Raw genomic sequence first — 41,685 nt, 5'->3', positions numbered from 1 at the left:
TGAAAATCTGCAGATGCCGATTGCTTTCAAGCCAGTATAAATTACAGATAAAGCATCACATACCGAATAGGTAATATCCGTGTTTGGTCCTGTTGACACTACTGTAGAAATCCAGTTTATTCTTGACTAATCTCAAAAATTTTTGCCCCCATAAAAGAGGTTGGCTCCCCTCACTCCTTAGCCAGCTGTCTCCCGTTCATTCTTGCTAAAATTTTTCAAAATGTTTCAAAATGCACCGCGATCTTCACCATGGACTCCTGCACGGCCTCCTCGGCCAGCAGCATCAGGCACAGCGTCAGCATATCCGCCCTCCTCTTCGCATCCGTTTAGCCTCAGTATAGCACATCCCGCCCGGCTGTAAAACCGTTTCGTCTGTCTCTATCCATTTGTTCAAAAGTAATACAACTGTATCTTTCCCTGCGGGGACCCTGCGCCCAAACCGGCCCGTCCTGTCGTGGGTCAGGGGCGCAAATCCCGCTTTTTACGATTTGGCACGATTCTTGCAATATATGCAGCGCAAGAGAGGAGGTTTCACTGTATGGGAAGGAAAATCCCCATCACCCCGGAGCAGGAGGCCCTGCCGATCAGCAAGTATTACCACAGGGAGCCGGCCCCGATCCCGGCGGAAAAGCTGGCGCTGCTGGCCAAGGGCCCCTGCGATCCCGGCTGCGCGCTGGACATCCACCACCGCAACGACCTGTTTCTGTCCGGCTACCTGCCGGTAGAGACCGGCTACTGCGTGCTGGAGGACGGCACCGGCTTCGTTGCGAATCATACGGCCATGCCCGGCGTCACAGCGGAGATGTTCGACTGGTGGTTCGCCTGGCACGGCTGCGGCCCCCTGCGCTATACCATATGGGACCCGGAGGACCACACCGGCGCCGTGTCCCTCAACTATGGACAGGCCCGCTGCGCCGCCCTGTCCATGAAGGAGCGCTACTGGGGCACCACCCACATCATCCGGGAGGACATCGGCATGGGCGCCGACGAGCTCTTTGCCAGCTTCCGGGAACCCCGCGAGCTGGGCTATGAGCAGGACAAGATCGGCACGGACGCCTGCTCCACCATCGTCTGCGCCAACTCAGGCACCACCAGGTCCGCCCAGATGAGCGTGGTGATGACCCATTTCCTGCGCAGCGTCCCCGGCGGCAGCGAGCTGCGCACCCGCTTCTGGATGGGCTGGCACATCATCTCCGGCAAGGCCCGCCGGATGCTGCCCGAGGGGGCGGCGCTGCCCATTGAAGTCCCCCGCGCCCTGGTCTACCACAACGCAAAGGAATTCACCAACCTGGCCGCCATCCTGCCCCAGGTCTACGCCGAGGAACGGGACCGTTTCTGAGCGGGCGGATGCTCCAACGTTTTTCACTCTACCGTCTTTTTACTACACGACAGGAGGAATCGTTCATGAATCAAGCACCTGACAAACAGCTCACCAACAGCAATTTCGGCAAGTGGGGCTGGAGTATGATCCTTTACTCCATGCTGCTCTACTACTTCTGGGCCGGCCTGGCCGTGGACGGCCTGAACGTCTACCCGGGCGCCTTCGCCGCTCTGCACGGCTGGGATCCCAACGTACTGCTGGGCTTCGCCACCCCCGCCGGCATCATCGGCGTGCTGGGCGGCATCGTCTTCGGCCGCCTGGTCATGAAGACCGGCGTGCGCATCCTGTGCACCTTTACCCTGGTCCTCACCGGCCTGCTCTACATCTGGTTCGGCCACGTGAACTCCCCCGTGCTGTTTTTGGTCTGCCTGACCCTGTTCACCTTTATTTCCAACGCCTTCGGTCTGATCGGCACTTCCACTCTGATGAACAACTGGTTCCCCCGCAAGAAGGGCATCGCCCTGGGCTGGGCCACCATGGGCGCCCCCCTGTGCACCGCCACCTTCGTCGCCATCCTCTCCGGTCTGTTCGGCAAGTTCGGCGTCCCCACCGGCTGCACCATCGTGGGCGTGGTCGTCGTCATCTTCGGCCTGGCCTCCCTCGTCTGGGTGAAGGACTATCCCCACGACGTGGGCGCTTACCCGGATAACATCAAAGCCGAGGGCGTGGACTTCAAAGCTCAGGCGGAGGCCGTCCGCAGCCACAAGAGCGCTTTCACGGTATCCAAACTGCTCCGGGACAAGGACATGTGGTGCATGGGCCTGGGCTTCGGCCTGCTGTGGATGGTCACCGTCGGCATCGTCAGCCAGTTCGTGCCCCGCATGATCAGCGTGGGCAATTCCCAGCCCGCCGCCCTGATGATGCTCACCGCGGCCGCCGTCGTGGGCCTGTTCGGCAGCTATTTCTGGGGCTGGCTGGACCAGAAGGTCGGCACCAAGCCCGCCAGCGTGGTCTACTCCGCCTCCTACATCATCGCCCTGCTGCTGCTCATCTTCGCCAAGCTGCCCATCTTCACCTACATCGCCATCGTCTTTGTGGGCCTGGGCATCGGCGGCCTGCTGAACCTGATGCCCTCCATGGTCATCTCCGTGTACGGCAAGTATGACTTCACCGCCGCCAACAGCCTCGTCTCTCCCATCGCCTCCCTGCTGCAGAAGTTCGCCTTCCTCATCATGGCCGTGCTGCTGGGCGTCTCCGGAGGCGACTATGCCCTGCCCTACGGCGTGTTCATCGTCATCGACGTCATCGGCGCGGCGCTGCTGCTGTGCGTCACCGGCAAGTGCAAGGGCAAACAGGACTGAGCTTCTCCCCGCCGCCCGCCGGCGGAAAACAACGCGCGCCCGGCCATCTGGCCGGGCGCGCGTTGTTCTGCTTTATTCCTGTTTCATCTGGGCGCTCATCGCTTGGTCAAAATGCTCGTTGATCTGCTTGGTGAATTCCAGCGCGGCGTTATAGCCCATCTTCTTGTGGCGGTTGTTCATGGCCGCCACCTCCACGATGACCGCCAGGTTCCGCCCCGGCTTTACCGGCACCGTCAGAGAGGGCACCTGCACGTCCAGGATCGTGGTGTACAGGTTCTCCAGGCCCAGGCGGTCATACATGGCCCCATCCTTCCACTGCTCCAGATTGATGACCATGTCGATCTCCGCCTCGTCCTTAACGGCGCTCATACCGAACAGCCGGCGCACGTCGATGACGCCGATGCCCCGCAGCTCGATATAGTGCCGGATCAGTTCCGGCGCGCTGCCCATCAGGCGCATGGCGGCGGTGCGTTTGATCTCCACCGCGTCGTCCGCGATCAGGCGGTGTCCCCGCTTGACCAGCTCGATGGCGGTCTCGCTTTTGCCCACGCCGGATTCGCCCAGCAGAAGCACACCCTCGCCGTACACATCCACCAGCACGCCGTGGCGGGTGATCCGGGGCGAAAGGTAGTTTTTCAACGCGGCGATGACGTTGCTCATAAACACCGAGGTGGTGTCCTGGCTGCGCAGGATCGTGCGGTCGTACTTCTCCGCCATCTCCATACACTCCGGGTAAGGCTCCATACCCCGGGAAATGATGAGCGCGGGGATCTCCTGGCTCAGGAGCTGCTCAAAGCTCTCCCGCCGCTGCTCCTCCGTCAGGCCGGACAGATAGGTGGTCTCCACCCGCCCGATGACCTGAAGCCGCTTGGGATCAAAATAATCGAAAAAGCCGGTGAGCTGGAGCCCGGGACGGTTCACGTCCTCCGTGCGGATGGGCCGCTCCGCGTACCCTTCCGCGCCCCGCAGCACCTCCAGATTGAATTCCTGGATCAGTTTCCCCAGCTTTACGCTGTAAAGGCTCTCCATCGGCGTCGCCTCCTTCTCTATAGCCGTAGTATACCATCGTTGACGGCCGGTTTGCAACTGCGGATGGAAAAAAGACCGGGGGCGTGGTATGCTGGTCTTGAGAAAATCTTGAGATTTTCACCGTATCCTGCGGATGGGAGATGACGATATGGCGGATACGCTTTTACTGGCGGATGACGAGGCGGGCATCACGGCGCTGATGCGGCAGTATTTTGAAGCGGCCGGCTACCGGGTGGTCTGCGCTTCCAGCGGGCGGGAGGCCCTGGAGCGGCTCTCCTGCAGGCCCGACCTGATCCTGCTGGATATCAGCATGCCGGATGTGGACGGGCTGGAGGTCTGCCGCCGAATCCGGTCCCACGTATCCTGCCCCATTCTCTTTCTGACCGCCCGGATCGAAACGGCGGACAAGGTACTGGGCTTTCAGGCCGGGGGCGACGATTACATTGTCAAGCCCTTCGACCTGGATGAGCTGGGCGCCCGGGTGGCCGCCCACCTGCGCCGGGAGCGCCGGGGGCCTCGGCGCCCCGCCCTGCGCTGCTTCGGAGCGCTGACCATCGACTATGAGAGCCGGACGGCTGAGGTGGGCGGCACAACGGTGCCCCTGTCCAAAAAGGAGTTCGACATCGTGGCCCTGCTCTCCCTCCACGATGGGCAGGTCTTCGACCGGGAGCGCATCTACGAGCGGGTGTGGGGGCTGGAGGGCGACGGCAGCAGCGATACCGTCATGGAGCACATCCGCAAGATCCGCGCCAAGCTGGGGCGCTGTACCAAGCACGAATACATCCATACGGTCTGGGGGGTGGGGTACAAATGGAACGGCTGAAGGGCATGGGACTCAAGCGCGCCCTCTTCTGGATCACCCTCTGGTGTCTGTCGGGGGCGGCCGCGGCCTGCGCCGCCCTGATCTTGGGGCTGGGCGCGCTGCAGCAGGCGGCCGCCCCCAGCGGCGTGGTACTTCAGATGGGAGAGCAGCCCGCCGTCCTCCAGCTTCCGGAGGTCTCCCGGGACCGGGCGGCCCTGGCCAACCTGCTAGGGGTGCTCCAGATCGTTTTGCCCGCAGTGGTGCTGGCGGGCAGCCTGCTGCTGGCGGGCGGGCTCTTCTACCGCTGGAAGCTGAAAAAGCCGCTGGAGCGGCTCCAGGCCGGGACGGAGGGGATCATGGCGGGGGATCTGGACTTTGCGCTGCACACCGCCTCCGCCGACGAGTTGGGACGGCTGTGCTCCGCCTTTGAAGCGATGCGCCGCGCCCTGCTGGAGAGCAACCGGCGGCTGTGGCGGCAGGCCGAGGACCGCCAGCGGCTCAACGCCGCGTTCGCCCACGACCTGCGCAACCCGGTGACGGTGCTCAAGGGCTGTGCCCGGCTGCTGGAGCAAGGACTGGAGCAGGGCAGCCTGACGGCGGAGAGCGCCAAACCCGCCGTGGCGCTGATGGGGCAGTACGCCCGTCGGGTAGAGGGCTATGTGGAGGCCATGACCCGGGCCCAGCGGCTGGAGGACCTGACCTGCGCTCCCGCCCCGGTGGAGGCGGCCTGTTTTGCCGCCGCCCTGCAGCATGCGCTGACCCTTCTGGCACAGGGAGCCGGAAAAGCGCTCTCCTTTACCGCCGCTCCCCTGCCGGCGGTCCTGACGCTGGACCGGGCGCTGTTCCAGGAGGCGGCCGAGAACCTGTGCGCCAACGCCCTGCGGTATGCCCGCAGGGCGGTGCGCGTCTCCCTTACCCTTGAAAACGGTCTGCTGGCGCTGACGGTGGCCGACGACGGCCCGGGCTTCCCGTCCCCTGTGCTGGAGCGGGCGGGCGCCCCCTTCCTGCGGGGGACGGAGGGCTGCGACGGACACTTCGGCATGGGGCTTTACCTGTGCCGCATGCTGTGTGAAAAGCACGGAGGCGCCCTGACGCTGGAGAATGCCGGCGGCGGGGCGGTGGCGCAGGCCTGCTTCCAAATTTCCGCTTCTTGATGTTTTTTTGAGATTTATCCCTTACACTCCCCTTATACCGGCCGCTTCCGCAAACGCGCCTTTTCGTTTTGCGGCGCGGCGGCGCTGTGCGTCCGCGCCGCAAAACGTGTCCTGCCGCGGGCGGGAGCACAGGATCAATACGATCGGGGGATTGTTTTTATGCTGATCGAAGCAACCGAATTGTCCAAGCGCTACGGCTGCGGCGCCGGACAGGTGACTGCGCTGGATCGGGTCAGCCTGCGCATCCGGCAGGGAGAATTTCTATCCGTCATGGGGCCCTCAGGCAGCGGAAAAAGCACCCTGCTCCATCTGCTCAGCGCCCTGGATCAGCCAACCTCGGGCTGTGTGCGCTACGACGGGGCCGATCTGGGGCAGCTGGACGACCGGGCCCTGTCCGCTCTGCGGCGGCGGCGGGTGGGCTTTATCTTTCAGCAGTTCAATCTGCTGCCGGTGCTCACCGCCCGGGAAAACATCCTGCTGCCCCTGCTTCTGGACCGGCGCAGGCCAGACTCCAACCGGCTGGAGGAGCTGGCCGGTCCGCTGGGCATCGCCGACCGGCTGGAGCATCTGCCCCATGAGCTCTCCGGCGGGCAGCAGCAGCGGGTGGCCATCGCCCGGGCCCTGTGCGCCGACCCGGAGGTGCTCTTTGCCGACGAGCCCACGGGCAACCTGGACAGCAACAGCGGCCGGGAGGTCATGGAGCTTTTGCGCGACGTGAACGCCCGTCTGAACAAGACCGTGGTGGTCATCACCCATGACAGCCGGGTGGCCGCGCTGGCCTGCCGCAGGCTGGAGATGTGCGACGGGACGCTGCGGGAGGTGGAGGTATGAGAGGCTGCGCCGCCCTGGCCTGGAGGGAGCTGCGGGCGCAGCGGGTGACTTCGGTCCTCATTCTGCTGGCCGTGATCCTTTCCACCACCATGACCGCCGCCATCGGCCAGTCGCTGGGCACCCTGAACGCCCTGCGCCTGCAGCAGGCGGCCTCGCTCAACGGGAACCGGCATGTCACCCTGCACAACCTGACGGCGGAGCAGGCGCAGGCCATCTCCGCCGACGAACGGGTGGCGTTTGCCGGGCGGATAACGGCGCTGGGCACCTGCAGGCTGGAGAACAGCAGTTTGACGCTGCTGCTGCGGGAGTATGACGGCGGCGCCCTGAGCGCCTACAGCGCCAGCCTGAAGCTGGCGGAAGGCGCGCTGCCCCGGGCGGCGGGCGAGATCGCCCTGCCCCGGGATGTGCTGACACTGCTGGGCTACTCCGGCGGCCCGGGCGGCACCCTCGTCCTTCCCCTGCAGATTTCCCGCATCCAGGACGCCGCGCCCAGCCATTCCTACACGGCGGAATTCACCCTGACCGGCATCTTTGAGAGCAGTTATGTGGGCTATGTCAGCCGTTCCGTAGCAGGCGCGGCAGGTCCCGGTTCGGCGGCAGAGCTGCTGCCGGAGCGCTATCAGGTATACAGTCTGGACCTGCGGCTTCGGGAGCCGGAACGTCTCCAGGAGACGGTGGACGATCTGGCCGGGCAATTCGATCTTCCGCAGGCCTGCATCCAGTATAACGACACCCTGCTGGACGCTTTGGGCGTCTCCTACCGGGGAAAAGGCGCTTCGGACGCCGGCGGGGCGGGTTTCCCCTATCTGGCCGCCGCCGGAGTTCTGGTGGCCGCTCTGGTGCTGCTGGCGGCCGGGCTGGTCATCTTTAATATTCTGAAGATCGCCGTCACCAAGCGCATCCGCTGCTACGGCACCCTGCGCGCTCTGGGGGCCGGGCGGGGACAGCTTTACGCGCTGGTCGGGCTGCAGCTGCTGCTGTGTGGCGCGGGCATCCCGGCGGGGGCGGTCCTGGGACTTCTCTGCGCCAAGGGCATCACGCTGGCGGTCACCGCGCTCTTCTCCCCCAACGTGCTCCTGGCGGGCAGCCGGGAAGAACTGGCCGCACTCATCCAGCAGAACAGCGCCGTCAGGCTGCCGTCCCTGCTCCTCAGCGGGGGGATCACGCTGCTCTTCGCCGCCCTGGCCGCCCTGCCTGCCGCACGGTACGCCGCGCGGGTCTCCCCCACCGCCGCCATGGCCGGTCCGGCACTGCGCATCCGCCGGCACGGCCGCCGGCTGCGTCCCATCCGCTCCTTTCCCGCGTTCTATGCCCGGATGAATCTGAAGCGCAGCCCCGGACGCACCGCCATCACGATCTGCTCCCTGGTGATGAGCATTACCGTCTTCGTGGCCCTGCAGAACTTCAGCGGACTGCTGGACGCCTCCCGCCGCGTGGAGCAGATGCATCTGGGCGACTATGCCGTATCCAATCTGGACGCGGGCTTTTTGCCCGCCGACGTGGAGGCCCTGGCGGACGACCCGGCGGTATCCGGCTTGTCCACCCTCAAGCACAAGGTCTACCAGCAGGATGCGTCCGGCGCGCTGGAGTTGGATACCGACCTGCTCCTTCAGAGCGGCGAGGTGCTTCATCTGGTCGGGCTGGACGACAAGCGGCTGTGCAAACTGGCCGACGGGCTCTCCCCCGCCGCTCTGGAGGAGCTGCTGGCGGGCCGCTCCTGTCTGGCCGCAGGGCCGATCCCGTTTTCCTTCGACGGCGAGACTTATCCAGGCACCCAGGTAGAGGCAGGGATGCGCCTTACGGTTTCCGGCGTCGCTCTGACGGTGGCCGGCATCAGCCCCGCCCGGATCACCCCGGAGGGAGAGGGATTTCTCAACGGCGTGCAGGTCATCGTCTCAGACGGGCTCTTTGACCGGCTCACCGGTCTGAGCGGATACAACGAGCTCTATCTCACCCTGTCCGAGGGGACCGACCGCGCCGCGCTGGAGACGCGGCTGGACGCGCTGTGCGCCGGCAGCGGCGGCTACTGGCTCTCCTATGAGAACACCGACCGGCAGTTGGCGGAGAGCTATGCTCAAATCTCCCTGCTCTGCTGGGGCCTGATCCTGTTCATCGGCGCCATCGGCGTACTCAACATCGTCAACACCGTATTCACCAACATCCATACCCGCCTGAGCGAGATCGGCGTACAGCGCGCCATCGGCATGAGCACCGGGGACCTGTACCGCACCTTTCTGTGGGAGGGGGTCTATTACGGCGCCGCCGCAGCCGTACTGGGCGCTGCCGCAGGCTACGGGTGCACCGTCCTGGTACAGGCCGCCGTCACCGATACGCTGCAATGGGTCCCCTTCCCCGCCGTCCCCGTGCTTCAGGCCGCCGCAGCGTCTCTGCTCGCCTGCCTGCTGGCCACCTGCGCGCCCCTGCGCAGCGTGGGGCGAATGGACCCTGTGACCGCCATTGCAGGCGCGGAATGAGAAAAGGGGCGTTTTTTTCAAATTTCCTCTTGCATTTTCCGCCTGATTCTGCTAATATATCATTCGATGCTTTATAAAGCTATCCCTTAAAGCGAGGAGGTATAAGCGAATGGCCAAATGTGAATTTTGCGATAAGGGCGTTGTGTTCGGTATCCAGGTCTCCCACTCCCACCGCCGCTCCAACCGTCCCTGGAAGCCCAACGTGAAGCGCGTCAAGGCGATTGTAAACGGTACGCCCAAGCACGTGTACGTGTGCACCAGATGCCTCCGTTCGGGTAAGGTCACCCGCGCTGTGTAATAGGCACGACATCAGGCACAAATCCCCAGAACCGTTCCGGTTCTGGGGATTTTTCTTTTTGAGATCCCTTCCGATTCGAATCGATCCTTTGGGTAAATTCCCTGTCCGGCGTCGCCCCGGCCTCCAGGACGGTGGCTGTGGACTTGGGGATGCTCCGCCCCTGAAAATCCTCCACTGGAACGTCCACCGGGCGGGCCGCCTTCTCGCCCTCCGGGTGGAAGCGCTCCGACTGGTTCTGCAAACGGTTGTAATCCCCGGCAAATCCCGCATTCGCGGCCCCTACGCCGTCATCCCCGGTTTGCCCCCCGGAATTTTGGGCAGACTGGGTATTGCCCTTTGCGGAGGAATCTGCTATAATTGGGGCAGAGTTAGAGGTGCTATCGGTATGCAGGGACGTTGTATTGACGGTTTGGGCGCTTGCGCCCCCCTGGGAACCAGCACCTCTAATTTGATTTTTATACTTGTCCATGAACTTTTCTGTGGACATGCCGATCATGTTTAGCACCTGTAGAGAGTTGCGCTCTCCGGAAACTGTTTCAAGGATCACCGAATACCCGTTGATTTTCTTTGCGAGCCTGATTTTCTGTTTTCCCCGATAATTCTCGACCGCAAGAATGTAATCAAAATTGTCCACGTAGTCGGGGATATTGAAGAAGTCCTGCTTTGAAAGAGAAATGTCGCCTGCCTGCTTTGCGTCGCTATGTTGCAAATAAGCGTGGCGCAAACTGTCTGCGTCCAGTTCGAGATAATACCCGTCAATGTCGACTGTTGAGTCTACGCCACGAACTGCATCTGCAAAACGCGTCCCCACCTTCCCGTATCCACGCACTTCTCCGTTGGATTTTCCGCCTATCGCGGACAAGATGAAATCCTTTACGGCCTTCGCAGTCGTGAGGATAGGTGATTTTCCGCTTTCCAAAAGTCTGGCCTTTTTATTTCGGGTATGCCCAGTTTTTCCTGTGTTTAAATAAGCCTGTATATCCGTTTCTGTCAGTCTGGTGTTGTCCCCCGTCTCCCCCGTGGAGGCGGTTTTATTTTTCCCTGCCGCCTCCACAGCGCCCGCAGGAGCGGCGTTTGCTGTCCGGATGGGACGGGTGCCGCCAATATACACCGCAGTCCGGTGGAACAAGGCCGCCCGCGCTGCGTAATCGTGAGACGGAAACAGGATCAGCCGAACTCGGCTGGTCCTGTTTTGGTTGGTCCGGGACGGGGCCGGGCCGCATACGCTGGGGTAAGATTGGAGGCGTTTGCCATGAACCGTGCTCATTCTCCCCTGCCCCAGGTCCTGCTGGAGGGCGTCCCGGCGCTCCGCGCTGTGCTGCGTGGAAACGGCGCCTATCCCGGTCTGCTGGGAGAAGTCCTGCTCTATCCCTGGCAGGAGGGTACTCTGCTGGTCACGCGGGCCGCCGGGCTGCCGCGGGACGGCTTTTTTGCCCTGCATATCCATACGCTGGGCTGCTGCCGCACCGGAGGCGATATCCCCTTTTATTGCGCCGGGGGACATTTCGACCCGCAGCAGCAACCTCACCCGGACCACGCCGGAGACCTGCCGGTGCTGCTCTCCCACCGCGGGCGGGCCTTTTCGGTGACGTTTACCGGGCGCTTCCGGCCAGAGGAGGTGCTGGGCCGGTCCGTTGTCCTCCATGAAAGCCCGGACGATTACCGCTCCCAGCCGGCTGGAGACGCGGGCGGCCGCATCGCCTGCGGCGTGATCGAAGCATTTTGAACGCAAGCGGACTCCCGCGTCGGGATGCGGGAGTCCGCTTGCGTTTATTCCGTGCAGATGACCCACACCCGGGCGTTGGCGCCCAAGGCGCCGCTGTAATAGACGGTAAAGCGGTCCGCGTAGGACTTGGCCGCCTCCAGCGTCGTCCACCGGCCGGTGGCGGTATTGTAGACCTGTACGTTGTCCGCCAAAGGCACCCGGATCTCATCCACTACCACAGCATCGCCGCCGTCAAAGGCGGAGCGGGCGATGTTTCTCGCCTTGGTCAGGGTCACCGCCCCCGCCAGGGTCCCCTTGGCGGTCCCGGCTATACCGCCCACGTCGCCGTTTTTCAGGGACAGGCCGGTAATGTATGCCTGCGTGGTACCCGCGCTGTTCTTCACCGCGATGGTCTTGTTGGTCACGGTATCGTCGGAGCTGATGCCCGCCGAGGTCTTGGTGTCGGCGACCAGGAAACCGTAGGTATAGGCGTAGCCGGTAGCGTCGTCCAGCAGCAGCAGGCAGACCCGCCCCTCGTCGTCGGTGGCGTAGAAGTCGATGCGCGCGGAGGAGACGGTATCGCTCAGAATGTAGTCCAATCCGATCTCCACCACAGGGCCGGCGCCCACCCGCTCATAGATCTTCACGCCGTCGGACAACGGAATACTGCCCAGCGCGGCCGCAGAGACGTTGAGGCTGTACCGGCAGCTTTTGGAAAGGGCGTTGACCGAGAGCTGATTCACGCCGATGGAACTGACCTTCACCAGGTCGCCCGCCTGGGCGGAGCCGGAGGCGATCGTTCCCTTGACGGTAAGCCCGCAGGTCAGCGCCACGCTGCCGTCGCTCCCCAGCACGCCGTACAGCTCTCCCTTTTTCTCCGAGGTGGTATAGGCCGCGGCTACCTCGCCCGCGCCGTTCAGGACCACGGTCAGCCGGTCGCCCACCGCGAACCGGGACAGACCGGCCCGGGCGGTATCGGCCACGTCCAGCGTGATCCCCAGCAGAGTGATTCGGGTGGGCGAGCCGGTGTTGGGCGCGGCGTTCTCATAGTAGCCGGTGAGGGTCACGCCCTCGTAGGCCACCGCCTCCGAGGCCACGATCAGCTCCAGGTTTCCGGAGCTTGCATAGTACAGCGTCGTCCGGGCACGGCCCGCCAGGTCGTACCAGCAATCGCCGTAGGTCTTTTTTTCCCCGTCCAGTAGGACGGGAAGCGCACTGTTGACGGAATACTCCGCCCCATCCGCTCCGGTCAGGGCGCTGGCGGTCGTCTTGGCGGGCACGACCTGCCGGCAGACCGTGTCGTCGGGCAAAAAGCCCGACGCCTTGCCGGCGCTGTCCAGCAGCAGGGTGCCCTTCCGCCCAACCAGAAGCTCGGGCAGACAGTCAGCCTGCTCATAGCAGGTCAGGGCGTTGTCGGCGTAGACCAGGGCGGTGTGCAGCGTACCGTCGGGCGCCTCGCTGTCGTTGTCCAGCAGCAGCGCGTTCTTGATCGCGGAGCTGCAAAGGGCGGTGTAGTAGTCCCGGCCGTCGGCGGTGGTCTGATCCAGCAGGTGGTAGAGCAAAAGCGCCGCGTCGCCCCGGCTCAGCGCCCGGGCCGCCGTCTTGTCCAGCCCGTCCAGCAGGCCCAGGGAATCGGCCAGGGACATAGCATCCTCCGGCCAGAAGGGGCCGATGGCGTCGTCGGTATAGCCCAGCAGATGCAGCACGATGGTAGCGGCCTGTGCCGTGGTCACCGCATCATCTGGGCCGAAGGTGCCGTCGCCGTAGCCGGAGACCAGTCCCTCCTCATACGCCAGGTTCACATAGGGCGCCGCCCAATTGGAGCCGGGCACGTCGGAAAACAGAGTGCGGTAGGCGCCGGCATTGATCTTGTCCCCATGGCCCTCAGCCAGCACGGCCAGCTTGCAGAACTGGGCGCGGGTCAGGCTGTCCTCCGGGTGATAGGAACCGTCGCTGCAGCCGGAGACGATGCCCAGGCCGGCGAGCACCTCCACCGCCTCCTCCACGCCGGTCTCGTCCGCGGCCAGGGCCGCCGGAATGCAGGCGCCGATGATCCCCAGGCAAAGCCCCGCCGCCAGCAGCAGGGCGAGAATACGCTGTTTCATCTGTGATTCTCCTCTCAACTCCATTTAGTCGGCCCTCAGCGCATCCACCGGCTGGAGATTGGATGCCTTGGCCGCCGGATAGATTCCGAACACGATGCCGATGACCACGGAAAACGCGAACGCCCCCGCGCTGACCAGCGCACTGGGAAACAGGATCAGGTCGTACATCGCCTTGCCCAGGATCAGCGAGAGAAGATAACCCAGGGCGATGCCGATGACCCCGCCCATGGCGCTCAGAATAGCGGCCTCCACCAGGAACTGGGTGACGATCTCCCGCCGGGGGGCTCCAATGGATTTTTTGATGCCGATCTCCCGGGTACGCTCGGTCACGGTGACCAGCATGATATTCATGATGCCGATGCCGCCTACCAGCAGGGCGATTCCCGCGATCCCGCCCAGCACCACGCTCATGGAGGTCGTCTCCTCGGTGGATTCGCTCATGGCGGAGTTTCCATCCTCCAGCCGATAGGTGCCGACGCTGGAATCGATGGTCTCGTCCAGAACGGTTTCCAGGCGGCGGATGACCGTGTCCACATTGTCCGACTTGTCTACCTTGACGGTAAAACCGGTCAGATGATCGGTGCTCATCAGGGAGCGGGCCATGGAATAGGGGATGCTCACCATATCGTCCATGGACTCCTCCGTCCCCCCGTCCTTCTGGTAGTAGGTTCCCACCACTTCAAAGGGCACGCCGCCCAGATAGACGGTCTGCCCGATGGGATCGGCGTACTGGAACAGGCTCTGCGCCACATAGGCCCCCAGCACGCACACGTGGCTGCGGTTTTCCACGTCGTAGCGGCTCAGATCCCGGCCGTTCTCCAGCACGTAGTTGTTGCAGGCGGCAAACTGGTCGCTGCCGAAATAGATGCTGCCAGTGTCCAGGGTGGCGGTTCGGTACTTCATCGGCAGAGTGGTGGTGAGGGACGGGCTGACGCCCAGCACCAGGTCCTTCAGCTCCCCGTTGCCGTAGTCATACAGCGTGTCCATCACGTCCACGGCCCGGCTGGTATCGTACCAGGTCACGCTGACGTTGACCTTGTTGACGCCCAGCTTCTCGTAATAGGCGGTGATGTCCGCGTTGTACCCGGACACCAGCGCCACCAGCACCAGCACGGCCGTCACGCCGATGATGATGCCCAGCATGGTCAGAAAGGAACGGCCCTTTTTCTCTTTGATCGCGTCAAGCGCCATGATGAGTGCATTCATAGCGCCGCCCTTCCCGCCCCGGCTGCGCCCAGCCCCGGGATGAGAACGCCGTCCCAGAGGCTGTCGTGGACGATCCTTCCATCCATGACCCGTACGGTACGGTCGGCCTGGGCCGCGATGCCGTTGTCGTGGGTGATGAGGATGACGGTGGTCCCCCCCGCATTGAGCTTTCGCATGAGCTGGAGCACCTGGGCGCCGGTCTTGGAGTCCAGGGCCCCGGTAGGCTCGTCGGCCATCAAAACCGGCGAGCGGGTGGCGATGGCCCGGGCGATGGCCACCCGCTGCTGCTGGCCGCCGGAGAGCTGGGAGGGGCGGTTTTCCGCCTTGGCGAGGATCTCCACCTGCTCCAGCGCCTCCAGTGCGCGCGCCCGGCGCTGGGCCGGCGGGACGCGCTGATACGCCATAGGCAGGGCCACGTTCTGCCACACGTTGAGGGATGGGATGAGGTTATACCCTTGGAAAATGAACGCGATGCGCCGGGAGCGGATGTCGCTGAGTTCCTTCTGGGTACGCCGGCGGATGGAGATGCCGTCCAGGTAGTACTCCCCGCGGGTGGGCACGTCCAGGCACCCCAAAAGATTCATCATGGTGGACTTTCCGGAGCCGGAGGTGCCGATGACGGCCACAAATTCCCCCTGGCCGATCTCCATAGTCACGCCGTCCAGGGCGTTGACCTGGTTTTCCTCCCCTTCGCCGTAAATCTTATATACGTCTTCCAATCGGATCAGGCTCATGGTATTCCCTCCTGTTCAGCCCATGGGGCCGCCGCCCATATTGCCGCCGGGCATGCCGCCCCCGGAGAAGTCCGGCATGCCCCCGCCGGAGAAGTCCATACCGCCGGGCATGGTGGATTCCTCGCTGCCGCCGCCCTGACTGGTGCTGTCGCCGCCGCTGGGCGCCGCCTGCTGATAGCGGGTGAAGACCTCCGTCCCCTCTTCCACGCCGGAGAGGATGCGGGCATAGCGGCTGTTCATCACGCCTACCTCTACCGGCACGGCGTAAAAGCCATCGGGGATCTCCGCATCCTCCAGGTCGACGGCGTTCTCCGGCCGGGCGTCCGCCTTGACAAAGAGGCAGGTTCCCTCACTGGTGCTCTTGAGGGCGGAGATGGGGGCCAGTACGCCCTCGGACGCATCGCCCACGGTAATGGTATAGGACACGTTGACGCCCGCGGACAGGTTCCCCTCGCTGGGGATGGTGATGGTGATGGGGAAATAGGCCACGCCGTTGCTGTTGGTGGCCTCGTAGCTGATCTCGCTCACCGTGCCGGTATAGGTCGTATCGCTCTCCGCCCCGGACTGGGTGATGGTCACCTCCATCCCCATCTCGACGCTGTCGATGTCCAGCTCGTCGATATTGGCGGAAATGGTCATGGAGTCCAGGTTATAGACCGACACGGCGGTCTGCCCCGCCTGACGGGGCTTTTCTCCCTCCCGGACGGCCACCAGGATGACCTTTCCGGAAATTTCCGCCGTGACGGCGTAATCTGCGCGTTTTTCCTCCGTTTCGGCAATCTTTTCCTCATAGGAGGCAATGCGTTCCTGGGTCTGCGTGATCTTTTTGCCGACAGACGCCGTCTGGGTCTGGTAATCCGTGCCGTCGATGACGAAGAGCGTCTCGCCCGCCGTGACCTTCTGGTAGTCCACCACGTTCACGTCCGTCAGCTCGCCGCCGGCCTGTGCGGTGAGCGTGCGGCTCTGCGCATACTTCAGGGCGCCCTCTACCGCGGGATAGATCTGCTCGCCGGCGGCGGACACCAGATAGCCCGCGCCGGTCATCCCCTCGGTCAGGGCGCCGGGGTTATCCAGGGTCACCGTTACGGCGAAGGTTCGGGCGCCCTCGGCGGTCAGCCGTTCCACCTTCTGGATCTCCGTGACCGTTCCGGAGAGGTTGAGCATCAGGCTGGCAATGGACACGCCTGCGTCCATGCCGACGAAAATCTCGTCCTCATAGACGTAGCTGAAATACTGGGTCAGGGTCATCTGGCTGTCGTCCACCAGCACGGCCAGTTTCCCGCCGCTCATAACGCTGTCGCCCGCGTCTGCGGCCACCTCGGTGATCCGGCCGGAGAACGGCGCGGTCACCGTCAGGGCGGCCATGGTCTCGCTGAGCTGTGCGAGCTGCTCATAGCAGTCGTCCAGCTCCTCCTCCAGCGTCGTGATCTCCTGCTCATATTCCTCGATCTGCTCGTCCAGTTCGGAGTCGTCCTGGGTGTAGAGCAAATCGCCCGCCGCCACCGTGTCGCCCGCGGAGACGTACACACCGGTGATCTCCGCGGCGGAGGCGGTTGTGACCGTCACGCTGTCGGCCGGCATGGTGGTCCCGGTGCCCTCAAGGGTGGTGGACAGGGAACCGTAGGTCGTACGCTCGGTCAGGGCTGCGGCCCCTTCGGTACGGAAGAACAGGGCCTTGACTCCAAACGCCGCCCCGCCCGCCAGAGCGAATGCCACGACCAGGATGATCAGGCGCTTCTTCGGAAATTTCCGCCGGGGCCGCCTTGCCGTTCCAGCCGTTTTTTCCTCGGCCGGTTTCCCGTTTTGTTCCATGATTGGCATATGCGCATCCTCCACTTCGTCCGCTTGATAGTGTGGAGTATAGCGTGACAACCTGAAATTACCCTGAAACTGTTGGTAAAGAATTTGTGAACGGGACGCTTTCCCCTGTCCCATCAGCTTTTTTCGTTCGAAGGCAAAGTTTTTCAGACAGATTTCAGATATTTGTGTATAATAATGTCTACTGAATCAACCGCCAGGCGGTTGATTCGTGCGGCCACTGCCGCATAACTTCATCAAAACGGGCTATAAACAGCCCGTTTGATGAAGTTTAGACATTGTTGCAATGCGTATTTCCGCCAAAGCGCCGTATTGCTCCAGCGGAAGGGGCAAGGTTTTCCGGCTCATCTGCCAAAAGCCTTGCGCCCGAACAACGCCAATCGGCCTTGAAAACCTTGGGATTCAAGGCCTTTGGCTTTGTTCCGTACGCATTATAATAGGGACCAAACGGGCCAACCGGAAAGGAACGAGCGATATGCGGATACTGATCGTGGAGGACGAGCGGCGGCTGGCCGAGGCGCTGGGCCAGATCATGGAGGAGCAGCGCTACCAGGCCGACCTGGTATACGACGGGGCGGACGGGCTGGACTACGGCCTGACGGGCCAGTACGACATGATCGTTCTGGATGTGATGCTGCCCAAGCTGGACGGCTTCGAGGTGGCGCGGCGGCTGCGGTGCGCCCATGTATCCACCCCGATCCTGATGCTCACCGCCCGGGACGAGGTGCCGGACAAGATCGCCGGGCTGGACCACGGGGCAGACGACTATATGACCAAACCCTTCGACGCAGGGGAGCTGCTGGCCCGGGTGCGGGCCCTCACCCGGAGGCAGGGGGAGGTGCTCACCGAGCAGCTCTCCGCCGGGGATCTGACGCTGGATCTGACCAGCCGCAGCCTGCGGCGGGGGGACAAATCCGTGCGGCTGGGCTTTAAGGAGTACGATGTGCTGCGGCTGCTCATGTCCACCCCAAAGGCGGTGGTTCCCAAGGAGGACATCATCGCCAAGGTGTGGGGGCTGGATTCGGAGGCGGAGGACAACAACGTGGAGGTGTACATCTCCTTTTTGCGCAAAAAGCTCGCCTTCCTGGGCTCCCGGGTGTCCATCGGCACGGTGCGCAAGGTGGGTTATCATCTGGAGGTGCCCGTACTATGATCCGCTCTCTGCGGCGAAAATTCATTCTGATCAATCTGCTGCTGGTGGGTCTGGTGCTGGCGGTGGTATTCGGCGTATTGGTGGGCTCCAACGCCCAGCGGCTGGGCGAGCAGAGCCGGGTCTCCCTGCGCATGGCCCTGGAGTGGGCCGACGGCGGCTCTCCGCCCCGCTTTGAGATTGCATCTCCGCCCGACGGCTGGGAACCGGACCGCTCCGGCCGGGAAAACAAGGCCCAGCATTTCTCCATGGTTCCCGTTTTCGTGGTGACGGTGGAGGACGGCCGGGTCACGGCCATCAACGACGGCGGCCAGGTGGCCGTATCCGACGAGGTGGCCTCCCAAGCCGTCCAGGAGGTCCTGTCGTCCGGTTCCGGCCAGGGCGTGCTGCATGGGCTGAGCCTGCGCTTTCAGGTGGAGCACGGCTCCGGCGGCGCATCGCGCATCGCGTTTGCCGACTGCAGCTGGGAGAGCGCTTCGCTGCGCAACCTGGTGCTCACCTGTCTTCTGGTGTGGGCCCTGGCTATGGTGGGTTTCTTCTTTATCAGCCTCTTTCTGGCCTCCCTGGCGGTTCGTCCGGTGGAAAAGGCCTGGAAGCAGCAGCGCCAGTTTGTAGCCGACGCCTCCCACGAGCTCAAGACCCCGCTCACCGTGATCCTGGCCAACACCGGCATCGTCCTCTCCCATAAGGAGAATACGGTGTCTTCCCAGGCCAAGTGGCTGGAGTACACCCGGGAGGAGGCCGCCCAGATGAAAGGCCTGGTGGATGATCTGCTCTTCCTGGCCAAGAGCGACGACGCCCGCCGCACCACCCGCCCCCTGGAGGTCTCCCTGAGCGAGCTGGCTCTGGGCTGCCTGCTCCCCTTCGAATCGGTGGCTTTTGAGGCGGGGGTATCCCTGGAGAGCGCGATCGCCCCCGGCGTAAGCGTGCTGGGCGATGAGGGACAGTTGCGCCGTCTGGTGATGATCCTGCTGGACAATGCCGTCAAGTATGCCGGGTCCGGCGGCCGCGCCGCGCTCACCCTCGTCCGGCAGCAGGACAAGGTCCGCCTCACGGTCCACAACACCGGCGCTCCCATCCCGGCGGAACACCTGCCCCATCTGTTTGAGCGCTTCTATCGGGTGGACGCGGCCCGGGACCGGGCGCAGGGCGGGTACGGCCTGGGCCTGGCCATCGCCAAAAGCGTGGCCGAGACCCACCACGGAAAAATCACCGTCTCCAGCAGCGCCGGGACGGGTACGTGCTTCACCGTCGTCCTGCCGCGCAAATAAGCGCAGCGGCCCCGCTGCAACGGGCTCCGGCCCGCAACGCGGAAGGTTCGGGCCATCGGCATCGGCAGCTGCAGCAGGTCGAAAACGGAAAGCATCCTGTCCGGTTTGATACCGGACAGGATGCTTTTTTCGTTTTCGGACCACCGGCGCACAGGCAGGGGGCCCTTCTTACGGCTGAACCGGCGCTCACTTCGCCAGTACGCCTTTTTGCACGTTGACGATAAAGTCCTGCACGTTGGTAACGATGGTCCGCACGGAAAGGCTGCCCCGGTCCCGCAGCTTGTTCACCGCAAACTCCGAAATATCCACCGAGTAGAAGTAGACCGGCCGGACCGCCCCGTCCACGACGCGGTAGGACGGAGTCATATTGCCGGTGGCCACCGTGTGGAGGGTGGACGCCATGCAGATGACGGTGGTGGCGCGCTTGACCTGCTCCCGCATGGCGTTCTGGCCTTCATACACGTTGCCGTAGACCTCGGGCAGCGGGCCGTCGTCCCGTACGGAGCCCACCAGCACATAGGGCACCTGGTTTTTCACGCACTCATAGAGGATGCCGTCTTTTACGTTCCCGCTGTTCACAAAAGCGGCGGTGGAGCCCAGCGCCCGGACCGCGTTGAGGGTGTCGATATGGTTGTAGTGGCCGTTGAGCTGGCTCTTCTGCGTATAAATGTCCTGGCCCAGCGCGGTGCGCAGGTAGCCCGCCTCCAGATCATGGGTGGCCAGGGCGTTGCCGGCCAGCAGAGCGTTGACATAGCCTCCCCGCACCAGAGCGGCAAAGGCGCTGCGGGCGTCCGCGTCAAAGGCGCAGGCGGGTCCCAGCACCCAGACGATATACCCGTGCTCCTTTTCATACCGAAGCAGCTCGTAGATCGAGTCGTAATCCATGGAATAGGCCGTCTCCCGGGAGCGCCCCTGACGGAAGGCAAAGGTCTCCCCTTCCCCGCCGGGCTGCTCAAAGCCCGCGGCGTGGACGTAGATCCCCTCAGAGCCGTCCTCGCTGCGCCCCACCACCACCGGCTCGCCCGCTTTCAGGTTGCGGAATTCCACCGCTGCCACCGCCCCGCCCCGAAGCACCGCCACACAGTCCATACGGCTCTCTTCTGCCAGCAACCACCGGCCGCCGATCTTGAAATATTCCGGAAAGATCGTGGTGGCGTGGTAGCCCTCCGGGGCTACCCCATCCCGGGGCGCCGGACGCAGGATGGCGTCCGGGACCGTTTGGAAGCGTGCCTGGCTGAAATCGGGCGCGCGGTATTCCGGCAGGATAAAGGACATGAAAAAAGACCTCCCTCATTTTGCTTTCTGCAAGCAGTATAGCACGGAAGGCCACCCTATGTAAAGCCGCCCGGCGGCGGCTTGGTCTGCGGCAAAGCGCTCGGCTGGCCGCACTTGCGGCGAAGCCTCTACAGGTTCTTTTTGATCTGGCTGATCGCGTTCTTTTCCAGGCGGGAGACCTGGGCCTGGGAAATGCCGACCTCGGCGGAGACTTCCATCTGGGTTTTGCCCTCGAAAAAGCGCAGGTTCAGGATCTTCCGCTCCCGGTCGCTCAGGCGGTTCATGGCCTCCTTCAGGGCGATCTGTTCCAGCCAGCTCTCGTCCGTATTTTTGGAATCCCTTACCTGATCCATCACGCAAATGGTGTCCCCGCCGTGGTCATAGACCGGCTCATACAGGGAGACCGGGTCCACGATGGCGTCCAGCGCGAAGACGACCTCCTCCCGCTTGATCTCCAGGATCTTGGCGATCTCCTCGATCGTGGGCTCCTTTTGGTGCTCGCTGATATACTTCTCCTTCGCCTGCAGTACCTTATAGGCCGTATCCCGCATGGAGCGGGACACCCGCAGGGAGCTGTTGTCCCGCAGATAGCGGCGGATCTCCCCCACGATCATGGGTACGCCGTAGGTGGAAAAGCGCACATCCAGATCCGTATTGAAATTATCGATGGCCTTAATCAGCCCGATACACCCCACCTGAAACAGATCATCCACATTTTCACCGCGGTTGGTGAACTTCTGGATCACCGAGAGCACCAGGCGCAGATTGCCCGCGATGAGCTGCTCCCGGGCCTCCATATCCCCCCCGCGCGCACGCTTCAACAGCTCCATGGTCTCCTCGCTTTTGAGCACCTTGAGCTTGGAGGTGTTCACCCCGCAGATCTCTACCTTGCCCTGCATTCCCATGGTTCCCTCCTGCTGAAAAACTGTGTTAACAGTATTTCCGGGGCGGTAGCTTTCATACGGCTGGGAACGCAACGATATTTTTTATCGTGGGACGCTTTTCGATGGACTTCGTTTATGGTATGCTGGATACGCTGAAAAGGAGGCGGTCTTTATGAATCTTTACCCCTGGCTGGAGGATTACCTGATGGCCAAGCCCGGCGCGGAGCAGGATTTTAAGCTTGAGTGGCAGTGGCAGCGGTATATGGTACGCGGCAAATTGTTTGCCGCGGTATGTACGCCCGGCCCGGAGCACCGGCCCCACGCCGGACGGACCATGGTCATCCTGAAATGCGATCCCCGGCTTGCCGAGGCCTTCCGGGCAGAGTACCCGGATATCGTGCCGGGGTTCTACTCCGATAAGCGCACCTGGAATTCAGTCTATCTGGACGGCGCAGTGCCGGAGCAGGTACTGCGCGACCTGTGCGATATGTCCTACCAGCTGGTGGCGGCCAAGCTGCCCAAGTATGTTCAGCGGGAATTGACCGAATAACGGAAGACGGGAGCCCCGGCTTTGCCGGGGCTCCCGTCAGCGTTTGGGCTGCGCCAGGGATCCAGGCCCTGGGACGCCCGACGCAGCCCAGGACGATGGGAAATCAGGCTCTGACCAGGTACACCCTTGCCTCAAACGGCCGCAGTGCCCACGGGCCCGGTTCCTCATAATTGCAGAACACCGTTTCCAGATATCTGCCATGGGTATCGATCTCAAGCAGCGGCATCCGCTCATCGGTGAAATTGCAGAGGACGTAGAGCGTATCCCCGTTGAGCGAGCGGGTATACCCCAAAATCTTATCGTGCTCCGGCCAGAACGGCATAAAGTCTCCGTCCCGGACGATCGCGTTCTCCCGTCTGAACCGCAGAAGCCGCTTATAGTAAGAAAGCACGGAGCGGTCGTCGCTTTGCTCCTGTTGGGCGTTGATCTCTTTGTAGTTTGGATTTACTCCAATCCAGGGCGTGCCTGTGGTAAAGCCTGCATTGGGAGATGCGTCCCATTGCATCGGCGTGCGCGCGTTGTCCCGGCTCACCCGGTGGATATACCGCATCATTTCATCATGGGTGACACATCCGCCGCCTACCAGGTCGCGATAGGCGTTCCTCGTTTCGATATCCCGGTAATCTCCAAGGGAATCAAACGCCGCGTTGGTCATGCCCAGCTCTTCTCCCTGATAGAGGAATACCGTGCCCTGCATGAGATAAAGGCAAGTGGCCAGCATCTTTGCCGACCGGGCGCGGTATTCCTCCCGCTCGTCACCAAATTTGGAGACTGCCCGGGGCTGGTCATGGTTGCCCCAAAAGAGGCAGTTCCACGCCGCGCCCTTCAGGCCGTTCTGCCAATGGAAAAAGATTTTTTTGAGATCCGGCAGCCAGACGCGCCGGTCGCTCCACTTTCCATAAGGCCCGTCCGTCGTACTGGTATGCTCAAACTGAAACACCATATTCAGCTCGCCCCGGTTGAAGCCGGCATATTTTTTTGCCTCCTCCACCGTAACGCCCGGGCATTCGCCCACCGTCATGATATCGAAGCGGGAGAGGACGCGCTCGTTCATCTCACGCAGGTACGCATGGACATGGGGTCCATTGATACAAAACGGAGACAGGTCGCCGCCCGGCCCGTCCGGCAGCGTCTCGGGTTTGGAGATCAGGCTGATCACGTCCATGCGAAAACCGTCCACTCCCTTATCCAGCCACCAGGTCATCATTTGAAAGACGCTCTCCCGCACGGCCGGGTTGTCCCAGTTCAGATCCGGCTGTTTCGGGGAAAAGATGTGCAGATAGTACATCCCGCTGGGAGCGTCATACTGCCAGGCGGACCCGCCAAACCAGGAATTCCAATTGTTCGGCGGGCCGCCGCTGCGTCCCTCCCGCCAGATGTAGTAGTCACGGCGGGGATTGCCGCGGTCGGCGCGGCTGTGCGCAAACCACCGGTGCTCATCCGACGTGTGGTTGACGACAAGGTCCAGTATGATCCGGATCCCGCGCTTGTGCGCTTCCCGCAGCAGGCACTCAAAGTCTTCCATCGTACCGAAATCGGGCTGTATCTTTTGATAATCGCTGATATCATACCCGTTATCCTCGTTGGGCGAGGCGTATATGGGGCATAACCAAATAACATTGGCGCCAAGCTCCGCAATGTAGTCCAGCCGCCGCAGGATCCCCCGCAGGTCGCCGACGCCGTCCCCGTTCGAGTCCTGAAAACTCCTGGGATATATCTGGTAGACGACGGCGTCCTTCCACCACTCATGCTCTTCCATCCGCAGCATCCTCCTTTTGTGTCCCCGCATGGAAATATTTTCGATAGCTCGCCGCAAAGTAATAGGGGTTTGAATATCCCACCAGGGCCGCGGTCTCTTTTTCGCTCAATCCGTTGTTCTCGATGAGCTCCCTGGCCCTGCTCATCCTGACCCGCAGGAGGAAATCAATGAATGTCTCGCCGGTGCGCTCTTTAAACTGCCTGCTCAGATGGACGTAGTTGATATGATACTGTTGGGAAATCTGCATCAGGTTGATCTCATCCATGTAGTTCGTCTCGATGCGCCGGATGACCTCCTCCACCACATCTGCAGTCGTTAAGGCCCGTTTGGCCGCGATATTCCGGAACACCTGGTCGAAGACCTGACTCAAAAAAGCATCGGCGTCCGCCATCCACTCAATACGGTTGATCCGGTCAATGTAGTTTTCACCGATCGCAGTGGTAATGTTCACTGCATAGCCGGCCCTGCTGCTGCATTTTTCAAGGGTAAGCGTAAAGTCGATCAGCACTTGCCGCATTGCGGGGAGGTAAACGTACTCGGATCGACTCAGCGTTCCAATGATGGACTGCCTCAGCTTTGACGCTTCTTCTTTCTTACAGCGCGCGAGCAGTTCTGTGATCTGCTGCTCGCTGATGACGGGCTCCTCGGGCGCATTCTTATGGGCCTGCGCACTATCGCAGCATATGATTCCTCCCCGCCCGCGGTGGAGGAACCGGAGCGCGGCCAGGGCCGCGTCCAGTCCGCTTCGCAGGCGGGCGATTTCGTTCACTTCTCTGCCGGTCCCGATGCGGAGATCGCCGCCCCACATCGTTTTATAATTTTGAAAAAAAAGACGCAGCCAGTTGTTATAGGCGAGCTTCGCTCCCGCGTTGTATGGGCAGGCAGCCAGGGAAAAAAGGCAAATGATATTCCGATCATCGTGATACGGGTATACCTTTGTTGGATAGGGCGCTTCCGCCGCCAGGCGTTCCAGCGATTCCTGATAGCCTGCCGTACCGCTCTGGCTGATCTCGGGCTGTATGCACGAAATCACGACGCATCGATTCCGGAAGGCATCTTGGTGGCGCAGGCACACTGTCTCAAGCTGTTCCTGCGACGTACGGGCGATGGTCGTCTGGAATACCGCGTCATATGGATCGGCATCCCTTTTCCGGGACAGGCTTTTTTCCGTCAGCCGTTTGGCGGCGGAGCACAGCACCTCGTTGAGCTGGCGCGGATCAATGGGTTTGAGCAGATACTCGGCTACGCGGGCGTGGATCGCCTGACGGGTATATGCGAAGTCGGTATACTCACTGAGTACGATGACTTCGCAGTCCAGCTTCCGATCCTTCATCTCCCGGAGCAGCCCCCGGCCATCACAGACCGGCATCTTCATATCGGTCAGCACGATATCAACGGGCCGGCGCTCCAGGATCTGCAGGGCGCGCGCACCGTTTTCCGCTTCTCCAGCCAATTCCATGCCGAGCTCCCGCCAGCGAATGCTTTGAACGATCCCCCGCCTGATCCAATCCTCATCTTCTACAATCAACACCTGGTACATCGTTTCACCTTCTCACGGCAGTGACCTCGATCCGAATGACCGTGCCGATCCCAAGATCACTTTCCAGTTCCAGAGCGCCCTGCTTGTCATAGAGCAGCTTCAGCCGGGCATTCAGATTGCTGATGCCGATGCCGCCTTCTTTTCCGCCCCCTGCGCCGCTGCAATCCGCAAGATCCGCTTTGATCTCAGCCAGACGCTCCGGCGGTATTCCCTGTCCGTCGTCGGCAACCTCGAACATCAGCCTGTCCTCCTCCATCCAACCCCGGATGGAAATATTGCCCGGCTCCTGACGCTGTTCAAACCCGTGGATAATCGCGTTTTCCACCATAGGCTGAAGAGAAACCCGGGGCAGGAGATAATCCATGACATATTCCGGGACGTCGATGAGAGCATGGAGGCGGTCTCCATAACGGATCTTTTGGATGGACAGGTAGTTTCTGACGTGCTTGATCTCCTCCCGCACCGTTGCAAGGGAATCCTCCCCCTGGATGCTGTACCGCAGGATACTTCCCAGCGCCATTGCCATCGTATTGATTTCCGGCGCGTGGTTCAGCAGCGCAATACTCCCCATGGACTGGAGCACGTTGTAGAGGAAATGCGGATTCATCTGTGCCTGCAGCGCCCGTATGGTCGCCTCCTTTTGACGGATATTCATCACATATTCGTTATGGATGGAGGTCTCCAGCTTGTCCATGAGGTGGTTGAAGCTTTCTCCGAGCTGGGCAATTTCATCCGCGCCGTGCACCTCGACGCGCTGGCTCAGGTTTTGGAGCCCCGAGCGGCCCATAACCGCCGCCAATTCTTCCACTGGCCTGCTGATCGCCCGAGAGGAGACCGTCGTGATCAGAATCGCAATCAGCAGCGCAAGGAGCGCCGTGACCACGATGCTCGTCGATACGGAAAGCGCATCGGCCGTATAGGCCGCCTCCGGTATCAGGGTCATGACATACCAATCCAGATCGGCCGCCTTCGCAGAGACCATCACATAGGTCCGGCCGTCCTCCAGGACTACGTCCTGCTTCGTTTCCCCGCCCAGACGTCCGGCGAGCCGGTCCGGCAGCACTCCCCCGGTCCGCTCCCCTGACGAGTCAAAGATCACCCTGCCCCCGGCGCCTGCGATGTATGTGATCGCCTGCTCGTCCGGACGGATCAGATTCGTCAGCCGCTCCAGATCGCTCAAGTCCACGGTAATAAACATGACGCCGACCGGTTCAAACCGTTTTTCCGTATTGACGATCTTCCGTGCGGCGGTATAGACATAGGGGGGCTGGGACCTGTTGCTGCGCAGGGGAATGTGCAGCTGCGTCGGGAGCATGCGAAGGCCATGCTCCCAGCCGTCAACCCCCTCCAGCTGGGCCAGGTATGTCTCTGGAAGGCCGCACGCCAGATAGCTTTCATAAAATCCCGCTTCATCGCGGGTGGCATAAAACAGCCGTCCGTTCCAGTCAACGAAGATGATGCTGTATAAATCGGAACGGCTGCTCAGCGTCGAGAGAAAGACCGTCTTCATAAGCGCGGCGTCCTGAAAGGTGCTGTGTCCTTCCCGCCGTCCGCGGGTGCGCAGGAACGCTTCAAAGTTCTCATTGAGGTAGATGGATTGAAACAGGTTGTTGAGCTGCGAATAGGACGTGCCCAGCTTTTCCACCCCGGCCTCCACCAGACGGCTGTTCAGCGTCAGCGACTGCTCCCGGATCACCGCAAGCGACTGGCTGTGCGTAATGGCGGCGACGGCAACCAGTGTGGCGGTCATCAGTACTGTGACTACTGCGATCAGTTTATACCGCAGCTTTTTTGCATTCGGCATCGTGCTCCACCACCCATCCGATCGTTCCCGTGTTCCTTGTGATTATAGCAAATCTGCGTTATAAAACAAAGCGTTTTTCGGGCACATCATCCAAGATGCTAAATGATTTCAATCGCACGCTAAATCGTTTCAATGCTTCCGGGCGATTGTCTGCTATAATCATAACTGACGGAGCGGCTGCCGCGCATCACTCAATCATATCAGAAGGAGGTCCCCATAGATGAAACGAAACCTGTCTTTGCTCCTGTGTTTGGCAATGGTGCTGACCCTGTTTGCCGGGTGTTCCGCAAAGCAGGGCGCCAGTGAAACCGCGCCCCCCTCCACGTCTTCTTCCGACCCCGCCCAGGCCGCCTCCAACACCCCCGCTCAGGAGCCGGTGACCATCCACCTTTTCCATCAAAAGCAGGAGGCCCAAGAGACCTTCGCAAAGATCATAGACGCCTTCCACGACGCGTATCCCTACATCACGGTGGAACAGGAAATCGTCACGAACGACCCCTCCGCCATCTTGAAGGCGCGCATCGCCACAGATGAGGTGCCTGATATTTTCCAGGGCGCCCTCGACACCATGGATATCGCCCAGGGCGGCTACATCATGGACCTGGCGGGAGAGCCATTCCTGGACAACATTACGGGCGAGGCGCTGCGCGACGCCTCCTTTACAGACGCGGACGGACACACCTGGGCCATGCCGGTGGACGGCAGCTGCGAGGGCATCTTCTATAACAAGGATATCTTTGCAGCGTATGACCTTACGCCTCCCAAAACCCTCTCCGAGTTTGACGCCCTGCTCGAGACCCTGAGGGACAACGGCGTCACCCCGTTTGCCCTCGGGTTTAAAGACGCCTGGACCATCAAGCCCATCGCTCTGGTCGCGGCTTCGCCTGCGGTCTACGCGATCGATGCCGATTGGAACGCGAAAAAGAGTTCCGGCCAGGCAGCCTTTGCGGATACGCCTGCCTGGACCACCTCCTTTGAACTGCTGAAAAAGGTCTATGAGAACGGCAACACCAAGACCGCCTTCGACACCGATTACAACGGCGCCTGCGCCATGGTGGCCCGGGGCGAAGCGGCAATGATGGTGCAGGGGCTCTGGGCTTTGGAGCCGATCAAGAGCGTCAACCCCGATGTAAACCTGGGCATGATGGCAATGCCGGTCTCCGAAAATCCGGATGACACCAAGCTGTTCCAGTTCCCCGACTTCGGCCTCTCCATCTCTGCCTCCACCCCGCATCCCGAAGCGTGCAAACGATTCCTGGAATTCCTGACCCGGCCTGACAGCGCGGAGCTCTGGTGCAGCACTGCAAAGCTGTTTTCCGCGGTGAAGGGCGTATCGGTGGACTTTGATCCCCTGGCGGCCGATGTCAACGCCTACATTGACGCGGGCATGGTGAGCACACAGGCCGACCGCGGCTGGCCGACCGCCTTCCAGCCGGAGTTCGAGGCCGCTCTTCCGAACTACCTGCTGGACAAGGCCTCTCTGCCGGATATTCTGAACAGCTTGGATTCCGCCTGGGACACCGCAAAAGCGGCCAGCCAGTCCTGACCCTATGGATCAATAGCTGATATGGGCCGGGGCGTGGAGACGCGATACAGGGCGTCCTCCATGCCCCGGCCTTCTTGAAGGAGCGTTGGTCATGCAGCGTACAAAACGCAGGCGCAGCCTTACTTATTTCGCATTCATCCTTCCTGCGATGCTCTTTTTCGTATCCTTTTTTATTTTTCCGTTTTTGAAAAGCCTCTGGCTCTCCTTTACCGACGCCTATGGCTATAACCCTGATGTGCATTTGATCGGGCTTAAGAATTATCAGGAGGCCCTCTCCAATCCGAATTTTAAGAACGCGCTTTGGATCACCCTGAAATACACGCTCTTTGTTACGGTCCTTGCCAATCTGGCCGCCCTGGGCCTCGCCTTTCTCTTGGACGGCAACGTCCATTTTAAAAAGCTGTTTCGGGCCATTTTCTTTCTTCCCAACCTAATGAGCCTCATTATCGTAAGTTTTGTCTGGGTCTTCCTCTACGGCGGCGTGTACCAGTCCTTCGCGGAACTGCTGCAGATCCCGGAGGCGCTTCAAATCAGTTGGCTGGGGAATGAACATATGGCTCTTATCTCCATGGGGATCACCGCGGTATGGCAGTGTGCCGGCTACTATATGCTCATCTACATCGCCGGGCTGCAAAGCGTCCCGCACGAGTTGATCGAAGCCGCACAGATCGACGGCGCCAGTTCCTGGAACATTGTCCGCAAGATCAAGCTGCCTCTGCTGGCCCCCGTTATTTTCATGAATACGATCCTTCTGGTGACCGCCTGCTTGAAAACCTTCGATATCCCGATGGCGATGACCTCCGGCGGTCCTGCCGGCGCGACCACCACGATTGCGCTTCAGATCTACAACACCGGATTTCGGGCCAACCGGACCGGTTATGCGACCGCCCAATCGGTCATCCTATTTCTTATCATCTGCGCCATCACAGCGGTCCTTTCTATCTTCCAGAATCGAAAGGGGGCCAAGGATACATGAACCGCGTGGCTACGCTCCATACGCGCCGGCGGAGCCTGCGCCGCCAGCGGCGCGGCGTTGGGATCACCGTCGTGACCGCCTTAATCGCGCTGGTGTTCTTCTTCCCCGTTCTAATCGCCGTGCTCAATTCCTTCAAGGACAAGGGCGAAATCATTGCCTCGGCCCTCACGCTGCCTCAGGCGCCGACCCTTGAAAACTACCGAACGGTACTGGAGGCGTCCGATTTCCCGACCGCGTTTCTCAATTCCTGCCTGGTTACCGGCGGCGGAATCGTCCTGAACCTGATCGTAAGCACGCTGGCCGGGTACGCGCTGGCCCGCTGGAACTCCGTCTGGGCCGATATCCTGACGCTGCTCTTCCTCTCGTCCATGTTTGTTCCGTTCCACACGATCATGATCTCGCTGCTGACCACCGCCAAGGGCATGCACCTTACCGGTCACATTTACGGGCTCATCCTGATCTACTGCGGACTTCAGTGCCCGATCCCCATCTTTTTAATAAAGGGCTTCGTGGACAGCGTGCCGAAGGAATTGGAGGAGGCCGCCATGATAGACGGCTGCGGCACCGTCCGTCTGTTCTTTTCCGTCGTCCTGCCCATGCTTAAGCCCATCCTGGCCACTGTCGCCGTTTTGAACGCTCTTTGGATTTGGAACGACTTTCTGCTCCCCTACCTGATCCTTGCAAAGCCCGTCACGATTCCGCTCAGCCAGATGTATTTTTACGGTCAGTACAACCAGCAATGGAATCTTATCATGGCTGGGTTTGTTGTCTCCACGATCCCGGTCGTGCTCTTCTTTCTGCTCATGCAGAAGCATATTATCAATGGAATCGCCGCCGGCGCCGTCAAGGGATGACGTGCAAGGATCGCGCGTGGGCGATGTATCTGTTTGGAGCACCCTCACAGGACAAGGGACAACACGCCTCCGGCGAGCCAAGGCCGGCGCCGGCAAGGAAGCGGACGCGGAGAAACGGGATCACGGTAACGCTTGCCCTTGCAGCTCGCCTTGCCCTATTCCAGCCTTCCCCAGCCGCAGCAAGTTCTGACTCAGGTGGTGACGCATCCGTGGGCTATTCTGCCAGCAGCCTAAGCGAAGATGATACCGTTTATATGCTTTTGACCGACCGTTTCTTTGACGGGAATCCCAACAACAACGGTACGCTTGGAGAAGAGTACCGTCCCGGGGACCTGCACTACTACCAGGGCGGCGACTGGGCCGGCCTGACGCAGAAATTGCAGTACATCAAAGACCTGGGCTTTACCGCAATCTGGATCTCCGCCCCCCAGGAGAACGAGAAGTACAGCCGCTCCGGCGACGAGGCCGGATATCATGGTTACTATACCAAAGACTTCAACCGCCCCAATTCGCATTTCGGTACGGAAGCGGAACTCAAGGCGCTTATTGCAGCCGCAGATAATCTCGGTCTAAAGATTATCATCGATGCCCAGCTCAACCATACCGCGGATTACCTGGAGTACCCTTCCACCACTTACTCCCCCGCTGATTACAAACCGGCGGCCCCCTTCGACAATCCCGCCTGGTATCACAACACCCCCAACATCGTAAATTTTGACGACCCCAATGAGGCCCAAAATTACAGTCTTGGCGGCCTGGACGATCTGGCGCAGGAAAATCCAGACTGCTGGCAGGCGCTCATGGATGCCTACTGGAATCCGGACACGGACAGCGGCTGGTTCAGCTATGGCTTTGCCGGCTCCCGGGTCGATGCGGTCATCGAGATTCCGCCGCAGTACCTCGCCCTCTATGAGCAGCACACCGGCAAGCCCAGCTTTGGGGAAGCGTTTACCGGCTCGGTAGATGCCAATGCCGCATTCCAGAATTATATGTGGGGCATGCTCGACTTTCCGCTCTACTTCCAGATGAACAAGGTGTTTTGCAAGGGCGAAGCGTGGGGCGGCGTCAAGTGGGTGCTGGACCAGGATGATAAGTACAACGACACGAACCGGCTCTTCACCTTCCTGGATAACCATGATCGTTCCCGTTTCCTTGCGAATGCGGGCGACAACTGGGCCAAGCTGCGTCTGGCGCTGGCTTTCCAGTATGCCGTGCGCGGTATCCCGGTCGTGTACTATGGCACGGAACAAAATATGGCGGGCGACTTCAAATATACGGAGGACACCATCAATTACTACAACCGTGAGATGATGAGCAGCTTCAGCGAGAATACGACCACCTTTCAGTATCTCCGGCGGCTCAACCGGCTGCGCAGGGAATACAGCGACCTTTTTACGCAAGGCGTACAGCGTGAGCTCTATTACTCTCATGGCGACCCCGTGTATGCGTTCAGCCGCCGAAACGAGAAAAACGGCAATGAATTGATCTGTCTCTTCAACAATTCCGCTTCCGAGCAGACCAGAACCATCACACTCAACCCGGGGGGCGCCAGCTTCACGACCGGTGCCCAGCTCACCGACCTTTTAAATACCGACTCGGTCATTCAAGTCCAGGAGGGGGACGTTCCGAACAGCCGGAGCATCACGGTTACGCTGCCTCCGAACCGCGCAATGATGCTGACCAGCGGCTGCCCGGCCGAATACCATCAGCCCGTCTATACCCAGACCAGGGTCATCATCCATTACGACACCGGATTCGGCAACACCCTTTCGCTCCGCGGCGACACCCTGCCGCTCCATTGGGACTTCGGGCAGAGGTGCGAAAACGTCGACGCCGCTACGTGGCAGTTCATCCTGGAGCGCCCCGTCTCCGGCAACCTGTCGTTCAAGGTCCTCCTGAACGACACGACCTGGGAATCCGGAAATAACCACGTCGTCCAGGCGGGCGGCACAATCGAACTCTGGCCCAGCTTCTGACCCGGCATTGCAGTACGTGACCGATCACGCAGATGGGCGGTCAACGCAAAGGAAGCGACGGGCTCGTCCCGTAAACGATTTGAACGTTACCTCGCCGTCTGCCTGCGCCCCGCAGGTGCGCCATGGTACCCGGGCAGCGCGGAACCCCTGGAGGGTTTGGGGGAGCGCGCAGGCGGAGGCGTGGAAGCAGGTTTCCGCTTCCACGCCTCCGCCTGCCAGGCTGTCGAAACCCCCTCCTGGAGAAGAGCCCCGCAGAGTTGAGTCGTCCGCAGACGACGGAAGGAAAGGAAGTTCCGTCATTTCCGGCGACACGTGCGTCGGAAATGACACCTCTCATGACGGACAGGGCGACTTTTCTGCCAGAATCGAGCCCTGTCCGCCATGTATTCCTCTGTCGAAAAAGGCCAAAGGCCTTTTTCGACAAGCAAAGCCGGGCGGCAGCGCCGCCCGGCTTTGCCTGCACCGGGATCACAGCATTTTTAAAATCTCTCGCTTGAGACGGTTGATGATGCGCTTTTCCAGGCGCGAGATATAAGATTGCGAGATCCCAAGGGAATCGGCCACCTCCTTCTGGGTCCGCTCCGGCCGGCCGTCCAGCCCAAAGCGCATGGTGATGATCTGCTTCTCCCGTGCTTCCAGCTTCTCCATTGCGTCGAAGAGGAGCTTACGGTCCACGTCATCCTCGATCGGCTTCATCACCAGGTCGTTTTCCGTCCCCAGGATATCGGACAGCAGCAGCTCGTTGCCGTCCCAGTCGGTGTTCAGCGGCTCGTCAAAGGAGACCTCGCTCTTCAGGTTCACGATCTTGCGCAGATGCATCAGAATCTCATTTTCGATGCACCGTGAGGCATAGGTAGCCAGCTTGATGTTCTTGGCAGGCTGATAGGTATTCACCGCCTTGATCAGACCGATGGTGCCGATGGAGATCAGATCCTCGATGCCCACGCCGGTGTTTTCGAACCGCCGGGCGATATAGACCACCAGGCGCAGGTTGCGCTCGATGAGCTGGGACTTGACCGCCTCGTCCCCTTCTTCCAGCCGTGCGATCAGGTCCGACTCCTCGTCTCTGGACAGGGGCGGCGGAAGGGTGTCGCTCCCCCCGATGTACATGATCTTTCCCGGCAGCTTCAGCCCCAGCCGTGCCAGGGCCTGCTGCACACGGACGTAACAGCGCAAAAGCCAGGCGCTCATATCCAGCCTCCCAAATCATTCTTTTTCTTCCGCCTCGTTCAGGCCATGGGGACCTGCCCGGCGGCGCGGAACACCGGCGCCGCGTTTGACGCAGAAGGCCCCCCCGCCGGGCGTTTCCCGTGGTCCCGGCAGGATCTATGTACCGATCAGGGCGCTATAGCCCCCGCCGTCGGACAGGCGGTTGGGCGAAAGCGCCACCAGCAGTGTTCCGTAATCCTCCCGGCCCACCCTGGCCCCGTCCAGCCGCAGAGAGAGCAGCATGCCGCACTCCACCCCCACCGCCTGATAGGGCAGCAGGCGGCACCGCCCCAGAAAGCCCGCCTGGGACAAGCGTTCCAGCGCCGCCACCGGGTCGCGCAGGTCCGCTTCGTCCGGCGCCTGCCCGGAGGGAAACAATCCCGCCACCTTCTCCCCCTCCGCCACCATCACTGGGCGGCCCGTAGCCGGGTCCGTCAGGGTGTTTCCGGTATCCACCAGGGCCGTCAATGCCACCCGCCGCCCGTCCAGGGTAAGCACCGCAGGCACCAGCTCCTGCCGTGCGGCGGTGTGGCGGGCGGAGCGTTGGAAGAGCAGGGTGATGACCACGTAGCACCCCGCCGCCGAGAGCAGGATGAGGCGCAGGTCCATGGCGGAGGAGAATACGCCGTTTTCCAGCGTGAGCCCCCTCCCGCCCAACAGCTCCAGGGCCAGGATCCCGCCGGCAAAGGCTGCGGATACCGCGAAGAAGACCAGCGTTACCCGCAGCAGACGGCGGCTTCCCCCATAACCGATCAGCAGGGCCAGGACCGCCGCGGCCAATTTGCACAGGGGATGGAGCAGAAAGCCCATCCCCGGCAGGAAGACGGCGGCGGCGTACGCGCCTGCCAGCGCCGCGCCCAATGCCAGCCGCCCCCGGTGGAGCACCTCGCCCGCCAAACGCCCCGCGCACAGCAGCAGCAGATAATCCACGACAAAGTTGAGCAGGAACAGCGCGTCGATATACACCACCGTCATTCTGCGCGTCCCCCTGTTCGTCCTGTCTGGCCGACGCTCCTTTGTATGCCTGCGGAGCGATGCTCCCGCGCCTTGCCTCTCGCTTCCGCTCACGCGGCATGCGCCGGTATCTTTGCCAGCGACGGCGGCAGCGGTCTCGTCCAGCAGAGATCATTATACGGCAAGCCGCTCTCAAAAAAGGTCAGATTCGGGCCGCGCTGCAAAAAGAAGGTGACAAGCCTTTTAGCTTGTCACCTTCTGCTTTTCCTTATGAATTTCCATATTGCTGCCGCGGTATTGGGCGAATGTGATTTCCCTTTACACGGTAAGCAGCGGGGCACGGGACCGGATGAGGCGGGTCAGCGGTTCGCCCCAGGGGATGACCTCCAATCCCATCTCCCGCAGCTGCTCCTCCACCCCGAGCTCGCGGGCGCAGGAAACGCAGGCAGAGAACGCCACGCCCTGCGCCCGGGCCAGGCGGATGCGCCCGGCCACTGCCGGATCTTCGACCGCCAGCCGTGCGCTCTCCCCCCAAAGGATAACGGTGACCTTCTCCCACCAGCCGTGGGTCAGGCTGTTGACGGCGTACATCAGCACCATTTTATCAAATACCACCGGATCGGCGTTGGTCCAGAGAATATGCAGATGCTCCTCCATCGTCTTTTCCTCACAATCCCCGCCAGAATTCCGGCCGGACGTCTTGTCTGCCCGCCAGCGCCCCGTCCAGGAGCGCCAGCAGCCGTTCCCGCTCCTCCGGCAGGCCGCCCTTGAGCGGCAGGTAATTGGAGGCGTGGTCGCTGGTAAAATGGAGGGGAGACACCTGCAGGCTCTCCAGCAGCAGCCGGGTCTCCTCCAGTGCCTCCCGGGCATCCAGCAGTTGGAATTCCCCCCGCTCCGCCTGACGGGCCAGCGGCGTTCCCGGCGTTGGCAGATAGGTCAGCGCGGACAAATGCCGTGGGCCCATGGCATTGATCAGCGCCGCCGTATCCAGGGCATGGGAGCGGCTCTTCTCCCCCGGTCCGGCCAGGCCGATGAGGACCATGGTCCACAGGTCAAAGCCCGCCTTGACCAGGCGCTGTCCGGCCGTCAGCATCTCCGGGGCCGTCACCCCTTTGTTGACCGCCCGGAGCACCGCGTCGCTGCCGCTCTCCACCCCCAGGTAGAGCCGCACCAGGCCCGCCTCCCGCAGGGCGGCCAGTTCCCCATCCGTTTTCGCCAGGGTACTGCGCGCTCCTGCATAGGCGTTGACCCGCTTCAGCCCCGGGAAGCTGCCGTACAGGCGCTCCAGCACCGCCAGCAGGTCCGCCGTGTCCATGGCAACCGCATCCCCATCGCAGAGGAAGACCCGCTCCACGCCGCCGTAATAAGCCCCGGCCAGGGCGATATCCGCAAAGATCTCCGGCAGAGGGCGCACATGATAGCGCTTGTCCCGATACATGCCGCAGAAGGTGCAGCCGTTGTGGGAGCAGCCCACGGTGACCTGCAGCAGATAGCTGCCGTGTTCTCCGGGCGGGCGGTAGATGCTGCCCTCGTACCTCACCGCACCAGCTCCGACAGGGCGTCGTACAGGGCGTCCATCTCCGTCTGGGTGCCCACGCTCACCCGGAGATGGTTCCGGATGCGGGGCTGATCCCACCAGCGCACCAGAATGCCCCGCTCCCGCAGGCCATCCAGCAGCGCCTTGGCAGGCGCCTTCGGATGGGCGATGAAAAGGAAATTGGACGCAGACTCGCACACGTCGAAGCCCAGTGTCTTGAGCCGGGCCGCGGTACGGTCACGGGTGGCGATGATCTGAGCGGTGGTGGTGCGGAAATAGTCCGGATCCCGCAGGGCGCCTTCCGCCCCCGCCAGGGCAAGCCGGTCCAGGGGATAGGAATTGAAGGAATTCTTCACACAATTGAGCGCGGCGATCAGGTTCTCCTGGGCCAGAGCAAACCCCACCCGCAGCCCGGCCAGGGAGCGGGACTTGGACAGGGTCTGCACCACGACCAGGTTCGGACAGCGGTCGATGAGCTCCACCGCCGACTCCGCGCCAAAGTCCACATAAGCCTCGTCCACCAGGACCACCGCGCCGGGATTGCCCTCCAGTATCCGCCGAATGGCACACAGAGAGAGGGCCCGGCCCGTGGGCGCGTTGGGGTTTGCAAGCACTACCCCGCCGTTGGGGGCCAAAAAGGACTCCACAGGCACCCCAAAGCCCTCGTCCAACGGCACCTGCCGGTATTGCAGGCCGTAGAGCGCGGCAAAGACCGGGTAAAAGCTGTAGGTCACGTCGGGAAAGAGAAGGATCCGGTCCGGGTCAAAAAAGGCCTGAAAGCAGAGGGCCAGCACCTCGTCCGAGCCGTTGCCCACAAAGACCTGGGACGGCTTCAGGCCGCAGGTGGCCGCCATGACTTCCCGCAGCTGGGTACAATCCGGGTCGGGATAGAGCCGCAGCGGCTCGTCCGCCGCCGCCCGGATGGCGGAGAGGGCCATGGGCGAGGGGGGATAGGGGTTTTCGTTGGTATTGAGCTTGATGAATTTCCGCTCCCGGGGCTGTTCCCCCGGCGTATACGGGGTCAGGCCCCGGATACGGCTGCTCCAAAATTCCTTCATTCCTGCGGTGCTCCTTCCGGATTACGGATCCATTTTTTGATGCTCTTCTCCGCCTTGCTGCGCGGGATCATCAGCTCATGACCGCACCCCTGGCAGCGCAGGCGGAAGTCCATCCCCACCCGCAGCACCTGCCAGGTATGGCTGCCGCAGGGGTGCGCCTTTTTCAATTCCAGCATGTCGCCCACATGGATGTCCATGACCGCTCCCCCCTTCCCTGTATCTCTATCATTATAAATTCCAGCCCGCCCGCTGTCAATTCAAGGCTGCGCTGCGCATATAGTGGGCTATCAAGAAAAAAAGCCCATGGACGCTGGAAAGGATTGGTCATCTTGACGATGCGCTTTTTGCCCGAGGGCCATTTGCTCTCTTTGCCGGAACATCAGGCTGCCTGCGCCTCCCCCGCCGCCCTGCGCAGGGCCATGGAAGAGGAAACGATCCTGGAAGGAATGGTGCGCCTGTGCGACGCGGAGCACAACCTGCTGGTGACGGTTGGCCCGTATCAGGGCCGCATCCCCCGCGCCGAGGCCGCCCTGGGCATCACCGACGGCACGACCCGTGAGATCGCCATCCTCTCCCGGGTCGGCAAGCCGGTCTGCTTCGTGGTCACCGCCGTGGAGGAGACCGGCGGTACGGTGCGCCTGACGCTGTCCCGGCGGCTGGCGCAGCAGAAGGCCCTAGACGCCATGCTCGCCCAGCTCTCCCCCGGCCAGGTGATTCCCGCCGTAGTCACCCACCTGGAGCCCTTCGGCGCCTTCGTAGATATCGGCTGCGGCGTGACCTCCATGATCGGGATTGAAGCGATTTCCGTCTCCCGCATCCCCCACCCCGCGGAGCGCTTCTCGCCCGGGCAGTCGATCTTCGCCGCCGTGCTCGACCTGGACCGGCGGGCCGGGCGGGTGTATCTGACCCACAAGGAGCTGCTGGGCACCTGGGCGGAAAACGCGGCCCGCTTCCAGCCGGGGATGACGGTGCCCGGCATCGTGCGGGGCATCAAGGATTACGGCGCCTTCGTCGAGCTGACGCCCAACCTGTCCGGTCTGGCCGAGCTGCGCCCCGGACTGAAAGAGGGCGACCGCTTTTCCGTCTATCTGAAGGCTATCCTGCCCGAGCGGATGAAAATCAAGCTGCTGGCGATCGACGCCCTGCCGCCGCTGGAGAAGCCCGAGCCGCTGGAGTATTTCATCACCAGCGGATCGCTGCGCAAATGGAAGTACGCCCCCGAGGGGTGCAGCAAAGTAGGCGCGGAAACAGTGTTTGCGCCCTGAGCCGGCCCCGATCCGGGCCCTGCGCGCAGGCAGGGACAGGGTCGCCCACAGCCTGCCGCGCCAAATGCAGATACCCGTAGGAGCGGGGGAAGCCCCCGCCCCTACGGGTATTCTTGGATCCGGCCGCCGCACCCGGACGCATGCGGCGCACCTCCTACGGATTGCCGGCGCCCCGTTCGATCAATTCCAGGATCTCCTCCACGGTCTCCGGCACGTCGTAATCGCCGGTCAGACGACCGGGATAGTGGTAGACCAGCCCCGCCCGTTCGTTACGCTCCAGGCAGTCCAGCAGGGCCGTCTCTCCATGCCGCCGGAGGAATTCCACAAAGGCCCGCACGCGCGTTTTCTCCCGAATTTCGCCCGGGCAGGGAAACTCCGGGCATTCCCAACAGCCCGCATGCCCCCGCGCCAGGCCGCACCGGAAGCTTTTGCACCACGCCTTGTCCGGACAGCCCCCGCTGCGGCAGCCGGGGCACCCCTCCTGCTCGCTGCACAGGCAGCAGGCCAAGCCGCAGTAGCCAAAGCCCAGCGTGCGCTTCACGTCCCGCCGCCTTCCCGGCCCTTGATCTCCTCCCAATACCGCCGGGCGGCCTGCTCGGTCTTATTATCTCCGTACTCGTAGTACCGTTTGCCCGCCAGCGCGTCGGGCAGATACTGCTGGCTGACCCAGTGGCCCGGAAAATCATGGGGGTACCGATAGCCCTGCTCCCGCTCCTGCCCCGCCGAGTCGGCGTGCCTGTTCTGAAGGTGCCGGGGGTAGTCCCCGGTCTTGCCCGCGCGCACGTCGGCCATGGCATGGTCCAGGGCGATGTGGGCGGAATTGGATTTGGGCGCGGTGGCCATGAGCACCGCCGCGTCTCCCAGCGGGATCCGGGCTTCGGGCAGGCCCAGCAGATTGGCCGCATCCACACAGGCCTTGACGATGGGGATGATCTGGGGATACGCCAGGCCCACATCCTCACAGGCGATGACCATCAGCCGCCGGCAGGCGGAGATCAGGTCTCCCGCCTCCAGCAGCCGGGCCAGATAATGGCAGGCCGCGTCCGGGTCAGAGCCGCGGATGGACTTTTGCAGGGCGGAGAGGATATCATAATGGTCGTCTCCCGCCCGGTCATACCGCATGGCGGAGCGCTGGGCCGCCATGCGGGCGTCCTCCAGGGTCACCAGAAGCCGGTCCCCTTCCCGCCGGGCGGAGTTCAGCAGCAGCTCCACCGCGTTCATGGCCTTGCGCACGTCCCCGCCGCAGGCGGAGGCGATGTGCTGCTGCACCCCGTCCTCACAGAGCGCCTCCGCCCCCAGCCGCGCCCCCATCAGCCGGACGCCCCGTTCCACGGCGGGCAGCACATCGGCGGATTCCAGGGGCTTGAATTCGAACACAGAGGCGCGGGAGAGCACCGCGTTATAGACATAGAAATAGGGATTTTCCGTGGTGGACGCGATGAGGGTGATCTTCCCGTTCTCCATGAATTCCAGCAGGGACTGCTGCTGCTTCTTGTTGAAATACTGGATCTCGTCCAGATAGAGCAGCACCCCGTCGGGGGCCAGCATGGTGCCGATGTCCCCGATGATGTCCTTGATATCCGAGATGGAGGCGGTGGTCGCGTTGAGCCGGTGCAGGGGGCGGTTGGTACGCTTGGCGATGATATTGGCCACGGTGGTCTTCCCCGTGCCGGAGGGGCCGTAAAAGATCAGGTTCGGAATACTGCCGCTGTCGATGATACGGCGCAGCAGGCCGTCTTTCCCCAGGATGTGGCGCTGTCCCACCACCTCGTCCAACGTCTGGGGCCGTATTTCGTCCGCTCAGGGCCGGTATGGCATGGAAAAGCCTCCCTTATTACTGCAGACTGGAGGAGAACCGAATTCTCCTCCATTCTAACACATGTTCGATTATCCGTAAAGGGGTCACATGGCGGGCAGATTCCGGTTGCTGCGGCTTACCGGGCCGTTGGCGTACAGACGCAGCAGCGTGACCACCGCCTGTTCCCGGGTATAGGTGCCCAGGGCTCCAAACGTGGTCTCCGACGTGCCGTTCATCACGCCCAGCTCCAGCACGGCGGCCACGTCCGCCTGCGCCCAGTCGGCCACGCTGTTCCAGTCGGTCATGGCCGCGGAGGGGTCCGCCGCGTCATAAGCGCCGCCATAGCGCCGGTAGCAGCGCATGAGCATCGCGGCGGCCTCCTGCCGGGTAATCAGGCCGTTGGGGTCAAAGGTGCCGGCGCCGCGGCCGTTGACGATCCCCAGGGCGTAGGCCGCGTTGCCGTAGCCCCGGTCCTCGGGCTTGGCCAGATCGCGGAAGGTCTCCAGCTGACCGCAGAACTGGTTCCACCAACTGCTGGAATTGCCGAAGGGCATCCCGTCCCGGTCCAGCGCGCTGGAGCAGTACACCCCCAGGAAGGAGCCGTCGTCGTCATAGCCGTACTGGAACGCCAGGAAGTGAACCACCATCTGGGCAAACTCAATGCGGGTGACCGAATGCCGCCAGCGGCTTTGCAGGTTGGAAGGGACCATGCCGAGCACGATGGCCTGGGTGACCTCTTCAATCGCCCAGGGCGAGGGCACGTCCTCCGGCAGCACCACCGCGCTTCCGTCGGCAGCGCTGCTGGAGGCGGCCATGGCGGGCGGCAGCGCGCCCACCGTTATTGCAATTGTCATCAGCAGGGCCAAAATACGTTTCACAGGCGTCCACTCCTTGTTTTTACTCTTAAAATAACACGCCCGGCGGCCTTCGTCAAGCTTGCAAAGCCCGCCTCCCTTTTCCTCGATTTGCGCGCGGGCCAGATCTCCGGCGATTTCACGATTGAAAAACATTTACCTGTATGATAACATACACATATGTATAAAAGCGTGATAAATCAGGATCTGAGGGGGAACAGAAAATGAACGATACCATTAAAAGAGCGCTTATTTCCGTCGCTGTATTTGCGGTAATTTACTTTTTGTCGTTGTGTATCGGAGTGCTAAGCCGTGAGATAAGGTTTTTGGGAACCGTAATCGGCACAGGCTGCTATTGGATCGGAAGTAATAAAAGGTAAATCTGGATTTGCAGGGGCAGCCTCATTTTTGAGGCTGCCCCTGCTCAGGCTGTTGAAAACCCCTCCTGGAGAAGAGCCTCGCAGAGTTCCGTCGTCCGCAGACGACGGAAGGAAAGAAATCTCCGTCATTTCCGGCGACATGCGCGTCGGAAATGACACCTCTCATGACGGACAGGGCGACTTTTCTGCCAGAATCGAGCCCTGTCC

The 41,685-nt window shown here is 62.0% G+C and carries 36 protein-coding genes; 16 read left to right on the top strand and 20 right to left on the bottom strand.

The features are described from left to right. Nucleotides 1–538 precede the first annotated feature (538 nt). Both MR825_RS09470 and MR825_RS09465 read left to right on the top strand, forming a co-directional pair. Nucleotides 539–1,339: a DAPG hydrolase family protein gene (locus MR825_RS09470; protein ID WP_256176277.1), complete on the top strand. Its 801-nt coding sequence runs from the start codon at nucleotides 539–541 to the stop codon at nucleotides 1,337–1,339. A 65-nt stretch (nucleotides 1,340–1,404) separates the two neighbouring features. After that, nucleotides 1,405–2,682 (top strand): MFS transporter, encoded by a 1,278-nt coding sequence (locus MR825_RS09465; RefSeq protein ID WP_186907188.1) that lies wholly within the window; start codon nucleotides 1,405–1,407, stop codon nucleotides 2,680–2,682. A gap of 72 nt (nucleotides 2,683–2,754) precedes the next feature. On the opposite strand, the gene hprK is transcribed toward MR825_RS09465, so the two are convergent. Beyond that, a complete protein-coding gene (gene hprK / locus MR825_RS09460) occupies nucleotides 2,755–3,711 on the bottom strand; it encodes an HPr(Ser) kinase/phosphatase (RefSeq protein ID WP_186907187.1) in 957 nt (318 codons plus the stop codon). Nucleotides 3,712–3,859: 148 nt separating this feature from the next. Here hprK and MR825_RS09455 point away from each other — a divergent pair, with 148 nt between their 5' ends. The 5 genes from MR825_RS09455 (at nucleotide 3,860) to rpmB (ending at nucleotide 9,270) form a co-directional block, all read left to right on the top strand. Continuing rightward, entirely contained in the window at nucleotides 3,860–4,534 is a 675-nt protein-coding gene (locus tag MR825_RS09455) for a response regulator transcription factor (protein ID WP_186907207.1), read from the top strand. Continuing rightward, nucleotides 4,522–5,667, top strand: a complete 1,146-nt coding sequence (locus tag MR825_RS09450; RefSeq protein WP_287880387.1) for a HAMP domain-containing sensor histidine kinase — start codon at nucleotides 4,522–4,524, stop codon at nucleotides 5,665–5,667. The genes MR825_RS09455 and MR825_RS09450 overlap by 13 nt, the downstream gene beginning before the upstream one ends. A gap of 159 nt (nucleotides 5,668–5,826) precedes the next feature. After that, on the top strand, nucleotides 5,827–6,498 hold the full coding sequence (locus MR825_RS09445) for an ABC transporter ATP-binding protein (protein WP_186907185.1): 672 nt from the start codon (nucleotides 5,827–5,829) through the stop codon (nucleotides 6,496–6,498). After that, a complete protein-coding gene (locus MR825_RS09440; RefSeq protein ID WP_287880384.1) occupies nucleotides 6,495–8,972 on the top strand; it encodes an ABC transporter permease in 2,478 nt (825 codons plus the stop codon). Before MR825_RS09445 ends, MR825_RS09440 begins: the two co-directional genes overlap by 4 nt. Before the next feature lie 109 nt (nucleotides 8,973–9,081). Then, nucleotides 9,082–9,270, top strand: a complete 189-nt coding sequence (gene rpmB, locus MR825_RS09435) for a 50S ribosomal protein L28 (RefSeq protein WP_033116638.1) — start codon at nucleotides 9,082–9,084, stop codon at nucleotides 9,268–9,270. Here the strand turns inward: rpmB and MR825_RS09430 are convergent. Then, nucleotides 9,254–10,537 carry a hypothetical protein gene (locus MR825_RS09430; RefSeq protein WP_287880376.1) on the bottom strand — a complete coding sequence of 428 codons (1,284 nt, stop codon included), beginning with the start codon at nucleotides 10,535–10,537 and terminating at the stop codon, nucleotides 9,254–9,256. The genes rpmB and MR825_RS09430 overlap by 17 nt on opposite strands. Between MR825_RS09430 and MR825_RS09425 the strand changes: the two genes are divergently transcribed. Then, on the top strand, nucleotides 10,523–10,996 hold the full coding sequence (locus MR825_RS09425; RefSeq protein WP_186907182.1) for a superoxide dismutase family protein: 474 nt from the start codon (nucleotides 10,523–10,525) through the stop codon (nucleotides 10,994–10,996). The genes MR825_RS09430 and MR825_RS09425 overlap by 15 nt on opposite strands. A 44-nt stretch (nucleotides 10,997–11,040) precedes the next feature. Here MR825_RS09425 and MR825_RS09420 read toward each other — a convergent pair whose 3' ends face one another. The 4 genes from MR825_RS09420 to MR825_RS09405 are packed head-to-tail and all read right to left on the bottom strand — an operon-like array spanning nucleotide 11,041 to nucleotide 16,841. After that, a complete protein-coding gene (locus tag MR825_RS09420; protein WP_287880373.1) occupies nucleotides 11,041–13,080 on the bottom strand; it encodes an S-layer homology domain-containing protein in 2,040 nt (679 codons plus the stop codon). A gap of 24 nt (nucleotides 13,081–13,104) precedes the next feature. Further along, complete coding sequence (locus MR825_RS09415; protein ID WP_287880371.1) at nucleotides 13,105–14,286, bottom strand: ABC transporter permease; 1,182 nt, start codon at nucleotides 14,284–14,286, stop codon at nucleotides 13,105–13,107. Next, nucleotides 14,283–15,020, bottom strand: a complete 738-nt coding sequence (locus tag MR825_RS09410) for an ABC transporter ATP-binding protein (RefSeq protein WP_287880368.1) — start codon at nucleotides 15,018–15,020, stop codon at nucleotides 14,283–14,285. Before MR825_RS09410 ends, MR825_RS09415 begins: the two co-directional genes overlap by 4 nt. A gap of 15 nt (nucleotides 15,021–15,035) precedes the next feature. Then, the gene (locus tag MR825_RS09405; protein WP_287880365.1) at nucleotides 15,036–16,841 is read right to left on the bottom strand and encodes an efflux RND transporter periplasmic adaptor subunit; all 1,806 of its coding nucleotides are present in this window, start codon (nucleotides 16,839–16,841) and stop codon (nucleotides 15,036–15,038) included. A gap of 472 nt (nucleotides 16,842–17,313) precedes the next feature. On the opposite strand from MR825_RS09405, the gene MR825_RS09400 reads away from it, so the two are divergent. Continuing rightward, nucleotides 17,314–17,991, top strand: a complete 678-nt coding sequence (locus MR825_RS09400; protein WP_287880363.1) for a response regulator transcription factor — start codon at nucleotides 17,314–17,316, stop codon at nucleotides 17,989–17,991. Next, entirely contained in the window at nucleotides 17,988–19,259 is a 1,272-nt protein-coding gene (locus tag MR825_RS09395) for a sensor histidine kinase (RefSeq protein ID WP_287880362.1), read from the top strand. The genes MR825_RS09400 and MR825_RS09395 overlap by 4 nt, the downstream gene beginning before the upstream one ends. A 186-nt stretch (nucleotides 19,260–19,445) precedes the next feature. Here the strand turns inward: MR825_RS09395 and MR825_RS09390 are convergent, their stop codons facing one another. Continuing rightward, on the bottom strand, nucleotides 19,446–20,534 hold the full coding sequence (locus MR825_RS09390) for an ornithine cyclodeaminase family domain (RefSeq protein ID WP_287880360.1): 1,089 nt from the start codon (nucleotides 20,532–20,534) through the stop codon (nucleotides 19,446–19,448). A gap of 128 nt (nucleotides 20,535–20,662) precedes the next feature. Further along, the gene (sigG, locus tag MR825_RS09385; RefSeq protein WP_186907175.1) at nucleotides 20,663–21,433 is read right to left on the bottom strand and encodes an RNA polymerase sporulation sigma factor SigG; all 771 of its coding nucleotides are present in this window, start codon (nucleotides 21,431–21,433) and stop codon (nucleotides 20,663–20,665) included. Nucleotides 21,434–21,590: 157 nt separating this feature from the next. Here sigG and MR825_RS09380 point away from each other — a divergent pair, with 157 nt between their 5' ends. Continuing rightward, nucleotides 21,591–21,968, top strand: coding sequence for an MmcQ/YjbR family DNA-binding protein (locus MR825_RS09380; RefSeq protein WP_186907174.1), 378 nt, complete (start codon nucleotides 21,591–21,593; stop codon nucleotides 21,966–21,968). A gap of 103 nt (nucleotides 21,969–22,071) precedes the next feature. On the opposite strand, the gene MR825_RS09375 is transcribed toward MR825_RS09380, so the two are convergent. Genes MR825_RS09375 through MR825_RS09365 form a run of 3 tightly spaced genes read right to left on the bottom strand, consistent with a single transcriptional unit; the run spans nucleotide 22,072 to nucleotide 27,071 of the window. Continuing rightward, entirely contained in the window at nucleotides 22,072–23,727 is a 1,656-nt protein-coding gene (locus tag MR825_RS09375) for a glycoside hydrolase family 13 protein (RefSeq protein WP_287880357.1), read from the bottom strand. Next, nucleotides 23,714–25,267, bottom strand: coding sequence for a response regulator transcription factor (locus MR825_RS09370; RefSeq protein WP_287880355.1), 1,554 nt, complete (start codon nucleotides 25,265–25,267; stop codon nucleotides 23,714–23,716). Before MR825_RS09370 ends, MR825_RS09375 begins: the two co-directional genes overlap by 14 nt. A gap of 4 nt (nucleotides 25,268–25,271) precedes the next feature. Continuing rightward, nucleotides 25,272–27,071: a cache domain-containing sensor histidine kinase gene (locus tag MR825_RS09365; RefSeq protein ID WP_186907171.1), complete on the bottom strand. Its 1,800-nt coding sequence runs from the start codon at nucleotides 27,069–27,071 to the stop codon at nucleotides 25,272–25,274. 220 nt (nucleotides 27,072–27,291) lie between these two features. On the opposite strand from MR825_RS09365, the gene MR825_RS09360 reads away from it, so the two are divergent. The 4 genes from MR825_RS09360 (at nucleotide 27,292) to MR825_RS09345 (ending at nucleotide 32,423) form a co-directional block, all read left to right on the top strand. Continuing rightward, a complete protein-coding gene (locus MR825_RS09360; RefSeq protein ID WP_256176504.1) occupies nucleotides 27,292–28,617 on the top strand; it encodes an ABC transporter substrate-binding protein in 1,326 nt (441 codons plus the stop codon). Between the two features lie 91 nt (nucleotides 28,618–28,708). Then, entirely contained in the window at nucleotides 28,709–29,593 is an 885-nt protein-coding gene (locus tag MR825_RS09355; protein WP_256176503.1) for a carbohydrate ABC transporter permease, read from the top strand. Then, nucleotides 29,590–30,447: a carbohydrate ABC transporter permease gene (locus MR825_RS09350; RefSeq protein WP_287880353.1), complete on the top strand. Its 858-nt coding sequence runs from the start codon at nucleotides 29,590–29,592 to the stop codon at nucleotides 30,445–30,447. Before MR825_RS09355 ends, MR825_RS09350 begins: the two co-directional genes overlap by 4 nt. Before the next feature lie 209 nt (nucleotides 30,448–30,656). Beyond that, nucleotides 30,657–32,423: an alpha-amylase family glycosyl hydrolase gene (locus MR825_RS09345; protein WP_256176501.1), complete on the top strand. Its 1,767-nt coding sequence runs from the start codon at nucleotides 30,657–30,659 to the stop codon at nucleotides 32,421–32,423. A gap of 468 nt (nucleotides 32,424–32,891) precedes the next feature. Here MR825_RS09345 and sigE read toward each other — a convergent pair whose 3' ends face one another. From sigE to MR825_RS09315, 6 genes are all read right to left on the bottom strand, one after another. After that, entirely contained in the window at nucleotides 32,892–33,614 is a 723-nt protein-coding gene (sigE, locus tag MR825_RS09340; protein ID WP_186907166.1) for an RNA polymerase sporulation sigma factor SigE, read from the bottom strand. A 135-nt stretch (nucleotides 33,615–33,749) separates the two neighbouring features. Further along, the gene (locus MR825_RS09335; protein ID WP_186907165.1) at nucleotides 33,750–34,607 is read right to left on the bottom strand and encodes a sigma-E processing peptidase SpoIIGA; all 858 of its coding nucleotides are present in this window, start codon (nucleotides 34,605–34,607) and stop codon (nucleotides 33,750–33,752) included. Between the two features lie 297 nt (nucleotides 34,608–34,904). Further along, entirely contained in the window at nucleotides 34,905–35,243 is a 339-nt protein-coding gene (locus MR825_RS09330) for a DsrE family protein (RefSeq protein ID WP_186907164.1), read from the bottom strand. Between the two features lie 10 nt (nucleotides 35,244–35,253). Then, nucleotides 35,254–36,126, bottom strand: a complete 873-nt coding sequence (locus tag MR825_RS09325; RefSeq protein WP_186907163.1) for a radical SAM protein — start codon at nucleotides 36,124–36,126, stop codon at nucleotides 35,254–35,256. Next, the gene (gene hisC, locus MR825_RS09320; protein ID WP_287880350.1) at nucleotides 36,123–37,181 is read right to left on the bottom strand and encodes a histidinol-phosphate transaminase; all 1,059 of its coding nucleotides are present in this window, start codon (nucleotides 37,179–37,181) and stop codon (nucleotides 36,123–36,125) included. The genes MR825_RS09325 and hisC overlap by 4 nt, the downstream gene beginning before the upstream one ends. After that, nucleotides 37,178–37,378: a DUF951 domain-containing protein gene (locus MR825_RS09315; protein ID WP_186907161.1), complete on the bottom strand. Its 201-nt coding sequence runs from the start codon at nucleotides 37,376–37,378 to the stop codon at nucleotides 37,178–37,180. The genes hisC and MR825_RS09315 overlap by 4 nt, the downstream gene beginning before the upstream one ends. A gap of 138 nt (nucleotides 37,379–37,516) precedes the next feature. Here MR825_RS09315 and MR825_RS09310 point away from each other — a divergent pair, with 138 nt between their 5' ends. Continuing rightward, on the top strand, nucleotides 37,517–38,446 hold the full coding sequence (locus MR825_RS09310; RefSeq protein ID WP_287880394.1) for a S1 RNA-binding domain-containing protein: 930 nt from the start codon (nucleotides 37,517–37,519) through the stop codon (nucleotides 38,444–38,446). Nucleotides 38,447–38,600: 154 nt separating this feature from the next. Here the strand turns inward: MR825_RS09310 and MR825_RS09305 are convergent, their stop codons facing one another. The 3 genes from MR825_RS09305 to MR825_RS09295 all read right to left on the bottom strand — a co-directional run bounded on the left by MR825_RS09305 (nucleotide 38,601) and on the right by MR825_RS09295 (nucleotide 41,122). Continuing rightward, entirely contained in the window at nucleotides 38,601–38,987 is a 387-nt protein-coding gene (locus MR825_RS09305; protein ID WP_256176498.1) for a DUF3795 domain-containing protein, read from the bottom strand. After that, nucleotides 38,984–40,237 carry a replication-associated recombination protein A gene (locus MR825_RS09300; RefSeq protein ID WP_287880392.1) on the bottom strand — a complete coding sequence of 418 codons (1,254 nt, stop codon included), beginning with the start codon at nucleotides 40,235–40,237 and terminating at the stop codon, nucleotides 38,984–38,986. Before MR825_RS09300 ends, MR825_RS09305 begins: the two co-directional genes overlap by 4 nt. 111 nt (nucleotides 40,238–40,348) lie before the next feature. Continuing rightward, nucleotides 40,349–41,122: an S-layer homology domain-containing protein gene (locus tag MR825_RS09295; protein WP_256176497.1), complete on the bottom strand. Its 774-nt coding sequence runs from the start codon at nucleotides 41,120–41,122 to the stop codon at nucleotides 40,349–40,351. Between the last annotated feature and the right edge of the window lie 563 nt (nucleotides 41,123–41,685).

This window comes from Lawsonibacter sp. (assembly GCF_022777125.1).
GTDB classification, from domain to species: Bacteria; Bacillota; Clostridia; order Oscillospirales; family Oscillospiraceae; genus Lawsonibacter_A; species Lawsonibacter_A hominis.
Note: the sequence above shows the minus strand (reverse complement) of the source record. Positions and strands in the feature narration are given on the sequence as shown.

Coding starts and splice junctions, on each gene's coding strand:
- MR825_RS09360 (WP_256176504.1), top strand. CDS start 27,292: ATGAAACGAAACCTGTCTTTGCTCCTGTGTTTGGCAATGGTGCTGACC.
- hisC (WP_287880350.1), bottom strand. CDS start 37,181: ATGAAGGAATTTTGGAGCAGCCGTATCCGGGGCCTGACCCCGTATACG.
- MR825_RS09465 (WP_186907188.1), top strand. CDS start 1,405: ATGAATCAAGCACCTGACAAACAGCTCACCAACAGCAATTTCGGCAAG.
- MR825_RS09430 (WP_287880376.1), bottom strand. CDS start 10,537: ATGAGCACGGTTCATGGCAAACGCCTCCAATCTTACCCCAGCGTATGC.
- MR825_RS09375 (WP_287880357.1), bottom strand. CDS start 23,727: ATGGAAGAGCATGAGTGGTGGAAGGACGCCGTCGTCTACCAGATATAT.
- MR825_RS09310 (WP_287880394.1), top strand. CDS start 37,517: ATGCGCTTTTTGCCCGAGGGCCATTTGCTCTCTTTGCCGGAACATCAG.
- MR825_RS09370 (WP_287880355.1), bottom strand. CDS start 25,267: ATGTACCAGGTGTTGATTGTAGAAGATGAGGATTGGATCAGGCGGGGG.
- MR825_RS09470 (WP_256176277.1), top strand. CDS start 539: ATGGGAAGGAAAATCCCCATCACCCCGGAGCAGGAGGCCCTGCCGATC.
- MR825_RS09335 (WP_186907165.1), bottom strand. CDS start 34,607: ATGACGGTGGTGTATATCGACGCGCTGTTCCTGCTCAACTTTGTCGTG.
- MR825_RS09410 (WP_287880368.1), bottom strand. CDS start 15,020: ATGAGCCTGATCCGATTGGAAGACGTATATAAGATTTACGGCGAAGGG.
- MR825_RS09390 (WP_287880360.1), bottom strand. CDS start 20,534: ATGTCCTTTATCCTGCCGGAATACCGCGCGCCCGATTTCAGCCAGGCA.
- MR825_RS09365 (WP_186907171.1), bottom strand. CDS start 27,071: ATGCCGAATGCAAAAAAGCTGCGGTATAAACTGATCGCAGTAGTCACA.
- MR825_RS09440 (WP_287880384.1), top strand. CDS start 6,495: ATGAGAGGCTGCGCCGCCCTGGCCTGGAGGGAGCTGCGGGCGCAGCGG.
- MR825_RS09455 (WP_186907207.1), top strand. CDS start 3,860: ATGGCGGATACGCTTTTACTGGCGGATGACGAGGCGGGCATCACGGCG.
- hprK (WP_186907187.1), bottom strand. CDS start 3,711: ATGGAGAGCCTTTACAGCGTAAAGCTGGGGAAACTGATCCAGGAATTC.
- sigG (WP_186907175.1), bottom strand. CDS start 21,433: ATGCAGGGCAAGGTAGAGATCTGCGGGGTGAACACCTCCAAGCTCAAG.
- MR825_RS09400 (WP_287880363.1), top strand. CDS start 17,314: ATGCGGATACTGATCGTGGAGGACGAGCGGCGGCTGGCCGAGGCGCTG.
- MR825_RS09380 (WP_186907174.1), top strand. CDS start 21,591: ATGAATCTTTACCCCTGGCTGGAGGATTACCTGATGGCCAAGCCCGGC.
- MR825_RS09420 (WP_287880373.1), bottom strand. CDS start 13,080: ATGAAACAGCGTATTCTCGCCCTGCTGCTGGCGGCGGGGCTTTGCCTG.
- rpmB (WP_033116638.1), top strand. CDS start 9,082: ATGGCCAAATGTGAATTTTGCGATAAGGGCGTTGTGTTCGGTATCCAG.
- MR825_RS09315 (WP_186907161.1), bottom strand. CDS start 37,378: ATGGACATCCATGTGGGCGACATGCTGGAATTGAAAAAGGCGCACCCC.
- MR825_RS09450 (WP_287880387.1), top strand. CDS start 4,522: ATGGAACGGCTGAAGGGCATGGGACTCAAGCGCGCCCTCTTCTGGATC.
- MR825_RS09415 (WP_287880371.1), bottom strand. CDS start 14,286: ATGAATGCACTCATCATGGCGCTTGACGCGATCAAAGAGAAAAAGGGC.
- MR825_RS09405 (WP_287880365.1), bottom strand. CDS start 16,841: ATGCCAATCATGGAACAAAACGGGAAACCGGCCGAGGAAAAAACGGCT.
- MR825_RS09425 (WP_186907182.1), top strand. CDS start 10,523: ATGAACCGTGCTCATTCTCCCCTGCCCCAGGTCCTGCTGGAGGGCGTC.
- MR825_RS09350 (WP_287880353.1), top strand. CDS start 29,590: ATGAACCGCGTGGCTACGCTCCATACGCGCCGGCGGAGCCTGCGCCGC.
- MR825_RS09355 (WP_256176503.1), top strand. CDS start 28,709: ATGCAGCGTACAAAACGCAGGCGCAGCCTTACTTATTTCGCATTCATC.
- MR825_RS09330 (WP_186907164.1), bottom strand. CDS start 35,243: ATGGAGGAGCATCTGCATATTCTCTGGACCAACGCCGATCCGGTGGTA.
- MR825_RS09395 (WP_287880362.1), top strand. CDS start 17,988: ATGATCCGCTCTCTGCGGCGAAAATTCATTCTGATCAATCTGCTGCTG.
- MR825_RS09445 (WP_186907185.1), top strand. CDS start 5,827: ATGCTGATCGAAGCAACCGAATTGTCCAAGCGCTACGGCTGCGGCGCC.
- sigE (WP_186907166.1), bottom strand. CDS start 33,614: ATGAGCGCCTGGCTTTTGCGCTGTTACGTCCGTGTGCAGCAGGCCCTG.